At 51.7% G+C, this 57,671-nt stretch carries 49 protein-coding genes and 1 riboswitch (2 of these 50 only partly in view); of the genes, 28 read left to right on the forward strand and 21 right to left on the reverse strand.

The features are described from left to right. From KKH3_RS02925 to cysM, 9 genes are all read left to right on the forward strand, one after another. Window positions 1-566 carry the 3' end of a TonB-dependent receptor plug domain-containing protein gene (locus KKH3_RS02925; protein ID WP_039355599.1) on the forward strand. Its footprint begins 2,020 nt before the window's first position, so only the last 566 of its 2,586 coding nucleotides appear in the window; its start codon lies beyond the left edge, outside the window; its stop codon occupies window positions 564-566. A 105-nt stretch (window positions 567-671) separates the two neighbouring features. After that, complete coding sequence (locus KKH3_RS02930) at window positions 672-3,446, forward strand: M16 family metallopeptidase (protein ID WP_039355601.1); 2,775 nt, start codon at window positions 672-674, stop codon at window positions 3,444-3,446. Further along, on the forward strand, window positions 3,443-5,116 hold the full coding sequence (locus KKH3_RS02935) for an ABC transporter ATP-binding protein/permease (protein ID WP_039355603.1): 1,674 nt from the start codon (window positions 3,443-3,445) through the stop codon (window positions 5,114-5,116). Before KKH3_RS02930 ends, KKH3_RS02935 begins: the two co-directional genes overlap by 4 nt. Before the next feature lie 312 nt (window positions 5,117-5,428). Further along, window positions 5,429-6,040 carry an RpoE-regulated lipoprotein gene (locus KKH3_RS02940; protein WP_039355604.1) on the forward strand — a complete coding sequence of 204 codons (612 nt, stop codon included), beginning with the start codon at window positions 5,429-5,431 and terminating at the stop codon, window positions 6,038-6,040. A gap of 168 nt (window positions 6,041-6,208) precedes the next feature. Next, entirely contained in the window at window positions 6,209-7,108 is a 900-nt protein-coding gene (locus KKH3_RS02945) for a Dyp-type peroxidase (protein WP_039355606.1), read from the forward strand. Between the two features lie 541 nt (window positions 7,109-7,649). Then, window positions 7,650-8,678 (forward strand): sulfate ABC transporter substrate-binding protein, encoded by a 1,029-nt coding sequence (locus KKH3_RS02950; protein WP_039355607.1) that lies wholly within the window; start codon window positions 7,650-7,652, stop codon window positions 8,676-8,678. Next, on the forward strand, window positions 8,678-9,532 hold the full coding sequence (cysT, locus tag KKH3_RS02955; RefSeq protein WP_039355609.1) for a sulfate/thiosulfate ABC transporter permease CysT: 855 nt from the start codon (window positions 8,678-8,680) through the stop codon (window positions 9,530-9,532). Before KKH3_RS02950 ends, cysT begins: the two co-directional genes overlap by 1 nt. Beyond that, window positions 9,532-10,425 carry a sulfate/thiosulfate ABC transporter permease CysW gene (gene cysW, locus KKH3_RS02960; protein ID WP_039355610.1) on the forward strand — a complete coding sequence of 298 codons (894 nt, stop codon included), beginning with the start codon at window positions 9,532-9,534 and terminating at the stop codon, window positions 10,423-10,425. The genes cysT and cysW overlap by 1 nt, the downstream gene beginning before the upstream one ends. A 157-nt stretch (window positions 10,426-10,582) precedes the next feature. Further along, window positions 10,583-11,464: a cysteine synthase CysM gene (cysM, locus tag KKH3_RS02965; protein WP_039355611.1), complete on the forward strand. Its 882-nt coding sequence runs from the start codon at window positions 10,583-10,585 to the stop codon at window positions 11,462-11,464. 36 nt (window positions 11,465-11,500) lie between these two features. Here the strand turns inward: cysM and KKH3_RS02970 are convergent, their stop codons facing one another. Continuing rightward, entirely contained in the window at window positions 11,501-13,453 is a 1,953-nt protein-coding gene (locus KKH3_RS02970) for a MacB family efflux pump subunit (RefSeq protein WP_039355612.1), read from the reverse strand. Window positions 13,454-13,456: 3 nt separating this feature from the next. Next, window positions 13,457-14,656 (reverse strand): efflux RND transporter periplasmic adaptor subunit, encoded by a 1,200-nt coding sequence (locus KKH3_RS02975; RefSeq protein WP_039355613.1) that lies wholly within the window; start codon window positions 14,654-14,656, stop codon window positions 13,457-13,459. Between the two features lie 250 nt (window positions 14,657-14,906). Here KKH3_RS02975 and KKH3_RS02980 point away from each other — a divergent pair, with 250 nt between their 5' ends. Together KKH3_RS02980 and KKH3_RS02985 are read left to right on the forward strand one after the other, a co-directional pair. Then, window positions 14,907-15,587 (forward strand): response regulator transcription factor, encoded by a 681-nt coding sequence (locus KKH3_RS02980; protein WP_039355614.1) that lies wholly within the window; start codon window positions 14,907-14,909, stop codon window positions 15,585-15,587. Further along, window positions 15,587-16,954 carry an ATP-binding protein gene (locus tag KKH3_RS02985; protein WP_039355615.1) on the forward strand — a complete coding sequence of 456 codons (1,368 nt, stop codon included), beginning with the start codon at window positions 15,587-15,589 and terminating at the stop codon, window positions 16,952-16,954. Before KKH3_RS02980 ends, KKH3_RS02985 begins: the two co-directional genes overlap by 1 nt. Window positions 16,955-17,019: 65 nt before the next feature. Here KKH3_RS02985 and crr read toward each other — a convergent pair whose 3' ends face one another. From crr to cysZ, 5 genes are all read right to left on the reverse strand, one after another. After that, complete coding sequence (gene crr / locus KKH3_RS02990; protein WP_039355616.1) at window positions 17,020-17,529, reverse strand: PTS glucose transporter subunit IIA; 510 nt, start codon at window positions 17,527-17,529, stop codon at window positions 17,020-17,022. Between the two features lie 148 nt (window positions 17,530-17,677). Then, complete coding sequence (ptsI, locus tag KKH3_RS02995) at window positions 17,678-19,405, reverse strand: phosphoenolpyruvate-protein phosphotransferase PtsI (RefSeq protein ID WP_039355617.1); 1,728 nt, start codon at window positions 19,403-19,405, stop codon at window positions 17,678-17,680. A 46-nt stretch (window positions 19,406-19,451) separates the two neighbouring features. Then, window positions 19,452-19,709, reverse strand: a complete 258-nt coding sequence (gene ptsH, locus KKH3_RS03000; protein WP_005971891.1) for a phosphocarrier protein Hpr — start codon at window positions 19,707-19,709, stop codon at window positions 19,452-19,454. Window positions 19,710-20,141: 432 nt separating this feature from the next. Next, window positions 20,142-21,110: a cysteine synthase A gene (gene cysK / locus KKH3_RS03005; protein ID WP_039355618.1), complete on the reverse strand. Its 969-nt coding sequence runs from the start codon at window positions 21,108-21,110 to the stop codon at window positions 20,142-20,144. A gap of 162 nt (window positions 21,111-21,272) precedes the next feature. Then, entirely contained in the window at window positions 21,273-22,103 is an 831-nt protein-coding gene (gene cysZ, locus KKH3_RS03010; protein ID WP_039355619.1) for a sulfate transporter CysZ, read from the reverse strand. Between the two features lie 203 nt (window positions 22,104-22,306). Here cysZ and zipA point away from each other — a divergent pair, with 203 nt between their 5' ends. Further along, the gene (zipA, locus tag KKH3_RS03015; RefSeq protein ID WP_181939644.1) at window positions 22,307-23,347 is read left to right on the forward strand and encodes a cell division protein ZipA; all 1,041 of its coding nucleotides are present in this window, start codon (window positions 22,307-22,309) and stop codon (window positions 23,345-23,347) included. A gap of 168 nt (window positions 23,348-23,515) precedes the next feature. Next, entirely contained in the window at window positions 23,516-24,769 is a 1,254-nt protein-coding gene (gene yjeH / locus KKH3_RS03020; protein WP_039355620.1) for an L-methionine/branched-chain amino acid transporter, read from the forward strand. Window positions 24,770-24,896: 127 nt separating this feature from the next. Here the strand turns inward: yjeH and ubiK are convergent, their stop codons facing one another. Beyond that, on the reverse strand, window positions 24,897-25,178 hold the full coding sequence (ubiK, locus tag KKH3_RS03025) for a ubiquinone biosynthesis accessory factor UbiK (protein WP_039355622.1): 282 nt from the start codon (window positions 25,176-25,178) through the stop codon (window positions 24,897-24,899). Between the two features lie 180 nt (window positions 25,179-25,358). Continuing rightward, a riboswitch (FMN riboswitch) is annotated at window positions 25,359-25,536 on the forward strand. A 127-nt stretch (window positions 25,537-25,663) separates the two neighbouring features. Here ubiK and ribB point away from each other — a divergent pair. Beyond that, a complete protein-coding gene (ribB, locus tag KKH3_RS03030; RefSeq protein ID WP_039355624.1) occupies window positions 25,664-26,317 on the forward strand; it encodes a 3,4-dihydroxy-2-butanone-4-phosphate synthase in 654 nt (217 codons plus the stop codon). 88 nt (window positions 26,318-26,405) lie between these two features. Here ribB and tehB read toward each other — a convergent pair whose 3' ends face one another. The 3 genes from tehB to norV all read right to left on the reverse strand — a co-directional run bounded on the left by tehB (window position 26,406) and on the right by norV (window position 30,042). Then, window positions 26,406-27,266 (reverse strand): SAM-dependent methyltransferase TehB, encoded by an 861-nt coding sequence (tehB, locus tag KKH3_RS03035; protein ID WP_039355625.1) that lies wholly within the window; start codon window positions 27,264-27,266, stop codon window positions 26,406-26,408. Between the two features lie 105 nt (window positions 27,267-27,371). Continuing rightward, window positions 27,372-28,520, reverse strand: a complete 1,149-nt coding sequence (gene norW / locus KKH3_RS03040; RefSeq protein ID WP_039355627.1) for an NADH:flavorubredoxin reductase NorW — start codon at window positions 28,518-28,520, stop codon at window positions 27,372-27,374. Between the two features lie 10 nt (window positions 28,521-28,530). Further along, entirely contained in the window at window positions 28,531-30,042 is a 1,512-nt protein-coding gene (gene norV, locus KKH3_RS03045) for an anaerobic nitric oxide reductase flavorubredoxin (protein ID WP_039355628.1), read from the reverse strand. 165 nt (window positions 30,043-30,207) lie between these two features. Here norV and norR point away from each other — a divergent pair, with 165 nt between their 5' ends. Further along, window positions 30,208-31,758 (forward strand): nitric oxide reductase transcriptional regulator NorR, encoded by a 1,551-nt coding sequence (gene norR, locus KKH3_RS03050; RefSeq protein ID WP_039355630.1) that lies wholly within the window; start codon window positions 30,208-30,210, stop codon window positions 31,756-31,758. A 323-nt stretch (window positions 31,759-32,081) separates the two neighbouring features. Here norR and fumA read toward each other — a convergent pair whose 3' ends face one another. Beyond that, window positions 32,082-33,725, reverse strand: a complete 1,644-nt coding sequence (fumA, locus tag KKH3_RS03055) for a class I fumarate hydratase FumA (protein WP_039355631.1) — start codon at window positions 33,723-33,725, stop codon at window positions 32,082-32,084. 477 nt (window positions 33,726-34,202) lie between these two features. Next, window positions 34,203-35,081, reverse strand: coding sequence for a LysR family transcriptional regulator (locus tag KKH3_RS03060; protein WP_039355632.1), 879 nt, complete (start codon window positions 35,079-35,081; stop codon window positions 34,203-34,205). Between the two features lie 140 nt (window positions 35,082-35,221). Here KKH3_RS03060 and KKH3_RS03065 point away from each other — a divergent pair, with 140 nt between their 5' ends. Beyond that, window positions 35,222-35,692: a multidrug/biocide efflux PACE transporter gene (locus KKH3_RS03065; RefSeq protein ID WP_039355634.1), complete on the forward strand. Its 471-nt coding sequence runs from the start codon at window positions 35,222-35,224 to the stop codon at window positions 35,690-35,692. A gap of 9 nt (window positions 35,693-35,701) precedes the next feature. Here KKH3_RS03065 and KKH3_RS03070 read toward each other — a convergent pair whose 3' ends face one another. Beyond that, on the reverse strand, window positions 35,702-36,364 hold the full coding sequence (locus KKH3_RS03070) for a DNA-3-methyladenine glycosylase family protein (protein WP_039355635.1): 663 nt from the start codon (window positions 36,362-36,364) through the stop codon (window positions 35,702-35,704). 196 nt (window positions 36,365-36,560) lie between these two features. Beyond that, window positions 36,561-37,340, reverse strand: coding sequence for an L-threonylcarbamoyladenylate synthase (locus tag KKH3_RS03075; protein ID WP_039355637.1), 780 nt, complete (start codon window positions 37,338-37,340; stop codon window positions 36,561-36,563). 261 nt (window positions 37,341-37,601) lie between these two features. On the opposite strand from KKH3_RS03075, the gene ada reads away from it, so the two are divergent. Further along, entirely contained in the window at window positions 37,602-38,702 is a 1,101-nt protein-coding gene (ada, locus tag KKH3_RS03080) for a bifunctional DNA-binding transcriptional regulator/O6-methylguanine-DNA methyltransferase Ada (protein WP_039355638.1), read from the forward strand. Further along, window positions 38,699-39,355: a DNA oxidative demethylase AlkB gene (gene alkB / locus KKH3_RS03085; protein ID WP_039355640.1), complete on the forward strand. Its 657-nt coding sequence runs from the start codon at window positions 38,699-38,701 to the stop codon at window positions 39,353-39,355. Before ada ends, alkB begins: the two co-directional genes overlap by 4 nt. A gap of 52 nt (window positions 39,356-39,407) precedes the next feature. On the opposite strand, the gene KKH3_RS03090 is transcribed toward alkB, so the two are convergent. From KKH3_RS03090 to KKH3_RS03115, 6 genes are all read right to left on the reverse strand, one after another. Then, window positions 39,408-40,937 carry an FAD-dependent oxidoreductase gene (locus KKH3_RS03090; protein ID WP_039355642.1) on the reverse strand — a complete coding sequence of 510 codons (1,530 nt, stop codon included), beginning with the start codon at window positions 40,935-40,937 and terminating at the stop codon, window positions 39,408-39,410. Window positions 40,938-40,978: 41 nt separating this feature from the next. Next, window positions 40,979-41,326, reverse strand: coding sequence for an FMN-binding protein (locus KKH3_RS03095; RefSeq protein ID WP_039362060.1), 348 nt, complete (start codon window positions 41,324-41,326; stop codon window positions 40,979-40,981). A 57-nt stretch (window positions 41,327-41,383) separates the two neighbouring features. Next, entirely contained in the window at window positions 41,384-42,760 is a 1,377-nt protein-coding gene (locus tag KKH3_RS03100) for an MFS transporter (protein WP_039355643.1), read from the reverse strand. Continuing rightward, entirely contained in the window at window positions 42,761-43,723 is a 963-nt protein-coding gene (gene nrfD, locus KKH3_RS03105) for a cytochrome c nitrite reductase subunit NrfD (RefSeq protein ID WP_039355646.1), read from the reverse strand. Beyond that, entirely contained in the window at window positions 43,716-44,414 is a 699-nt protein-coding gene (locus KKH3_RS03110) for a 4Fe-4S dicluster domain-containing protein (RefSeq protein WP_039355648.1), read from the reverse strand. Before KKH3_RS03110 ends, nrfD begins: the two co-directional genes overlap by 8 nt. Before the next feature lie 645 nt (window positions 44,415-45,059). Beyond that, window positions 45,060-46,025, reverse strand: a complete 966-nt coding sequence (locus KKH3_RS03115) for an alpha/beta hydrolase (RefSeq protein WP_039355650.1) — start codon at window positions 46,023-46,025, stop codon at window positions 45,060-45,062. 270 nt (window positions 46,026-46,295) lie between these two features. On the opposite strand from KKH3_RS03115, the gene KKH3_RS03120 reads away from it, so the two are divergent. The 10 genes from KKH3_RS03120 to KKH3_RS03165 form a co-directional block, all read left to right on the forward strand. Continuing rightward, complete coding sequence (locus tag KKH3_RS03120; RefSeq protein ID WP_039355651.1) at window positions 46,296-47,198, forward strand: LysR family transcriptional regulator; 903 nt, start codon at window positions 46,296-46,298, stop codon at window positions 47,196-47,198. 286 nt (window positions 47,199-47,484) lie between these two features. Further along, window positions 47,485-48,699, forward strand: coding sequence for a D-mannonate dehydratase ManD (gene manD, locus KKH3_RS03125; protein WP_039355655.1), 1,215 nt, complete (start codon window positions 47,485-47,487; stop codon window positions 48,697-48,699). Window positions 48,700-48,727: 28 nt separating this feature from the next. Further along, complete coding sequence (locus KKH3_RS03130) at window positions 48,728-49,750, forward strand: Zn-dependent oxidoreductase (RefSeq protein ID WP_039355658.1); 1,023 nt, start codon at window positions 48,728-48,730, stop codon at window positions 49,748-49,750. Between the two features lie 198 nt (window positions 49,751-49,948). Next, the gene (locus KKH3_RS03135; RefSeq protein WP_039355660.1) at window positions 49,949-51,319 is read left to right on the forward strand and encodes an MFS transporter; all 1,371 of its coding nucleotides are present in this window, start codon (window positions 49,949-49,951) and stop codon (window positions 51,317-51,319) included. 274 nt (window positions 51,320-51,593) lie between these two features. Further along, the gene (locus tag KKH3_RS03140) at window positions 51,594-53,060 is read left to right on the forward strand and encodes a mannitol dehydrogenase family protein (protein ID WP_039355663.1); all 1,467 of its coding nucleotides are present in this window, start codon (window positions 51,594-51,596) and stop codon (window positions 53,058-53,060) included. 544 nt (window positions 53,061-53,604) lie between these two features. Beyond that, window positions 53,605-54,630 carry a 3-dehydro-L-gulonate 2-dehydrogenase gene (gene yiaK / locus KKH3_RS03145; protein WP_039362063.1) on the forward strand — a complete coding sequence of 342 codons (1,026 nt, stop codon included), beginning with the start codon at window positions 53,605-53,607 and terminating at the stop codon, window positions 54,628-54,630. Next, window positions 54,627-55,091, forward strand: a complete 465-nt coding sequence (locus KKH3_RS03150; RefSeq protein ID WP_039355666.1) for a NanQ anomerase/TabA/YiaL family protein — start codon at window positions 54,627-54,629, stop codon at window positions 55,089-55,091. The genes yiaK and KKH3_RS03150 overlap by 4 nt, the downstream gene beginning before the upstream one ends. A gap of 444 nt (window positions 55,092-55,535) precedes the next feature. Then, window positions 55,536-56,564 carry a C4-dicarboxylate TRAP transporter substrate-binding protein gene (locus KKH3_RS03155; protein WP_052201281.1) on the forward strand — a complete coding sequence of 343 codons (1,029 nt, stop codon included), beginning with the start codon at window positions 55,536-55,538 and terminating at the stop codon, window positions 56,562-56,564. A gap of 64 nt (window positions 56,565-56,628) precedes the next feature. Further along, window positions 56,629-57,108, forward strand: a complete 480-nt coding sequence (locus KKH3_RS03160; RefSeq protein WP_039355669.1) for a TRAP transporter small permease — start codon at window positions 56,629-56,631, stop codon at window positions 57,106-57,108. Then, window positions 57,105-57,671 carry the 5' end (the start) of a TRAP transporter large permease gene (locus KKH3_RS03165; protein ID WP_039355672.1) on the forward strand. Its footprint extends 717 nt past the window's final position, so 567 of the gene's 1,284 nt are visible here — the first part of the coding sequence; the start codon lies at window positions 57,105-57,107; its stop codon lies off the right edge, out of view. The genes KKH3_RS03160 and KKH3_RS03165 overlap by 4 nt, the downstream gene beginning before the upstream one ends.

Here is a 57,671-nt window from a genome sequence, read left to right on the forward strand (position 1 = left end):
CAGTAGAACCTATCAGTCCGTACCGTTTTTCTCTGGCTGAAGTTAGTTGGTCTTTGAATGCAAAATATGGGAAGAATAAATCCAGCTCTCAAGCGTATTATGATCAGAGTAGCACCGATGATAAAAAGGTCATTTTTGACGGCAAGTTGATGGATAAACGTGATATGGATGCGTTGGACTTCAATAAACCTTGGAGAGCCAATGTAAGCGTAAATACATATTTCCCTGATTTGCGTTTAAATTGGAATCAAAATATTGGCTATACCGCTGGTTTTACGGGATATGTTGTCGGTTCACTCAACTGTCCAACAGATAATGCTGCTTGTGGATCTTATGATGGCAGTGCGGATCTATACGAAAAAGTTAAATTTAAAGACTATTTTACCTACGACTGGCGGTTTAATTACACGCAACCGGTGTTTAAAGATCAAGCCGTTGATATTTCTCTTGATGTGTTGAACGTGCTTGATCAGAAGATCGAAATCGGACGCGGTACTCAATCTACCGGTACCGTTACTTATCAGACCGGCCGTCAGTTCTGGCTTGGTGTCGCTTACACCTGGTAAACCCTATGCCCCGCCATACGTCACATGCTGACGTATGGCGGGGCATTTTGCATCTATGCGCGAAGAGATTGCCTTGCAGGCAAAAATAAAAACGAAAAGGTTGTTATGAACTGGAAGAAATATTGCTGGTTATCGCTAACGGCTGTTGGCCTATTAGCGGGAAGCGTTGTGAGCCAGGCCGAAGAAGTGAAAAGCCCGTTGCCGATCATTAAAGAAGGAACGTTGGCAAATGGGCTGCGCTACACCCTCGTACCGCTGGAAGGGCAGAAGTCGCGGGTAGATATCCGTCTGATTGTGGATGTCGGTTCGATTGATGAGCAAGACAACGAATCCGGCGTGGCACACATGGTTGAACACATGGTGTTCCGCGCCAGCGACGCATTTCCTCAAGGCGTGAGTACGGAACTGCACAAGCAGGGATGGGCGCGCGGGCAGAGCTATAACGCGGTGACCAACTACGAGCGCACCATGTACATGATGAGCCCGCCGAAAGGGAATCGCGATCTAGGGACGACCTTGCAGGCGCTGAGCCAGATGACAGGTCACGCCAAGCTGCTGCAAAGCGATCTTGATGATGAGCGCAAAATCATTCTGGAAGAATGGCGCGGTAAGCTGGGTGTAGCAGAACGTATGAACCAGCAGCGTGTACAGGCGATTCGCCATGACTCTCGCTATCCTTCTCGCCCGACGATTGGCACGGAAAAATCGATTAACGACACGCCAGCTAGCGTTCTACAGGATTTCTATCAGCGCTGGTATCACCCATCGAATATGCGTTTGATGATTATTGGTGATATCACGCCTGCGGATGCGGAACGCGAAATTCAACGCTATTTTGCACCGCTACCGAATGTTGCTGTCCCAGCCCGTGATTATTATGAGCCGTTACTGAAACCGCAGCTCAAAGTGGCGCGTTTGCAGGATAGCCAAAGTGGTAGCAGCCAGGTGTCATTTGTCTACCGTTTCAATGACAAAGATACATTCGGCCTGCCCGATTACCGTCACCGTTTGCTTACACAAATTACGATGTCTGCGGTAACGCGTCAGGTTCGTCGACAGCAGGCGGAATTGCCGCAGGATGCCAGCAGCTTGGTGGTGCGTAAATCAGATATCGGTAAAACGACGGCTGCATTGGGCTTTTTCGCCAATGTGATGCCGGGTGGTCATGACGCTGCTATTTCCGCCGTACTGAAAGAAATTGAGCGGTTTAAACGCTATCCGCTAAACGAGCAGGACATCACGGAGATCACCTCCGACATTCGTGAAGTTGCGCAGCGTATGAGTACTACCCCTGAAACACGGGAATTTTCAGACTGGGTTCAGCAGTTGACCATTGTCTGGCAGCAGGATCGTCCTTATGTCGGCAGCCAACAGCGTGGTAAAGATGCACTGGACGCGCTGGACACCATCACAGCGAAAGATGTGAACCGCCACTGGCAACGCTGGTTAGCTTCTCCTGATACGTTGGTTCAGTTTAGTGTGCCGGGGGCGACACCTTTCACGTTGCCTAACCCAGATGCGATTCGTCAGTTACAAGCTCAGTGGGCGGCAGCGACGCTGGCACCGTTACAGGTAGAGAAAGAAAAAATCATCCCTGAGCTTCCTGCTGTGACGCAAAGCGGAAAGCGTACGGCAGTGAAGACCTTTGCTGCACAGAAGGTCGAGCAGTGGCAGTTGAGTAATGGCGATCGCGTCGTATGGCTGCGTGCGCCAGAAGCGGGTAAGAAAGTGTATCTCACCGCGACGAGTCAGGCTGGATTCATGGCTACCTCGCTGAATCCGTGGCAGGCACAGCTGGCGAGCCAGTTGGTTAATCAGAGCGGACCTGCAACGTGGAGTGGGGAAGCGCTAACTAACTGGAAAAAAGATAAATCCCTGTCTCTGAGCATCGATCAGGAAGCGGATCAACTAACGCTGAGCGGGAACGCGCCGATTGAGCAACTGGCAAACCTGTTAGGGCTATACCGTGAGCTGAATGTGGCACCGGGTATCGATCCTGATGTGATGAAAGAGAGCATGATGAGTCTGGCGCGTCAGAAGGCCAATGACGATCAATCGGTTTCAGGAAAGCGTGCCAGCGAAATTGCCAAACTGCGTTTTGGTGGGCCAAGCTGGCAGCAGCCTGAAATTGCAGAGCTGAAACAAATCTCAGCGCCAGCGTTGCTTTCACAGTGGCATAAAGCCGCTGCTGCACCGGTCACCTACTATCTGATCGCCGATATGCCTGCTGCACAGATTTTGCCGCAGGTTGAACGCTATTTAGCGACGATCCCGCGTCAGTCTGCCAGCGAGGTGAAATCACACTTGGCGCTGCCGGGTAAACGTGAGGCGACGTCGGCGATCAATATCGAACCGCGTGCCGATATCCTGACCTGGAGCTTCACACCGTATACGTGGACGCCACAGGCTGCGGTTCAAGTGAGCATCGCCCGTAATATTGCGAATAAATACCTCAAGACGAGCCTGCGCGATGACGCGCTGGGTATTTATCGTATGCGTGTCGAGAGCGAGCTGGAAGATAAGAAACAGCGTATTGAGACGGAAGTGAGTTTCAGCAGCGCGCCAGAGCGTGCGCAGGAGCTGTGGAAACTGGCCGAGCACGTCTTTGCTGAGCTGCCGACGAAGATTACTCAAGAAGAGGTGGACGATCAGAAGGCACAGTTTATCCGTGCGGAAAAAGGGCGTCAGGGCGATCTCATGACAATACAGCGCCGCCTGCTTCTGAGCTACCGCCACTATGACGATCCGCGCTATCTGAGCAGCGTAGCCAAACTGGCTGACAGCGTCACGCTGGAAGGTGTGCGTGCGATGTCGGCAAAGCTGTATAACCCGGATAACCGCGTGCTTTACATCACCTTGCCGCAAGAGGTGAAAGAGTGAAAAAGGTCATCGCTCAATTTGTCGATCTCTGCCGCCCCTTTTGGGGCGGTAAGCGAAGCTGGCTGGCATGGGGGCTTCTGCTGGCGGCGTTGTCGATGGGGTGGATGATCGTCTATCTTAATGTGCTGTTAAACGAGTGGAGTAAAACGTTTTATGACGCGTTAGGGGCATTCGACAGTGGCCTGCTATTTTCCCTGATGAAAACCTATGCCATTTATATCCTGATCTATATCGGGGTATTCGCGCATCAGGACTGGTTTACCAGTTGGCTGGTGCTTCGCTGGCGTACCGCGTTAACGGAACAGCTGGTTGATAGTTGGATGGCCAAGCGGGCATTTTACCGCATGTCGGTTGCTGGCAAGATCGATAATCCCGATCAGCGTATCGCTGAGGATATCAGCTTGTTTGTTGATAAAACGGTCAGCCTGGTGGTGTCATTTATCGTTGTGACAGTACAGCTTTTTTCTTTCACGGTTATTTTGTGGGACCTGTCGGGTGTCCAGCGGTTTACTCTGTTTGGTGAAGAGTGGGTAATTAAAGGTTATCTGGTCTGGGTTGCCATTCTCTATACGCTCTTTGGCAGCCTGATTACGCATGTGGTCGGTAAGCGTCTGCATGGTATCAATTATGACAAACAGCGTGCGGAAGCGGATTTCCGTGCGTCTTTGTTACGCAAGCACGATAACGCGGAGCAAATTGCGTTGTACGGTGGTGAACAGCAGGAAAAAAGCCACCTCAAGCGTAATTTTACTTCCGTCGTCACCCATTATTGGCGGTTGATGAATGCCGAACGTAATCTGGTTTTTTTCACTTCAGGTTATATGCGCGTCAGCCAGATTGTGCCCATTTTTGCTGCACTTCCCGCTTTCCTCAGTAAAACAGTAACACTGGGTGGGTTGATGCAGATTCGCGGGGCATTTGGTCAGATACACATTGCGTTGAGCTGGTTTATTCGGATGTATAAGGAACTGATGATTCTTTCCGCCAGTATGGCGCGCCTGAGCCAGTTCAAAGAAGAAATCAAACGTCATCAGTCTGAACAGGCCGATGCACCAGTCGGTCAGGATTTACGTATTGAGCAACTCTCTTTCACCACACCACAGGGTTCTCCGCTGTTGCAAAGTGTGGATCTACGCTGCGAAGCGGGGAGCTGGAGTAAGCTGTCTGGCCGCAGCGGGCTGGGCAAATCAACGTTGCTACGTACGCTAAATGGTCTGTGGCCGTATTACGATGGCCGCTGGCAGTCGCTTGAAGGGCGTAGCCTATTGCTACCGCAGCAAAGCTATTTGGGTCAGGGTACGCTGGCGGAGATCCTCTGCTATCCACATCCGCCGCTGGCCGACACCGAGATGCTGCGTCAGACGCTCGATAGCGTCGGGTTGGGCGCGTGGCGCGATCGTTTGAGTGAGCAACTGAACTGGGATCGGGTGTTCTCCGGCGGCGAGCGGCAGCGTATTGCCTTTGCCCGTGCGCTGATTGCCAAACCTGATACGCTCTATCTGGACGAAGCAACGAGCAATCTGGATCATGACGCTGCCAGACAGCTTTTGGCGCTGGTCAAGATGGCGTTGCCGATGTGTACCGTGGTGGCGATTACGCACCAGACGGAGCTGGACGATCTGTTTACGCACCGTTATGACTTAACGGATTTTGCCTCACAGCGCAGTTGATGTTGCTCGCAGGCCTTCCGGCTTTCGGGAGGTCTGCGGTTCTGGTAGGTTTCTTGTCCCATGCCCCCTATAATCTTCCGCAGAATTATCTCATGTCGATCGTTTCAGAATCGAGATTCCGGGGCGACCACGGTGCGAGGCATCCCTACGGATGCCTCATCCCCGTGTTTCCCCTCAATCCACGGTTAGGTGAATATCAGACATCAGCGTCATTTTGTCTTTTACGGCACTTTTCGTCGCTCGCAGACTCCAACCCCCATCCTGCTAGGGTAGTTGATGACGGAAGCCGTTCAATCTTGAGGAGTACATGCCATGAATTTTCGCCCGCTGGGTTTATCGCTAGTGTTGGGCTTACCGCTGCTGCTGACCGGATGCAGCACGCTTTCCAATTTCTCCTGGTCCAGCCTGTCGCCGTTTAACTGGTTCGGTAGTTCGCTGGAGGTTACCGAGGCGGGGATTGGTGGCATCAATGCTGGTACGCCGCTGTCCGAAGGCGCGCTACAGAGCGCACTGGATGGCAGTTATCAACTGCGTAGCGGAATGGGGACGTCCAATGGTCAACTGGTTGCCTTTTATCAGGCGCTGGATGGCAAAGACGTGAAGATGATCATCAGCGGCCAGCCGAAGGGCAGCGTGTGCAAAGTTGAGGTCATGGATCCGGCCATTGGCAGCGCAGGTGGGGTGAAAATAGGGGATGTTTTTAGCAATACCTACAGTAAAGCGTTTGAATCCTGCCAGTTAGGGCAAGGTGATGATGCGCAGAGCGTGGAATGTGCTGCGCCGCAGAGTGCGCATATCAGCTACGTCTATTCCGGCGAGTGGAGCGGCCCGGAAGGTTTGATGCCGCCCGACGATATCCTGAAAACCTGGAAAGTGAGCAAGATCGTGTGGCACGCGCAGGCGCGCAACACATCCGTTTTATAAAAGAGCATCTTTACATCCAAGACGAATTTGTCTTCACGCAAGGTAAAAGTCAGGCGGCTTCCGGTATGATAGTGGCACCGCCTGATATTTTTTCGGCGGCCGTATGTGCCATCAGTATCGTAGTAAACCATAACAACAAAGAAAAAATTGACGCTTGAGGAAGCAGAAATGACACCAATTCAAAGCGGTATTTTATTGGAACACCGCCGTTTTGCCATTTTTATGGAAGCGATGATTCAGGGAGAGTTTGATGCTATCCGGCAGGGATGCAAAAAATTCTGTCAGACGTTACAAGAGTTACAGCAGCAGTATCCCGATGCGGGATTAGGCGCAGTGCTGGCATTTGGCAGCGATGTCTGGCGCGATCTGGATTGCAACCACGGTGCGGCGGAGCTGAAACCGTTCACAGCGCTGGGTAAAGGCCTTGCGCCTGCCACGCAGCGCGATGTGTTAATCCACATTCAATCACTTCGCCATGATGTGAATTTCACGCTGGCACAGGCCGCGCTGGCCGCGTTTGGTAGCGCGATTCGTATCGAAGAAGAGACGCACGGTTTCCGTTGGGTGGAAGATCGCGATCTAAGCGGCTTCATTGACGGTACGGAAAATCCGCAGGGCGATGCGCGCCACGCCGTGGCAATTATCCCGGAAGGTCAGCCGGATGCGGGGGGCAGCTACGTGTTTACCCAACGCTGGGAGCACAATCTGAAGCAGTTGCAGCGTTTTAGCGTGGAACAGCAAGAGCAAATGATTGGCCGCACCAAGCAGGATAATGAAGAACTGTCTTCCGATGAGCGCCCTGTGACCTCTCATCTTAGCCGTGTGGATTTAAAGGAAGACGGCAAAGGGCTGAAAATTCTGCGTCAGAGCCTGCCTTACGGCACCGCGAGCGGGAAAAACGGGCTTTACTTTATCGCCTACTGCGCGCGTCTGCATAACATTGAGCAGCAGTTGCTGAGCATGTTCGGCGATCGTGACGGCAAACGTGATGACATGCTGCGCTTTACGCGTGCCGTCAGCGGCAGTTACTTCTTCGCGCCTTCTCTGGATCAGCTTTTATCGCTGTAAGATCTGACCTATTTCCCCGATGCCTGCGTTCATGCAGGCATCGATTTTTTCCACTTCTTTGCAGGATTTTCCTCTTCCAGCCACTTCTTTTCCCTTGTTGTTTCTCGTCGCGGCGTTATGCCCTTCAGCGCTTAAAAATCCCGAAATATTATATATAAAGGTTATATGTTAACCGTCACTTCCCCCTACACTGATTCTCGCTATACCCGTCATACTTCAAGCTGCTTGTGCGTTGGCAATACTCGGCTCATCTCTGAGCCTCGCCCTGAAGGGCCGCCGTAAACGGCGTTCAAATTGGCTTAGCCAATTTGTCCTTACTCACCCCAGTCACTTACCTGAGTAAGCTCCTGGGGATTCGCTCGGTTGCCGCGTTACAAGGCCATGTGGCCTTGTCCTAAAGGACCAACGCAGAGCGTTGTTCAAAACGCTCACGTTTTGTCACGCAACTCGAATTATTTAGGGTATATACAAAAGCGGTTATGTAAAAACGGCTCCCACAACAAGGCCTAGCGAATAGGCGCTAACTCTGGCAGGACATAAGATGAATCATATACAGGTGAAAGGCTGGCTAGTGAAAGGTTCTCTGGCGCTGTCATTGCTGCTGGGCGGGCAGAGCATGGTCTCTGCTACCGAGCTGCTGAATAGCTCTTATGATGTGTCGCGTGAGCTATTTGTGGCGCTCAACCCCGGTTTTGAAAAACAGTGGCTGTCGCAGCATCCTAGCGATCCGCTGACGATCAAACAATCGCATGCAGGTTCGTCTAAACAGGCGTTGGCTATCCTGCAAGGCTTGAAGGCCGATGTTGTGACCTATAACCAAGTGACGGATGTCCAGATCCTGCACGATCGCGGGCAACTGATTCCGGCTGATTGGCAGGCGCGTTTACCGAATAACAGCTCTCCGTTCTACTCCACCATGGCCTTTCTGGTTCGCAAAGGTAACCCCAAAGGGATTCACGACTGGAACGATCTGGTGCGTGATGACGTTAAGCTGATTTTCCCGAATCCGAAAACCTCCGGCAATGCTCGCTATACCTATCTGGCGGCGTGGGGAGCGACCAGTAAAGCCAACGGTGGCGATGAGGCCAAAACCCGCGCGTGGGTCACGCGTTTTCTGGCGAACGTCGAGGTCTTTGATACCGGCGGCCGTGGCGCAACCACTACGTTTGTGGAACGTAAGCTGGGGGATGTGTTGATCAGCTTTGAATCCGAGGTGAATAACATTCGTAATCAATACGGTGCTGAGAACTACGAGGTGATCGTCCCGAAGGTCAACGTGCTGGCGGAATTCCCCGTGGCGTGGATCGATAAGAATGTGGAGAAGAATGGCACCGAACAGGCGGCAAAGGCCTATCTGAATTATCTGTATAGCCCAGAGGCGCAGAAGGTCATCACCGATTTTTACTACCGTGTGAATAACCCTGAATTGACGCAAACGCTGAAATCCCGCTTCCCAGAGACCAGCTTATTCCGAGTGGAAGATCAGTTTGGGGCGTGGCCACAGGTGATGAAAACCCACTTTGAAACCGGTGGTGAACTGGATAAATTGCTGGCGGCTGGTCGTCAGTAATGTCTTTGAGGTCGAGCAACGTCTTTTCTGGTTCAGGTAAACGGGTGCTGCCGGGATTCGCGCTGAGTCTGGGCAGCAGCCTGCTGTTCGTCTGTCTGATTCTGCTGCTGCCTCTAAGCGCGTTGGTCATGCAACTCTCAGAAATGAGTCTGGCACAGTACTGGACGGTGATCTCCAATCCGCAGGTGGTGGCGGCTTACAAAGTCACGCTCTTGGCGGCGGGGCTCGCGACGGTATTTAATGCCGGATTCGGTCTGTTAATGGCGTGGATTCTGACGCGTTATCGCTTTCCCGGCCGAGCCTTGTTGGATGGATTGATGGACTTACCCTTTGCGCTTCCTACCGCCGTGGCGGGGCTGACACTGGCTGCACTGTTTTCAACGACCGGCTGGTACGGTGCATGGTTGGCTGAGTATGGCATCAAGGTGTCGTATACCTGGCTGGGGATTACGGTCGCGATGGCGTTCACCAGCATTCCTTTTGTGGTGCGTACCGTCCAACCCGTGTTGGAAGATCTGGGGCCGGAATACGAAGAGGCGGCGCAAACGCTGGGAGCAAACCGCTGGCAGTGTTTTCGCTACGTCATTTTACCGGAGTTAACCCCGGCGCTCTTAACGGGCACCGCGCTGTCATTTGCCCGCAGTCTGGGCGAATTTGGCGCGGTTATCTTTATTGCGGGGAACATTGCCTGGCAAACGGAAGTCGTTTCGCTGATGATTTTTATCCGTTTGCAGGAGTTTGATTTCCCTGCCGCCAGCGCGATTGCTTCCGTCGTGTTAGCCGCGTCCTTATTGATCCTGTTTGCCGTCAATGTGCTGCAAAGCCGTTTTGGTCAACGGACCCGGAGCGTGTAATGGCAGAGATACCGACTGTGACGCCGCCGCGTCAATCCCATCCGGTGCGACAGGAGCGCAACGGGGCGAGAGCGGCGTTGATTGCGCTGGGCGTGATATTATCGCTCATCATGCTGGTCATCCCCTTAGTGTCAATTTTTGCCGCGGCGCTGTCGCATGGGTTGGGGGGCGTCTGGCGTAACCTGAGCGATCCTGACATGGTGCATGCCATTGGCCTCACGCTGCTGGTGGTCGCGATTGTCGTACCCGTGAATCTGGTGTTTGGTACGCTGCTGGCGTGGCTGGTCACGCGCTTTCAGTTTCCGGGACGGCAACTACTGCTCACGCTGATCGACATTCCTTTTGCTGTTTCGCCTGTGGTGGCGGGTTTGCTGTATCTGCTCTTTTACAGCACCAACGGCCCGGTTGGCGGCTGGCTGGATGAGCAGGGGATACAGCTGATGTTTGCCTGGCCGGGCATCGCGCTGGTGACGATATTCGTGACCTGTCCGTTTATGGTTAGGGAGCTGGTTCCGGTGATGATGAGTCAGGGCAGTCAGGAAGAAGAAGCGGCGGTGTTGCTCGGCGCGTCGGGCTGGCAAGTGTTCTATCGGGTGACGCTACCGAATATTCGCTGGGCGCTGCTGTATGGCGTGGTGCTGACCAATGCCCGTGCGATTGGTGAGTTTGGTGCCGTGTCCGTGGTGTCGGGCTCGATTCGCGGTGAAACCTACACGCTGCCGCTACAGGTCGAATTGTTGCATCAGGATTATAACAGCGTGGGGGCGTTTACTGCGGCGGCGTTATTAACCGTGATGGCAATACTGACGCTGTTCATCAAAAGCGCGTTGCAGTGGCGGGTAAAGCGGCAAATGGCGCAAGGGCGGGAACAGAATCCGCCTGAAAAGCAGTAAATTGAGATTGCTGGCAAAGTCAGATTTTAGAGAAAACACAGGGATACCTCGCCCTGTGGTCGCCCCGGGTATCTCGAATTAACCATCATGGGGTTGTCAGCAACGTTAATTTTATCGTTCACTCCGTAAGTGGGTGAGACTTTTTAGGACTCAACTTGTGACAACGCTTGAGCAGTATATTGGCAATACCCCGCTGGTGAAATTGCAGCGCATAACACAGGGATTGAACAGTGAAATCTGGCTGAAGCTGGAAGGGAATAACCCAGCCGGATCGGTAAAAGATCGCGCCGCGTTCTCCATGATCCAACAGGCGGAAAATCGTGGTGACATCGCACCTGGTGATCGGCTCATTGAAGCGACCAGCGGGAACACCGGCATTGCGCTGGCGATGATTGCAGCGGTAAAAGGCTACCGGCTGCGCCTGCTAATGCCGGACAACATGAGCTATGAACGCCAGACTGCGATGCGCGCGTATGGCGCAGAGCTGGTGTTGGTTAATCGCAAGTTGGGGATGGAAGGGGCGAGGGATCGGGCGAAACAGATGGTGCTGGCGGGGGAAGGGAAAACGCTCGATCAGTTTAATAACCCTGACAATTCGCTGGCGCATTTTCTGACTACTGGTCCGGAAATCTGGCAGCAGACGGCGGGCAAGCTGACCCATTTTATTTCTAGTATGGGAACGACCGGCACAATTTCCGGCGTCAGTCGTTATCTGAAGCAGCAGAATCCGGCAATCTGTACGGTCGGGCTACAGCCTGCGGAGGGGAGCCATATTCCCGGTATTCGCCGCTGGACACCAGACTATATGCCAGGGATTTTTCGTGCCGATCTGGTTGATCGCATTCTGGATATGACGCAGGTGGACGCCGAGAATACGCTGCGACAACTGGCGCGTCAGGAAGGCATCTTCTGTGGCGTCAGTTCCGGTGGTGCGGTGGCCGGTGCGTTGCGGGTTGCGGCGGAAAACCCCGGCAGCGTGATTGTGGCAATCGCCTGCGATCGCGGCGATCGGTATCTGTCCACCGGGGTATTTGATTAACGTTACTCGTCATACTTCGAGTTGCATGTGCGTTGGCTATTCCCGCTCCAGCGCGTGAATCGGTTCCATCCGTGCGGCACGACGGGCGGGGAAGAAGCCGAAGATAATACCGATCAGGCTGGAGCACAGGAACGCGGCAATAATCGAGGAACTGGAATAGATCATCGCGAAATTGCTGCTGAACTGTGCGAACAGCACGCCGATTGCCAGCGACAGCGCCACGCCGATGACGCCGCCGAACAGGCAAACCAGCACAGCTTCGATCAGAAACTGCTGCATAATATCGCTGGTGCGTGCGCCAACCGCCATACGAACGCCGATCTCTCGGGTTCGCTCGGTGACGGATACCAGCATGATGTTCATCACGCCGATACCGCCGACCAGCAGCGAAATCAGTGCGATCATCGACACCAGCAGCGTGAGCGTGGTGGTGGTTTTTTCGATCATCTGACGGATACTGTCGGTGTTCATGATAAAGAAATCTTTCGTGCCGTGCCGCTGCGTTAGCAGTGTAGTGATGCTTTTCTCGGCGACGTTCATATCAACATTGTCTTTCACCCGCACCGTGATGCTTTTCAGGTAGGACTGCCCAACCATGCGTTTCATCACCGTCGTGTACGGCACCCACACATTCAGGTTTTCATCGCTGCCGAAGCCGCCCTGATTCTTGCTGACGACGCCGATAATCCGTACGGGCAGCGAGCCCAGTAGAATCACTTGCCCAATGGGATCTTCGCCGTGAGGAAAGAGCTTGTTAAGCGTGTTTTTGTCAATCACGGCGTCCTGCGTCAGTTCATCAACGCTGCTGCGAGGGAAAAGCACGCCGCGTTGCAGCGTATAACCACGTACGGTGAAGAACTGTTCACCCACCCCGGAGACGCTGGCGGAAACGGCAATGTTACCGTAGCGCATCGTGACGCTGGTGGAGATAGACGGCGTGACGCTATGTACGTAGGGCTGCTGTGTCAGCGGCTGGATATCACTGGCCCGCAGCGTTTGGATGGCGCTGGCGTCCATGTCGCCGAAGTCTTTGCCGGGGAAAATTTCCAGCGTGCTGGTGCCCATCGAATTGATGTCTGCCAGCACTTGCTCCTGTGAGCCTTTTCCCAGTGCGACGACCGAGACGACAGACGCAATGCCGATGATGATGCCGAGCATGGTCAGAAAGGTGCGCATCCGCTGGGCGTTCATTGCCAACAGCGCCATTTTAAACGCGTCAATAAAGCGATCTTTGAACTGATTCAGGGCGGAAGTCGCTGGAGAGCTTGCGGCTTTCGAGGGCGGTTCTGTGGCCGCTTCGGGACGCGTTTGTCGATCGGCAATCACTTCACCATCGCGCAGTTCGATGATGCGCTGAGCGTGTTCGGCGATCGTCATATCGTGGGTCACGATCACGACGGTATTACCTTGTCTGTGCAGATCGCGAAGTATGCTCAGCACCTCGTTGCCGCTGTGAGTGTCCAGCGCACCGGTGGGTTCATCCGCCAGAATGATGCCGCCGCCGTTCATCAGCGCCCGCGCGATACTCACGCGCTGCTGCTGGCCGCCGGAAAGCTGGCTGGGACGATAGTGGAGACGATTTTCCAGCCCTAGCCGAGTTAGCAGCTCTGCCGCTCGTTGACGGCGTGCCAGCCGGCTCTTTCCAGCATAAATGGCTGGAACTTCAACATTCCCCAGCGCGCTGAGGTCGCCGAGCAGATGATAGCGCTGGAAAATAAAGCCGAAATGCTCGCGGCGCAGTTCCGCGAGCTGGTCGTTGTCCAGTTTGCCAACGGCGCGTCCTGCCACTTGATAATCACCGGAGGACGGTTTATCCAGACAGCCGAGAATATTCATCAGCGTGGATTTTCCCGACCCGGACGCACCGACAATCGCCACCATCTCTCCCTGATTGATGGTCAGATTGATGTCCTTGAGGACGGTGACATCCTGTTCGCCGCTGGAAAAGCGGCGGGTAATACCGGTTAGCTTAAGTAAGGAGGTGGACATGTGTTACATCCCCATCGGCGGGCCGGGATGCGTAGACGCGACATCACCGGATGATGGACTGATGACCACCTGTTCCCCAACGCTGAGCCCCGAACGGATCTGAGTGCGCACGTTATCATTCAGACCGAGTGTGACTAGACGTGATTCGATCTTTTTATTCGCATTCACGACCTGCACGTACCACATGCCATCGCGTGAGGTTAACGCTGTCGCTGGAACGACAATGGCATTTTTCACCGAAGACAGCAGAATATACACCTGTGCTGTCATGGAAATGCGCAATACGCCGCCAGGGTTCTTCACATCGAACAGGCCGTTGTAATAGATTGCGGTGCTGGATGATGAACTGGTACTGCTGCTCGAACTGGATGACGTCGTGGTCGAGTCTGTGTCGATGGAGTCTGGCGCGGGTTCAATCGAGCTCAGTGTGGCTTCGTAACGGTTAGTCGGCTCACCCAGAATACTGAACCACACGGGCATGCCGGTTTTTACCTTGACGACGTCAGCCTCTGAGATTTTCACCTTGATGGTCATGGTGTCCAGATTGGCGACTTTAGCGATGGTCGGCGTCGTCTGAATCGCGTTGACCGTTTGCCCTGCTTCAACAGGAATAGACACCACGGTGCCGTCCATCGGTGAACGGATTTGGGTGTATCCCAGATTAACCTTGGCGGTGTTGACGGTAATCTGTGCCTGAATGATTTGGGCGTCCAGCGCGTCGATGTTGGCTCGGGTGGCATCCAGCGTCGCTTTCGCGCTATCGTAGTCAGCCTGTGCGCCGACGCCACGTTTCATCAACATTTGCTGACGTTGCCAGCTTAATTCGTTATTACGCAATTCTGCCAGTTTGGCAGTGCGCTGCGCCTGAATGTTTTTTAACGCCGCCTCACTGTTTTTTAGCGTGTCTTGCTGGGTGAGGTCATCAATCTCGGCGATCAATTGGCCTTTTTTCACCTTATCGCCGAGTTCGACGTGCAGCGCTTTGATTTGCCCTGAGGCCTGTGCACCGACGCTGACCAGCTTCTGCGCCTCAATTTTGCCGTCAGCGAGTACCGTTTGTTCAAGATCCGCGATCTCTGCGGTGGCGGTAAGCGCATTGGGCGCGGGCGATGGCTTGTTGAAAAACAAATGAAGCAGCACGGCAGCGGCGATAAGACCAAGCGCGATCGTCGTACGGCGTCGTGTAAAAAATCGTGATTGCATCAGGGGAAGTCGTCCTTAATGAATGCATCTGAACGGGAGTAAATAACTCAGGTGAGTAATTTACCCCGAGTCCGTAAAGGTAGCGGTAATCTTTGCTGCAATAAATGGTAAGGATTAAGTAAATCTGGCTGCGAATATTCACGCCAGGCCTGAGAATACGTCATCTATATCCATCATACTTCAAGTTGCATGTGCGTTTCCTTCCCGCAACTCGAATAGGTAGGGTATACCCGATTAATAAGGACAGGATATGAATATTTTACTGGTCGATGACGACGTAGAACTGGGCGATATGCTTTGTGAGTATCTGAATGCGGAAGGGTTTTCGACCTCACGGGTACTGACGGGCAAAGAGGGCGTCGAGGGCGCGATGTCGGGGGATTACACCGCGATGATTTTGGATGTCATGCTGCCGGATATGAGCGGGATTGACGTGCTGCGTCAGATCAGAAAAACCCAGCAGTTGCCCGTTATTATGCTGACGGCGAGAGGCGATAATATCGACAGGGTCATCGGTCTGGAAATGGGTGCGGATGACTATATGCCTAAACCTTGCTATCCGCGTGAGCTGGTGGCGAGACTGCGAGCGGTGTTACGTCGCTATGACGATCAGCCGAACACAAAACGGGACGAGAGTCTGGCGGCCAGTGGCGATCTGGTATTGAACCCAGCAACGCGCATTAGCGAATGGCGCGGGAAGCCGTTTGATCTGACGGCCTCTGAATTTAATTTGCTGGAGCTGCTACTGCGTTACCCCGAGCGGGTGGTGTCAAAAGATGAGCTGTCCGAAAAATGCCTGGGCCGTCGCCGTGAGGCTTATGACCGCAGCGTGGACGTGCACATCAGTAATATTCGTCAGAAACTCGGAGCCTTGCCGGGCAGTACCATGACGATTGAAACCGTGCGCAGTGTGGGATACCGGATTCGCTGATGATAATTCGTGGACGACTTTTCTGGAAGATATTGCTCGGGTTTTGGCTAACGTTTCTCGTCATGTCCCAACTGCTGTGGCTGGCTTTTTCTTTTTACGGCGAGCGCCATAAGCCGCTGGAAGAAATCGTGGTGTCGCGCATTGCGACGATACAAACGGAGATGGTGGCTGCGGCGCTGCAACATGGCGGCTTGGGCGAACTGAACGATGTGATATCGCTGCTGCCGCAGCAAGAGCAGCACTACATTTCCATCACGGAATCGCCGTTGCCGCTGTCCGATCGGGAGTTGGTGTCCACTCCGCAGAATGCTATGCCTGACGATGCTTTCATGCCGGATAAACGTGGCGTGCAGCGTGCCACGCACATTATCAAGCAGGTCAGCGGCCCTGCCGGAAAGTGGTATCAGATACGCTATGACACCGAATTGTTACGCCGCGAATTCCGTCCTCCACGTCCTGTCGAGTTTCTTAACGTGCCCATGCCGCTTGTGATCATCGCGGGGATAGGCGGCCTGCTGTTCAGCTCGGTGCTGGCATGGAGTCTTGCACGTCCATTGAACCAGATCCGCGCCAGTTTTGATCAGGTTGCGCAGGGGGATCTGAACGTGCGTCTGCTGCCGGTGATGCATAAACGTCATGATGAAATCAGTGATGTGGCGCGGGATTTCGATTCAATGGTCGAACGGCTGGACAGTCTGGCCAGCGCGCGTGAACAACTGCTTCATGATGTCTCGCACGAACTGCGCTCTCCGCTGGCGCGCTTGCAGCTCGCTATCGGGTTGATAAGACAGAACCCAAATAATATAGATAATTCGTTGCAGCGCATCGAACGTGAAGCTTTGCTGATGGATAAGATGATTGGCGAACTGCTGACGTTGTCGCGTACGGAGCATTCCGGTATTGAGGAAGCCTATTTCGATTTACTGGGGCTGGTGACGGCGGTGGTCAACGATGCGCGCTATGAAGCGCAGGTTACTAACGTTGAAATTCTGCTCGCGGCGGATGAAGACGAAGACTACACGATTAAAGGCAACGCGGAGCTGATGCGCAGGGCGGTTGATAATGTGATGCGCAATGCGCTACGTTTTTCAGCACCTGAGCAGCAGGTTGCCGTGTCGCTCATTGGCAATGAACATGAGTGGATGATTCAGGTCGCCGATCAGGGGCCTGGCGTGGAGAAAAGTAAGCTTTCCAGTATCTTCGATCCTTTCATTCGCATTGATTCGCCGCTGTCTGGCAAAGGCTATGGGCTGGGGCTGGCGATTACCCGTAAAGTCGTGCTGGCGCACGGTGGGCATATTGAGGCAGATAACGGTGAACAGTGCGGATTAGTGATTCGCTTGTGTGTACCGCGCTGGAAAGCCTGAAACGAAAACGGCACCATCCGGGTGCCGTTTCGTGCAAACGTAGTAAACCGTCCGTAGAACGTGGCTTACTTTTTGATACGGATAACCGGCGTTTCACCGACAACAACCGTACCACTCAGTTTGGTCAATTCCTTGATTTCATCCATGTTGGAAATAACCACTGGTGTCAGAGTAGACTTCGCTTTTTCTTCCAGCACAGCTAGGTCAAACTCAATAATGAGATCGCCTTTCTTCACGCGCTGGCCTTCTTCGGCGATGCGCTTGAAGCCTTCGCCTTTCAATTCAACGGTATCAATACCAAAGTGCACAAACAGCTCAATGCCGCTGTCAGACTCGATGGAAAACGCATGGTTGGTTTCAAAAATCTTACCGATGGTGCCGTCTACCGGTGCGACAATCTTGTTGCCAGTTGGCTTGATGGCAATACCGTCACCGACGATTTTCTCTGCGAATACGACATCAGGAACGTCTTCAATATTGACGATTTCACCGGACAGCGGGGCAATGATTTCGATGCTGCCAGTGTCTTTTTTGTCGTCAGAAACCAGAGACTTCAATTTATCGAACAAACCCATGATTCTCTCCTAAGCATTAATATTGGGCCAGCGTATACCCTAATCTTTCAAGTTGGTATGGCATTGGTTTTCTTCGCTACCCCGACTGCGAATCTATCGCCTGTCGGGGTGCTGATTGCCACCTTGAAACCTATTAGGTAAAGCAGAATCAGCAGAGCGTTTTTTCTTTAATAAAGCGGCTCACCAGATTGCTTAACTCTTGTGCTGTCGGTTGAGCGAGTGCTTGCTCCGCCAGCGCCTTCGCATCTTCGTAATTCGCATTACGGATGATTTTCTTGATGCTCGGGATAGAGATCGCACTCATGCTGAATTCGTCCAGACCCATTCCCAATAACAGTAGTGTAGCACGTTCGTCACCGGCGAGCTCACCACACATCCCTGTCCACTTGCCTTCGGCATGAGACGCGTCGATAACCTGTTTGATCAGGGTAAGGACGGCAGGGGACATCGGGTTATAGAGATGAGAAATCAGCTCATTACCGCGATCTACTGCCAGAGTATACTGGGTTAAGTCATTTGTCCCAATACTAAAGAAGTCGACTTCTTTGGCTAAATGTGGCGCGATAGCGGCGGCGGCAGGTGTTTCAACCATCACGCCGACTTCAATGCTTTCATCGAAGGCTTTACCTTCTTCTCTCAGCTGCGCTTTCAACATTTCCAATTCGGCTTTCAGCTCACGTACTTCTTCCACGGAGATAATCATCGGGAACATGATACGCAGTTTGCCAAAGCTGGACGCGCGCAGAATAGCACGCAACTGGGCATGCAAAATTTCTTTACGATCCAGACAAATACGGATAGCACGCCAGCCAAGGAACGGGTTCTCTTCCTTCGGCAGGTTCATGTAAGGCAGGTCTTTGTCACCGCCGATATCCATGGTACGGACGATAACGGCCTGAGCGCCAACGGCTTCGGCAACTGCCTTATATGCCTGGAACTGCTCTTCTTCGGTAGGCAGCGAGTCACGATCCATGAACAGGAATTCGGTACGATACAGGCCGACACCTTCTGCGCCGTTGCGCTCAGCACCCGCGACATCACGCACGGTACCGATGTTGGCACAGACTTCAACCTGATGACCATCCAGCGTGATGGCAGGCAGATCTTTCAATTTGGCCAGCTCATGCTTTTCAGCGCTGTACTGCTGCTGAATGGCTTTTAATTCTTCAATTTTTTCTGCGGTCGGATTCTGATAAATCTGGTTATTTACGGCATCCAGAATCAGATAGTCGCCGTTTTTGACCTGCCGGGTCACATCTGTCGTGCCGACGATGGCGGGCAGCTCCAGAGAACGGGCCATAATAGACGTGTGAGACGTGCGGCCACCGAGGTCGGTGATAAAGCCCAGCACTTTGTCCAGATTCAGCTGTGCGGTTTCTGACGGCGTCAGATCCGTTGCAACCAGAATGACTTCATCCTGAATATCGCCCAGATCGATGATAGGCATATTGAGAATGTTTCTGAGCAAACGCTTTCCGATATCACGCATGTCTGCGGCGCGTTCTTTCAGATATTCGTCATCAAGCTCTTCCAGCGCTTTAGCCTGGTTTTCGATGACGGAAAACGCGGCGGCATCGGCGGAAGCATGTTCATCTTTAATCAGGGCTATGATTTCCTGCTCGAACTCTTCATCTTCCAGCAACATGATGTGGCCTTCGAAGATGGCTTCTTTCTCTGCGCCCAGCGTCTCGCCCGCTTTCTTCTTGATAGCTTCCAACTGTGCGGATGCTTTGGAACGGCCAGTCAGAAAACGTTCAATTTCCTGCTCCACCTGATCCGCAGAGATTTTTTTCCGGTTGATGAGGATTTCATCTTCTTTCAGTAACAGTGCCTTACCAAAAGCAATACCCGGTGATACTAATATGCCTGAAATCATAACCCTACCTTACTCGATTCTGGTGTTCACTAAAAAAACTCGTCGGTTACTCGAGCTCAGCCATCAGTTTGACCAGATGTTCAACCGCTTTTTGCTCGTCTTCGCCTTCCGCAGCGATAGTCACTACAGTCCCTTGTGTTAAGCCGAGTGTTTGTAATTTGAACAGGCTTTTGGCGCTAGCGCTCTTGCCGTTGGACGTCACGGTGATTTCAGAGGTGAAGCCTTTGGCTTCTTTGACGAACTGAGCAGCAGGACGAGTGTGCAGGCCATTTGGTGCGGTGATAGTCACTTCTTGCTGGAACATGCTTTTTTCCCCAACTTATGGATTAGATTAATGTTGTGGAACTAAAGTCTAGCTGATTCACTGAACTTTAGCCTGTTTGGTTAGCTCCTGGTTTATGTTACAGGGGCAGGCCACGATGCGACAAGAAAACCGTCAAACGTATTTCCTGAATAAAATACCATCAAACACCGCAGCTTCCGCTACCCATTATCTTAACCTCAGTCGCAAAACGGCGATGTGGGCTATCGTGCGAGGGGGAAAAGCATGTGGCGGGGCGTAGTATTTGTCGAATATTAATTTCACGCATCAAAATAATTGTTCGGTTAAATACTAAACCTGATGCAGAAAAGCAATCCACATGTGGTGGAAAGTTTGAACTGTGCCACAAAAAAGCACCTAAATAGGTGCTTTTTTAACACATTGGTCACTTATTGTTCGAGTGCGACCGGAAGGCTATTGTTGCAGTTCCTGCTCGGTGAACAGGTCGGCAAAGAGTGCTGTGCTGAGGTAGCGTTCGCCGGAAGAAGGCAGAATAACGACGATAGTTTTATCTTCAAATTCTTTTTCTTTGAGCAAGTTCAGCGCTGCGGCAACGGCTGCACCGGAAGAAATACCGGCCAGAATGCCTTCTTCTTCCATCAGACGGCGTGCGGTGCTGATCGCTTCTTCGTTCGTTACTTTTTCTACACGGTCAATCAGTTTCAGATCCAGGTTACCTGGAATGAAACCCGCGCCGATGCCCTGAATCTTGTGTGGGCCTGGCTTCAGCTCTTGGCCTGCCAGCGCCTGAGTGATTACCGGTGAATCGGTAGGTTCAACCGCCACGCTGATGATGGCCTTGCCTTTGGTGTTCTTGATGTAGCGGCTCACGCCCGTCAGCGTACCGCCTGTACCGACGCCAGAGATAAAGACATCAACCTGACCGTCAGTATCTTCCCAGATTTCAGGGCCGGTGGTCTTTTCGTGAATCTCCGGGTTCGCTGGGTTGCTGAACTGCTGCAACAGCAGATAACGGCTCGGATCGCTGGCGACAATCTCTTCTGCCTTGGCGATGGCACCTTTCATGCCTTTTGCGCCTTCGGTCAGCACCAGGTTGGCACCCAGCGCTTTCAGCAACTTACGACGCTCGATACTCATGGTTTCTGGCATGGTGAGTGTGAGCTTGTAACCGCGAGCCGCCGCGACGTAGGCTAGGGCAATCCCTGTATTTCCGCTGGTCGGTTCAACCAGTTCGATGCCCGGTTTGAGAACGCCACGCTTTTCTGCATCCCAAATCAGGTTAGAGCCGATACGGCATTTTACGCTGAAGCTAGGGTTACGGGATTCCACTTTAGCCAGAATGCGTCCGTTGCCGATACGGTTCAGGCGAACCAGCGGCGTATGGCCGATTGTGAAAGAATTGTCTTCGTAGATCTTGCTCATAGCCTGTCCTTATAACTGTATGAAATTTTTGCGAACATAGAGAGAATACCCGTTCACACTTTTCAGTGAAGTAAAGAATTGCTATATCGTTATGTTCTTAAGAAATATCTTTTCATTACAATAGAAAACACTGGCCGTTATCAGCCAGTGCTTGCTGTCTTTTTATGGCGATTTTTTCGGCAGGGTTGCTGACAGATCGCGATAGCGATCCACCCACAGTTGCGTTGCACCACATACCGCGACGGGCATGATGACCAGATTCAAAAAAGGCACCAGCGTAAACAGGCTGACCAAGGCGCCAAACTGCATATTGGCGACTTTATGGCGACGTAATGCCTGACGCATCGTGGCAAAGCTCACTTTGTGGTTATCAAAAGGATAATCGCAGTACTGAATCGACAGCATCCACGCACTGAACAGGAACCACAGTAACGGCGCGACAGTTTGTCCAATGCCGGGGATGAAATAGAGAAGCAGTAGCACAATCGCGCGTGGCAGGTAATACGCCAGTTTTTGGACTTCGCGCTTCATGATGCGTGGGACGTCTTTAGCGATACCGAGTATGCCGCTGTCTGGCAACGTTTGGCCGGTCAGTTTTGCTTCCAACTGCTCTGCCAACAAGCCGTTAAACGGTGCGGCAATAAAATTGGCAATCGTACTGAACAGGTAGCTGAATACCAGCAAAATGGAGAGGACGGCAAGTGGCCAAATGAGGTAGCTGAGCCATTGCAGCCAGCTCGGAATGTGGCTCATGATCTGCGGAATCCAGTCATTCAACTGGGTGAAAAGCCACCAGAAAGCCCCGCCCATCAGGACGATGTTCATCAGTAAGGGCAGAATAACGAAACGTCGGATGCCCGGCAGTGAGATCAGACGCCATCCGGTAAGAAAATAGTGTATGCCGCTGCGAACCTGGCCTGTGTTATTGCCGTAAGACGCTTTTTCGGAAGATGATGGTTTTTCTGAAGACATAGTGCCGATAGACTCAGTCATTTGTTTGTTGAGGCATCATATCGGGATGATCTTATGCTGACTAGCCTGCATTTGGATGAAAAAGCAGCAAAAAAGTGCGTTGTATCTATCTTTATTGTCATAAAGTACCGTGCAGGCTTGCACTTGTGTACTCAGGCAAATAGAGTTAGTAGTATGGGTATTTGCCGTGGTGGCAATGTTTTGTTGGAACAATTGGGATAGCAATGATGCAGGACTTGCGTCTGATATTAATCGTTGTTGGCGCGATCGCTATAATAGCGCTGTTACTGCACGGCTTGTGGACTAGCCGTAAAGAGCGTTCGTCCCTTTTTCGTGACCGCCCGGTTAAACGTGCAAAAAAAGCGCGTGATGAAACGCCGCTTGACGATCTGGATGAAGGCGTTGGCGAAGTTCGCGTGAAGGGTGGCCGCCCGCAGCAGAGTGAGCCTTCATTTGGCAGCGCTTCACTCGATCACTCATCATTTGATAATGCGTCATTTGATAGCCCTCCACTGAATAACAATGTACGTGAAGACGCTCGTTCAGAGGCGAAATCGCCGTTCGAGCATATGTCTCCCGTTTCTTCTTACGATCCTCTACTGGATGAGGCTACGCCAGTGGATTCTCCGCGTGCGCAAGTACGTGGTGATACTCATCCGCAGGTCGTCGTCCCGAGAGAAACCACGATTCCTGAACCGAGCATTGGCGCGCCGCGTGAGCCGTTTGCGTATGACGCGCCAGCCTCTGCTCCACAGCAGCCTGTCTCACATTCGCTGCATGAGAAAGTTCAGCCCGCGCCTGCACAGCCTCAGCGACCTGCTGAGCCGGTTGAACCCGCAGCGGCAAAAGAAGCGGTTTTGGTGCTGCATGTCGTGGCGCATCAGGGCGGTGTCATTGGTGGCGAACTGCTGTTACAAAGTCTGCTTCAGGCCGGTTTCCAGTTTGGTGAAATGAACATTTTCCATCGCCATGTGAACCCCGCTGGCGCAGGCCCGGTGTTATTCAGTCTGGCGAATATGGTTAAACCCGGATCCTTTAATGTCGATGCGATGTCCGAATTCTCGACGCCCGGCGTGTCCATTTTCATGATGGTGCCGTCTTATGGCGATGCCGGCCAAAACTTTAAACTGATGTTACAGTCTGCACAGCGTATTGCTGACGATGTTGGCGGTGTGGTGCAGGATGATGAACGTCGTATGATGACGCCGCAGAAGGTTGAATCCTACAAAGCCCGCATTCGCGATGTGCTGAAAGCCAACGCCTGATAGCACACTTGTGTGAACATATAAAAAGTGTGTGAAAGCATAAAAGCGCATACGAAAGCATAAAGTTTGTGAATGCTGTGGGTGAGAGAAGCCTCCGTTAGTGGAGGCTTTTTTTATTCTTCGAACCGGCCGTGGTGTGGTGTAAAAAGCAAGAAAAGGTGAAACGTTGTGAATGAAGCAAAAGGGTTAAAACAGGAGCTTGGCCTGATTCAAGGAGTGGGGCTGCTGTCTACTTCTCTGCTGGGAACTGGGGTGTTTGCTGTTCCCGCGTTGGTCGCACAGTTGGCACAGCAAGACAGCCTATGGGCGTGGCCGATCTTGATCCTGCTTGTTTTTCCCATCGCCATTGGTTTTGCCGCGCTGGGACAACATTTTCCTAATGCGGGCGGGGCTGCGCACTTTGTTAACCTCGCTTTTGGACCGCGCATGGCGCGTGTGACTGGTTGGCTATTTCTGTCCGTTATCCCGCTGGGTCTACCTGCTGCCTTGCAGATTGCTGCCGGGTTCTGGCAGGCGGCGTTTGGCTGGAGCGATCTGGGGTTACTCTGCGTACAGTTGCTGACGCTGGGCGGTATCTGGCTGCTTGGCCTGCGCAGTGCGGGATCCAGTGCCAACATTCAGATCGTCATTGCGATGCTGGTAGTGGGGTTGGTTATTGCGATCTGGTGGCAGGGTGATATCACGCCCGCACACATTCCCTGGCCGTCGGTAGAAGAACTGTCATGGTCTAACACGTTCGGTGCGCTGGCCGTGATGTTCTGGTGCTTTGTCGGTCTTGAGGCCTTTGCTCACATGGCGACGGAATTTCGGGTGCCGGAGCGGGATTTCCCACGGGCTTTACTCATCGGCATGCTGGTTGCCGGTGCGGTATATTGGGGATGTACGGTAGCCGTATTGCATTTTAAGGCGTACGGAGAAGGTATTGTCGCAACGGCCTCGCTACCGGGTATCGTTGTGCAATTGTTTGGTCAGCATGCGCTGTGGATTGCCTGCTTTGTCGGGTATCTGGCCTGCTTTGCGAGCGTGAATATCTACACGCAGGGCTTTGCCCGTTTAGTCTGGTCTCAGGCGCCGAAAGGAAGCGCGCTGGCGACGCTGTCCGCAGGGCAAACGCCGGTGAATGCCCTGTCGGTTGTGGTGGTCTGCTGTCTGGTGTGCTGCCTGTTAATTTACTGGCTGCGACTACCGCTGGATATGCTGATTGTGTACGCGAACGGCATCTTTGTACTGATTTACCTGCTGTGTATGTTGGCGGGGTGGCGTTTGCTGAAAGGGCGCGCCAAAGTGATGGCGGCAATCGGCGGTCTGCTCTGCTGTGCACTGTTGCTGATGATCGGCTGGAAATCGCTGTATGCGTTAATCATGCTGGCTGTGCTGTGGTTGTTCCTACCGCGTAAACAGGTCGAACTGGTTTCCCACTGAGCCGTTTATTCTGAACTCCGTGACATGAAATTTGTGTTTCGGCGTGCTGCCGCTGGCGCGGGGTAGAGCATCGAGCAACGCCCTGATTAGGGCGCTGCATCGCGATGATGACGAGCGGTTGTGATGATTAGTCGTTTTCCGGCGCTGCGGCGGGCTTTGCTTCCGTAGAGAGTTTCGCTTCCAGCTCGGTCATACGCTGTTCCAGGTGAGCAATCTTCTCGCGTGTGCGGAGCAGAACCTGCGTCTGAATATCGAACTCTTCACGGTTCACCAAATCCAATCGGGTCAGCTGTGCTTGCAAGACCTGACGAATTTTTTTCTCCACATCATCACCCAATTCCCGGATACCTTTTGGCATAGATTCATGCACTTGACGGGCGATTTGCTCAATCTTCTTTGGGTCAATCATGTCGCTTTCCTGATTAGGTTATGTAAGTTATTACTATAGCAAGTGTAATGGGTATAAATGAAATCTGACATCTGCTTTGTACATATTCAGCATAATTTTACTGTAATTCAGCATATGTTTTGCCCTATTTCCTGCGGCGGATCAATTGCCCTATCGAGGTATTAGCGTTATAGTAAACCCGCTTATTCTCAGGGCGGGGTGTAATTCCCCACCGGCGGTAAACCAGTACACATACTGGAAGCCCGCGAGCGCTCTCGCTGTTTTCTCCGATATTAATTATCGATTTCGCAGCGTGGGGTCAGCAGATCCGGTGTAATTCCGGAGCCGACGGTTAAAGTCCGGATGGGAGAGAGTAACGGTATCTGTCGGGCTATATGTCCGCTCGCGTTATTTTTGTTAGCTATTACTATGCAACCAGTAGTAATGGTTACTCCTCAAGCTCGCCCTGATTCTGGTAATCCATAATAACATTGAGGTTTTTTACCATGAATCAGACATTACTTTCTGAATTTGGCAATCCTACTGAACGCGTAGAGCGCGCACTTGATGCATTGCGTCATGGCCGCGGCGTGCTGGTACTGGATGATGAAGATCGTGAAAACGAAGGTGACATGATCTTTTCCGCTGAAACGATGACCGTTGAACAAATGGCGCTGACGATTCGTCACGGTAGTGGCATCGTGTGCCTGTGCCTGACGGAAGAACGTCGCCAGCAGTTGGAATTGCCGATGATGGTGGAGAAGAACTCCAGCCATTATCAGACAGCGTTCACCGTGACGATAGAAGCCGCCGAAGGCGTGACGACGGGCGTTTCCGCTGCTGACCGCCTGACCACCATTCGCGCTGCGATTGCGGATAACGCCAAGCCGAGCGATCTGAATCGCCCTGGTCACGTATTCCCGCTGCGCGCCCAGCCGGGTGGCGTATTAACACGCGGAGGTCACACTGAAGCGACGGTTGACCTGATGACGTTGGCAGGTCTGAAGCCGTCTGGTGTTCTGTGTGAACTGACGAACGATGATGGTTCCATGGCGCACGCGCCGGAAGTGATCGCGTTTGCCAAACAGCACGACATGCCGGTGCTGACGATTGAAGATCTGGTCGCTTACCGCATCGCGACAGAGCGCAAAGCCAGCTAATTTACGTGAATACCACGCAGACAAAAGGGCCGATTGATCGGCCCTTTTGTATTTTATAGGTTTAGACTTTTTAACGGCTAACCGGTGATTACGACTTTTTTGCCAGTAGCGTAGCGAAGCGCATTCTGATGCGGTTGCCATGCGCATCGAGCTTATGTAACTGACCCATATCCTCGTTATATTTGAGGATCTCCCAATCGGCGTAATAGTCCTTCAGCTCGTTTTCTTTAAAGGTGAACGAGAAGGGCATTGGGCACGGGCAATCTTCCGTCGACATTGCGGCGATAATCAGGTTATAGCCGCCGTTAACGGTGCTGTCCTGAATGTTGCTGATGATGTGCGGAATACGATCGCGTTCCAGAAACATCAGCACGACACTCGACAAAATGAAATCATACTGCTCTTTGATTTCCGCCAGATTGATGTTGTAAACGCCAGTCCGGATGTTTTCCAGTGCTTCGTTCTTGATAATATTATTCAGTGAATCAATACTTTGTTCGTGCTTATCACAGGCCGTGACGTCAAACCCACGCAGGTTCAGATACAGCGCGTTACGCCCGCCGCCACAGCCTAAATCCAGCGTTTTTCCCGGTTTGATGTGCTGCACCGCGTTGACCACTTCGGAATGGGTGCGCGTCAGACCGTATTTTTTATGATAGAAATCTTCCGCTGAACAGAAAAAGCTGAGCTGACATTCCAGATCGTCAGAGAACGAGACGATGCGGTGCCACGCCTGTGGCTCCACAAACGGCGGCTGGTTCTGCTCGGAGAACTGGAATGTCTCCAGCGTATCGCCGTCTTCGGTCAGCATGGAAAACGTCATTTCCCCTTTCAACACGATCAGTTTCGCCCAGGTACCTTCCTGCGTGTTGTGCTTTTCCTGAAACGCGGCAGGCAGCGTCTGGCTGTTCCACTGCGGCATCTTCTTATAACAAATGAGATCTTGCATCGTTACCTCGGTCTGTAAATTCTAAAATCTATGGACGTATTCTATTAATCCGCACGCAGGCTGACCAGAAATATGTATTTTAAATGCATTATTTATTTTGCTGTGTCAGGCCGTGGCTGAACTCATCGTGGAAAGCTGTCGCAGTAGCGGAAATGCCTCTTTCATTCGCTCGCCACCGACCACAAAGGCACGCAGCACCTGCTGGCTATCCAGCGCTTTCGCCACCATCCCTTGTTCGTTCCATTCCTGCTGCCAGTGTAAATCACTGCCAGTGGTATCGCCTGCCATCTGTAACGGAAACAGCGGCGTCTTGATTTTAACCAGCATCGACGGCAGCGTTAGCGTCTCGCTAGCACCCAGCAGGTTTTTCGCCAGCGTAATCGCGCTGAGCTGAATCGGTTGCAGGAAGGGCAGGAGCTTACCGCCAATCTCCGCGCAGTCGCCCAGCGCATAAATCTGCGAATCGGTGGTCTGTAACTGCGCATTGGTCTGAATGCCTTTCTGTACCGCTAACCCCGCCGCTTTCGCCAACTGCGTGTTGGCCTGCAAACCAATCGCTGAGATAACGTCGTCCACGTCGACAGTTCGGCCATCGGTAAATGTGGCCTGCGCGCCGGTTTCGGTTTTCTCCAACTGTTGCAAGGTGGTGTTCAGCAACAGTGAAACGCCCTGCTGCGTTAGTGTGAATTGCAGGCGTGCGCTGACTTCGGGCGGCATCAACGCGGGCAGAATGTTGCTGGCGCAGTCCACCAGCGTGACCTGTTTTCCGGCGCGGTTCAGATCCATTGCCAGCTCAGTGCCGATAAGTCCGGCACCAAGCACCAATATCCGCTCGGCCTGCCAGAGTCGGCCTTCATGGGCGCGGTATTCCTGCTGACTATTGAGCGTCAGCATATGTTCGCGTCCAGGGATTGGCGGCACCATCGCGCTGGCACCCGTTGCCAACACCAGCTTGTGGTAGTCGTAACGATCCGCACCGCAGACGACCTGTTGTGTATCGCGGTCAATCGCGGTGACATGGGTGTTTGCCAGCAGCGTGATACGATTTTCTTCGGCAAACGCGGCGGCCGACATCTTGGTCAGATCGTCGGCGTGCTGTTGCAGGCTCATCACATGGCTTAAATCCGGCTTGTTGTACTCATCGCCGCTGTCGGCGGTAATCAGGCGGATAGGGCAGTGCGCATCCAGCTTACGCAGCTGTCGGATGAGCTGGCGGGCGGCAAAGCCCGCGCCAATAATCACGATATCTTGCATCATCCTCTCCCTAGCGAATCGGATTGAAAACGTCTTTACCCAGCCCACATTCTGGGCAGAGGAAGCTGTCGGGGACGTCCGACCACATGGTGCCAGGGGTGACATCCTGCATCGGTTCGCCGAGCGCCGGATCGTAGATCCACTGGCAGACGCTGCACTGCATACAACCGTTTCCTGACTGTACCGCTGGCTGTGCTGTCGGCTGTGGTGCAGCGACTTCATTGCATCCGCAGGCGCTTTCGGCTGAGGCATTGACATTTTGCGGAGCCGTAGCGGTCTGTTTTACGGGCGAGATGACGCGACGAGCAGGCGTATCATCCAGCGGGTGCAATGCCCACTGACGGGCGATTTCACGGCCGTGATTGCGGCAAATTTCCAGCGCTGAACCATCAGGACGCCATTTGGTTTTCAGCGCCAGCGTGGTTTCAAAACCGGCGTCCATCAGGCGGGTTTGAACGCGGTCTACCGCACCGCCGTTCCAGCCGTAGCTACCGAACGCCGAAGCTTTCTTGTTTTGGAAGCGCAGGCCGGTGATCTCTTCCAGCATGGCGGCGACCTTCGGCATCATCACGTTATTCATGGTGGATGAACCGACTAACACGCCTTTGGAGCGGAAGACCTGCGTCAGAATTTCGTTCTTGTCGTGGCGGGCGACGTTATAGATTTTCACCGCGACGCCGGGATCGACATCATTAATGCCTTGCGCAATGGCGTCAGCCATCATGCGGGTATTATTCGACATGGTGTCGTAAAACAGCGTGATGCGATCTTCCTGATAGCTGTCCGCCCACTTCAGATACAGATGAATGATCTGAGCAGGATCGTCACGCCATACCACGCCGTGTGAGGTCGCAACCATCGACAGCGGCAGGTTAAAGCCCAGCACTTCGTGGATCTTGGCGGTGACTAAGCGGCTGAACGGCGTCAGAATATTGGCGAAATAGCGCTGGCACTGTTCGAACAGTTCGGTTTGATCCACCTCGTCATTGAACAGGTGCTCATCGCAGTAGTGCTGACCGAACGCATCGTTACTGAACAGTACGGCATCCTCGGTCATGTAGGTCATCATACTGTCCGGCCAGTGCAACATCGGTGTTTCGATAAAGATCAGCTGTTTGCCGTTGCCGATATCCAGCGTATCGCCAGTTTTGACCGTGTGGAAATTCCACTCGGGGTGATGGTGATGACCGGTAATGGAATCGATCGCGTTGTGGGTACAGTAAATCGGCGTGTTAGGAATACGTGCCATCAGCTCGCTCAGCGCGCCAGCGTGATCTTCTTCGGCGTGGTTGATCACGATGTAGTCAATCGTGTTCAGATCCACTTCCGCCATCAGGTTTTGCACAAACTCACGGCTGAATTTGTGATCGACGGTATCGATCAGCACGGTTTTCTCTTCGCGGATCAGGTAGCTGTTGTAGCTACTGCCTTGCAGCGTTTTGTATTCCGTGCCGTGAAAATCACGCACTTCCCAGTCGCGTTGTCCAACCCAGTGGATATTGTTCTTAACGTGAATTGTCATGTTCTGAAACCTCAGTCGTCATAGTCGGGGATATGCTGTAGAGATTGCAGGAAGTGTGCCAGTTTTTAATATATTGATTTATATGGTTTTAATAAAAAATAATTGTCAAAATGACATCATTGCTCTATTGTCCTAATGACATAGTCTCTGTCATTAGGACACACCATGACGCTCTCTATTAACGCCCTTGCCCGTATTGCTATCGAGCTGCAAATGGGGCTATCGAATCAGGATCGTTTCCAACGCTTAATCAACAGCCTGCGCCAGCTATTGCGCTGCGATGCCTCGGCGCTGCTGCGTTACGAGAATCAGCTGTTCCGTCCGTTGGCGATCGATGGTCTGGCACCGGACGTGCTGGGGCGACGCTTTCGTCTGTCCGATCATCCCCGTCTGGAGGCGATTGCCCGCGCGGGCGACGTGGTGCGCTTTCCGGCGGACAGCCAGCTTCCCGATCCGTATGACGGCCTGATCCCCAGTCAGGAAGATCTTAAGGTACATGCCTGCGTTGGCCTGCCGCTGTTCGCCAATCAGAATTTGATCGGCGCGTTGACCGTGGACGGCATGGATCCGTGTCAGTTCGACCATTTTAGCGATGAAGAACTCCGGCTGGTGGGGGCGATGGCGGCGGCGGCGCTGAGTAACGCGCTGCTGATGGAGCGTCTTGAGCGGCAGTTGCCCGCGCCAGTGCGGGCTGAAAGTCCGGCGGCGGAAAGCGTGGAGGAAATGGTTGGGCTGTCGGAACCGATGCAGCGGCTGAAGAAAGAGGTTGATATCGTCGCGGGTTCCGACCTGAACGTACTGATCATGGGGGAAACCGGCGTCGGTAAAGAGCTGGTGGCGCGGGCGATCCATCGTGGATCCAGTCGTGCGGATCACCCTTTGGTTTATCTGAACTGCGCCGCGTTGCCGGAATCGGTAGCGGAAAGTGAGCTGTTTGGCCATGTTAAGGGCGCGTTTACTGGCGCAATCCATCATCGCACCGGCAAGTTTGAGATGGCGGATAACGGCACGCTGTTTCTGGATGAGATTGGCGAACTGTCGCTGACGTTACAGGCGAAGCTGCTGCGCGTATTGCAGTATGGCGATCTCCAGCGCGTGGGCGATGACAGTAGCCTGAAAGTGAACGTGCGCGTGCTGGCGGCGACTAACCGCGATCTGCGGCAGGCGGTGCTGGATGGCGCTTTCCGTGCCGATTTGTTCCACCGTCTGAGCGTATTCCCGCTTTCCGTACCGCCGCTACGTGAGCGCAGTCAGGATGTGGCACTGTTGGCGGGTTTCTTTTGTGAACGTAGTCGTGTACAGCTGGGGCTAGCGCGTCTGGCGTTGACAGCAGACGCAGGCGCGTTGTTGGAACAGTACGACTGGCCGGGAAATGTGCGCGAGCTGGAACATGCCATTTATCGTGCCACCGTGCTGGCGAGAGCAGGGCAGGAATCGGGCGAGGTGCTGTTGGGGCGTGAGCATTTTAATCTTGAGCTTTCTTCTCAACCTGCTCATACCACTTCCGGTTCATCGCTCGCTCTCGACACCGCACCTGCGTTTTTCATCACCGGTGGGCTGCGAGAGGCAACGGACGAGTATCAGCGCCGGATCATCCAACAAACGCTGGCACGTCATGAGGGCAACTGGTCATCCTGCGCCAGAGAACTGGAAATTGACAGTGGCAACCTGCATCGTCTGGCGAAGCGACTAAAAATTAAAAAAGATGTTTTTTAATTCGGCTGCTATCACTCTTAGATAAAAAAGATCGCTGATTTTTAGCGGCGTAAAAGGGGCTGAACCGAAAGAGGCTTTCCGGATGAGTCGCATGGATGCGGCGAAAACCAGTGCCGCGTCGGGAACGCGTCACTGGTGGTCCGGTAAGAAGCCTCTGGCGGTGAAGGCATCGCGTAGCGACCCCGTTCCGCCAAAAAGCCCGAGGTCAAGGAGCCGCGGCGATTGGCGGCTCCTTGTCGGGTGCGTGCGGAGAATCTGCATGAAAATACCGATTGTTATCGCACACGAAATTTCTCCGACCCTCTAATGACTACAGAACTGGGTTAACCGCATTTCACGCACTTGGCGCTCTGAATCACCTGAAAGAAATCGTTGCCTTTATCATCAACCAGAATAAAGGCCGGGAAATCTTCGACTTCGATTTTCCAGATGGCTTCCATCCCCAGTTCAGGGTATTCCACGCAGGTCAGACTCTTAATGCTGTTCTGCGCCAGAATCGCTGCCGGGCCGCCGATACTGCCGAGGTAGAAGCCGCCGTGTTTATGGCACGCGTCGGTCACCTGCTGACTGCGGTTGCCTTTCGCCAGCATGATCATGCTACCGCCGTTGGCTTGCAGTAAATCAACATAGGAATCCATGCGGCCAGCGGTGGTTGGGCCTAATGATCCTGACGGGTAGCCTTCTGGCGTTTTTGCCGGACCCGCGTAATAGATCGGGTGATCTTTAATGTACTGCGGCAGGCCTTCACCGTTATCCAGACGTTCCTTCAGCTTGGCGTGCGCAATGTCACGACCCACGATGATGGTGCCAGTCAGGGAAAGACGGGTGGATACCGGATACTGCGACAGCGTTTTTAGAATCTCGGCCATCGGACGGTTCAGATCGATTTTAACCGCATCGCCTTCGCCCGTTTCACGCAGGTGTTCAGGGATATATTTGCCCGGATTCTGCTCTAACTGTTCCAGCCAGACGCCCTTGCGGTTGATCTTGCCTTTGATGTTACGGTCAGCGGAACAGGATACGCCCATACCGACGGGGCAAGATGCGCCGTGGCGCGGCAGGCGGATAATTCGCACGTCGTGTGCAAAGTATTTCCCGCCGAACTGTGCGCCCAGACCCAGATCGCGCGCCGCTTCCAGAATTTCCTGCTCCAGCGCGACATCGCGGAACGCCTGACCGTGCTCGTTGCCTTCGGTCGGCAGTTCGTCGTAGTACTTGGTCGACGCCAGCTTAACGGTTTTCAGCGTGGTTTCTGCCGAGGTGCCGCCAATCACAAACGCGATGTGGTACGGCGGGCAGGCCGCGGTGCCCAGCGAACGCATTTTCTCGATCAGGAAGCTTTTCAGTTTACCCGGCGTCAGCAGCGCTTTGGTTTCCTGATACAGATAGGTCTTGTTGGCAGAACCGCCGCCTTTGGTGACAAACAGGAATTTATAGTCTTCGCCTTCGGTACTGTAGAGATCAATCTGCGCGGGCAGGTTGGTGCCGGTGTTGACCTCTTTGTACATATCCAGCGCGGCGTTTTGTGAATAGCGCAGGTTGTCTTCAACGAACGTGTTGTATACACCTTTGGACAGCGCTTCGGCATCATTACCGCCAGTCCAGACGTTCTGGCCTTTTTTACCGACAATGATCGCGGTGCCGGTATCCTGGCAGGTTGGCAGAATGCCCTTGGCGGAAATTTCTGAGTTACGCAGGAATTGCAGGGCAACGTATTTATCGTTTTCGCTGGCTTCTGGGTCGTGGAGAATATCGGCAACTTGCTGCTGGTGAGCGGGGCGGAGCATGAAAGAGGCATCGTGGAAGGCTTGCTGAGCCAGAAGGGTTAACGCGTCTGGCTCGATCTTCAGGATGTCCTGACCTTCAAATTGTGCGACAGAGACAAAGTCGCTGCTCAACAGGCGATATTCGGTGTCGTCTTTACTGAGTGGAAACGGATCTTGGTAATAGAAGGGTTTATTCGACATTTTTTTCTCACTTGCAATTGCATCAATTAGTAAATTTTCACCTTATAGGATTCAGCATCTTATTATTAAGGCGTATTACCGCAGCACTACAGGGATGTCTCGAATACAAAAGTAGTAATCACTATAATAGTATGGTTTTTTGTCGGGAAGTACTACTTTGGTACATCACAATAATAATGATGTCGTGCATTATTTTTTCTGTGACAGGTGTGCGAAACCGCTGCGCGGCCAGGGTTTCCCGCGTATGGGGGAAGAGAGAAATATGCACGATAGAGAACGAAGATATTTCTCTTTTAATTGGCTTAATTAAGTAAAATAAATGGTTAAATTAAAAACAATAACCATTTTATCTTTAATGTTATTGGCGGGGGAGATAAATAAGTCGTTATCGGCTTTTTTATCTCTGTAAGAAAATCGGTTCATCATAAAAGCCGCGGAGCGGTGGCCGATGGGATTTTTGCCAATGCAGTGACTGAGTTATGGCAGTGTACTCTCTTGTCGGGCAAGGAGATTATCTATCATCCACAGCCCTGCCGGACCAGGTGGATGGGGTTTGGACCAGACAACGTCCACGTCAATCCACTGTGGCCAGCCTGACACGGGCAACTCCACCAACTTCTGCCGATCGTATTGTGCCACCAGCCAGCGTGGCAGGATGCTCCAGCCGTGTCCCTGCTGCGCCATTTCCAGCAGCATCAGGTAGGACGGCGCAGACCAGACGATCCCGTCCGGTTGCAGCCGGTCGCTGCGTTTATAGGTATTGAGATAGAGCTGGCGGATGGTCGCCAACTGGCTGCGCGTCACGGTTTTTTCCGTTGCGAGCGGGTGCGCTGCTGACACGAAGACGGCCATTTCGGTCTTAACCTGCAAACGTGCGGCGGCAATATCGGGCGGGTAATCCGTTTGGGCGCGCAGTAGCCCGACATGCGCACGGTTCATTTGCAGCAGGTCGATGACGTCATCACCTTCCGCAATCAGGCATTCAAATTCAATATCGGGAAAGTGATGGGCGAAACGCTGGAGCACGGGTTCGTAGTGGGTGGCTTGCCAGATATCGGACAATACAAACGTCAGGCGAGGTTCGATATGGTCGGCCAGACGGATCGCCAGCTCATCCAGTTCTTCGCTGGCGGATAAGATCGCCTGTACATGGGAAAGCACTTTTTTGCCCGCCAGCGTGAGCACTGGCTGGTGACCGGATCGATCAAACAGCGTCAGCCCCAGATCGGCTTCCAGATTAGCGATGGCTGCGCTGATGGTGGACTGGCTTTTATGCAATCGTCGGGCGGCGGCGGAAAACGAGCCCGCATCGACGGTGGTGATAAAAGCCAGCAAGGATTCTGGTGAGTATCGCATTGTTATCTATACCCTAACTAATTCGAGTTTCAGGACAATATGACTATATCGATTTTATCGATGGATTCTAACTGTACTCTTCCATCTTATACGATGAAAATAGCCACAGTCAGAACCAAACAATGAAAAGTGAATGTGCTATGCAAAATAAAACCAACAAAACATTACGTGAGCGTCTGTACCATGCGGTGGGCTTTGAGCTCATCGCGCTGGCGATCTGTGCGCCAGCCGGTGCCTGGCTGTTGAATAAGCCGCTCTTCGATATGGGCGCACTGGCAATTATGCTCTCCAGCGTCGCGATGATCTGGAATATGATCTACAACTCAATATTCGATCGCCTGTGGCCAGCGAACCGCGTTAAGCGCCGACTGCCGATTCGTATCGCCCATGCGTTGGGGTTTGAGGGCGGTTTTATCCTGATTGGTCTGCCGCTGGCGGCGTGGATGCTGAATGTCACGCTGTGGCAGGCGCTGATGGTAGAGATCGGCTTCTTCCTGTTCTTCCTGCCGTACACCGTGGTGTATAACTGGGCTTACGATACGCTGCGGGAACGCATTGTGAACCGCCGTCGCCACGTTGAGCAGGTATCGGCCAGTTCTCGTCTACGCTAATTCTGCGCGTTACCGGTGTGTCAGCTTAAAGCTCTGATACGCCGGTAGTTCAAGTGCTCGCCACAAATACCAGGATGCCACCGTGCGATAAGGCTGACATTGTAGGCTCAGTGCCTGCAATTCGCGCGGTTTTGGCATGTCCGGCAAATCGTAAACGTAGCGCAACCCCTGACGAATACCGAGATCGTCGAGCGGCATGATGTCGGTGCGTTCCAGCGAATAAATCAAAAACATTTCTACCGTCCAGCGGCCGATCCCTTTTAACGACGTCAGTTGCTGAATGAGCGTGTCGTCATCCCGCTCGGCGGCCTGTTCGAGGCTCGGTACCAGGCCGGTCAGCGCACCCTGTGCAATGCCATGCAGCGTATCCGCTTTACGGGCGGAAAAACCGCACTGCCGCAGTGTGTCGGTGGAGCAGGTCAATATCTGCTCCGGGGTAGGAAAGACGTCGCCATGTACCCGCAGGAGCTTCGCGACCATGGCATCTCCAGCACGCGTCGTTAGCTGCTGATAGGCAACGGCACGCATCAGCGCCTCATAGGGTTCCCGGTGTGGTGCCGTTTGATGGCGACAATCACCAATCTGTTCGATCAGGCTGGCCCAGCGCGTATTGATGGCGCTGAGATGAGTTTTGGCGCGCTGCGTGAAATCTGCTGGCGGATGGGATGGCATAAACGGCTTCCGTGATGAGAACGAAAAGAACAGAAAACGAGCATAGGAGAGTGCCGCATGGCGCGCCATGTGGAAAGCGTTATTCGTTTGAAACAGAAAATCCGAATGAAAAAGCAAGAAGCACCGAGGGTGATGCGTAGTGAAAGCGCGGCTTAAGGAGAGGAGATTTCAGCGGCAGGTGTGCCGCTGTTACGCGTTAATAATACTCGCCGTGCCGATAGTCCCAGGTGGTGAAGGTGTCAGACATCAGCGACATCACCTTGTCCACATCCAGCCCCTTGCGTATCAGCGTCGGGCACGGATACACGCTTCGCCTCCCTTTCTGTTCCGGTACCAACTGGCCTTCTGTATCCACCATCGACACCATCACGCCTTGCTCGTAGCGTGTCTCATGAGACTTATTTGGCTGGATAGATTTTACATAATCGTCGGCTTCGATAATCAGATCGGCAAAGGCGCTAATACGTTCACCGATACCTTCCACCTCGCCTCGGTTACCTTTACCTGACGGATTGGCCGAACTGGCAAAGGTTAATTTTCCGTACCTTTCCCACAGCTCCTGCGTGAGGATTTCGCTTGGTTTACCGAATTTAATAACGAAACAGCTGGTTTTGCGATCGTCCATCATTAGCGCTTTCGAGCCGTCTTTGGGGATACGCGCTAATGCGCTGTCGTGCCAGGGAAGGATGCAGCCCAGCAGTATATCGGTGTCCCAATGGCGTTGATATAGCTGTTCGATTTCTGGATTTAACTGTGCCAGCACTTTCAATTGTGCAATAGAGCCACACAGCACGACACCCGGCTTGTTTCGGTTACGCTGTTTGGCGTCAAATTTGCGCTCCAGCCCGGCTTTATCTGAAGCCATGATGATGTAACCCACTTTCGTTGGGGAAACGATGATTCCCCCGCCGCGTGACATAATCTGCACCGCATCATCATGCAAACCGCCATTCCAGTGAACTTTACTTTTGCTCATGTTGACCCCCTGATTGCAGAGAAAAAACCGAGTCCCACCGTGTACCATTTATTCGCATCACAGGTTTGTTCAAAAAGTAACCGTTAATGTCGGCGGAAATATCAACATCGGGACGATCTGAATGAAAAAGCAAGTGTTGTACGTGTGTGTAAGATGGCGCTGGTTTAGCGTTAGCGCATGGCGTGACTTTTAGTGAGTAGTATCAAGTAATATTAAGACTGACAGTCATACTGAGATTGGAATGAGGTTGAGGTGCATACGATGCTTAACGATACGCCGTTTCAGGATGTTGACTCGCGCTGGCAGGCGGTGGTGACGCGCAATAAAGCGGCAGATGGCTGCTTTATCTATGCGGTGAAGACAACGGGGATTTACTGTGCGCCCTCTTGCGCATCACGCCAGCCTCGGCGCGAAAATGTGGTGTTCTTTACGACGGTCGATGAGGCGCAGGCGGCGGGGTTCCGTCCGTGTAAACGCTGCCGTCAGGGAACGCTTTCGCGGCAGGAACAACAGGCGCAGCAGATTGCCCGCGCGTGCCGGATAATTGAGCAATCAGAGCACCAGCCGACGCTCGCAGTGCTGGCTCAGGCCGTGGGGATCAGCGCGTTTCATTTTCACCGCGTGTTTAAAACCATAACCGGTCTGACGCCAAAACAGTATGCCAGCGCCCACCGTCATCGGCAGCTACGTGAACAGTTGGCCGATAGCGGCACGGTGACCGCCGCGATTGCAGCGGCGGGCTATGACGCCAGCGGGCGCTTTTATGCCGAAGCGGGCGCGCATTTGGGGATGACGCCGACGGCGTTTCAGAACCGGGGAAAAGGGATGACGATCCGCTTTGCCGTTGGCCGCTGCTCACTCGGTGAGGTGCTGGTGGCGGAAAGCGAGAAGGGGATTTGCGCGATTCTACTGGGAGACGATCCTGAACCTCTGCTCCATGCGCTTCAGGAGAGGTTTGCCAACGCACATCTGGTCGGCGGCGATGCGACGTTTGAACAACGCATGGCGCAGGTCGTCGGGTTTGTCGACGATCCGGCTATCGGGCTGACGCTGCCGCTTGATATTCGCGGCACCGCATTCCAGCAGCGAGTCTGGCAGGCGCTACGGGCGATCCCCGCAGGGGAAACGCTGAGCTATCGTGAAGTCGCTGAGCGAATCGGATCGCCTGCCGCCGTGCGCGCTGTAGCAGGTGCCTGTGCGGCAAACTGTCTGGCCGTCGCGATTCCTTGTCATCGCGTTGTTCGGCATGATGGCGCGCTGTCGGGCTATCGCTGGGGCGTTGTGCGTAAACGCGCACTGTTAGAGAAAGAGCGGTCGGAAAAAGAGCAAGTCACGCCTCTGCGAGGAGAACCGTTATCGTGAATTTTGATTTATTTGCCGATGAAGCGCCGCGTCGATGGACGGAAGTGCTGGCTCCGGGGGCGGTCATCCTGCGTGGTCACGCCTATAATAACGCCCCGGCGTTGCTTGCAGCGCTGAACGCCGTCACTGCGCGTGCGCCGCTGCGGAATATGGTCACGCCGGGCGGCTTTGTGATGTCGGTGGCGATGAGCAACTGCGGGTCGCTCGGTTGGGTGACGGATGAACGCGGCTATCGTTACACCGCACAGGATCCGTTGAGCGGAGAGGCGTGGCCTGCCATGCCGGATGTCTTTTCTCGACTGGCAAAGCAGGCGGCGAGTGACGCAGGTTTTGCTGATTTTGAACCGGATGCTTGCCTGATCAACCGCTATGATGTTGGCACGCGTATGTCTTTGCATCAGGATAAAAACGAACGGGATTTTCACCAGCCGATTGTGTCTGTCTCGCTGGGGCTTAGCGCGACGTTTCTGTTTGGCGGCATGGCACGTAGCGATAAAGCGCAGCGTGTTCCGCTGACGCATGGCGACGTGGTGGTCTGGGGCGGTGAATCGCGCCTCTATTTCCACGGCATTCTGCCATTGAAAAGCGGTAGCGTGCCGGAAGGGATGTCCGATGAATGCCGTTTTAACCTGACGTTTCGTAAAGCGGGGTAAGAGGAATGACCAGCCCGCATGGAGCAATACAGGCTGGTTTTGGGGCGGATGCTTATTTCTTGCTGAACTTCATATAATCCAGCGCGCTTTCTGCCGCGATGCGCCCCGAATTGAGCGCAAAGCCAAATGTGCCGCCGCCTAATAGCAGGTCGTAGGTGTCGCCATACATGCCAGCAGCATCATTACCCGTGACGTACAGACCCGGAATGACCTCGCCGGATTTATCTATCGCCTGCATTTTTTCGTCAATCTTCACGCCGCCGAGTGTGCCCAGTGCGGCGGGCTGCATTCTCACCGCATAGAACGGGCCGGTTTTTACCGGACGCAGGTAATCCATGTTTTTATTAAACACCTCATCCCGCTTTTGCGTGGCAAATTTGTTATTTTCTTCCAGTGTCTTCTTCAGCACATTGGCATCAACGCCCATCTCTTTCGCCAGCCCGTCAATGGTGGCGGATTTGAAGACGAAGCCGCGATTTTTCTGACTTTCCTTGGTAAATTCGCTGTCAAATTTAGTCAGCTTGGTATTGGCGATCACCCATTCGCCAATCGGTACATCAATGCCGTCTTCGACGTAATGCTTACGGGATGTTTCGTCGAAAATGGAATACATGATTCCGCCCGCTTTGGACAGCGCATTACCGGAGTGTGGCCAGATGATGACGTTGGATTCATCAGTAAAGCGGCGGCCGTGTTGGTCAACCCACAGATAGGGCTGACGCGCGGCGGCCAGCAGGTGGGAGTTCGGGGCGTAGTCTGGCAGGCCGGGGCGATAGGCTTGCAGGAGACCCAGGCCGTCCGGTTTGGCACCGGCTTTCCAGGCCATATTAATCCCATCGCCGTCTTTACCGACGTTACCTACCATAATGGTATCGGGGAAGGCGGCGTATTTTTGCAGCATCTCTTTGTTGTTGGCATAGCCGCCGGTCGCGATGATGACGGCCTTGGCGTCTATCTGGACGGTGTTGCCTTCGCTATCTTGTGCGATGACGCCGGTGACTTTGCCGTCCTTCACGACCAGATCTTTACCCGCCGTTTTTACCAGCGTGGTGACATCCATCGTTTTAAACTGCTCGTGGAATGTCTTGATCAGATGGCGTCCGTGGCCGGGGCCGTCGATCACATGCCAGGTCAGCATGCCGCCAGGGCCGCCGGGGCCGATGTATTCAAACTTGATGCCTTTCGATTTCACCCATTCAATCGTATCCGCCGAACGGTTGACGAAGGCGCGCACCACGAAGGGATTAGCCATCCAGTGGCTGTATTCCATGATGGTCTTAAAGGCCATGTCAGGCGTGACCACAATCCCCTGACGTTTCTGCATGCTGCTGTTGGCGGCGAAAATGCCTTCGGCAAAGTTACCCGTGCCGCCGACCATCGGTTGTTTTTCCAATAAGACGATTTTCGCCCCTTTCTCTGCGGCAGCCATCGTTGCCGATGTGCCTGCTGCCCCTGCGCCGATAATAACGATATCCGCACTTTTCGGGATTTCCGGTTTCGCCGTGTCAGCCGCCTGTGCGGTAGACCAACTCATCATCGAGAGACAGAGCGTCGCGAGTACACGTTTTCTGAAGCATTTCATGATGTTTTCCTTAATGTTATTCGTATTCTTATCACACGGTATTAATTCGCCTTGGCCTGTGAGTACGCGTCTTCCGACGCTTCTTTCACCGCCTCGCTGGTCATCGTGGCGCCGGACACGCCATCAACCTGTATGCTTTGCTTTTCGGTCATGGCTTTCGAGAGTTCGATAGCGGCTTCTCCCCCGACTTCCGGCGTCTCGTCTGGGGCATCAATTGTCGATTTGAGGACTTTCCCCTGCGCATCGATATCCAACGTGACGGTGACATCGCCGCCGATACCCTGTCTGGCGGCGGAGTAGGTGCCAGCTTTAAAATTTCCTTCTTGTGCGACCGCGGTTCCCATTACGAATAAAAAGCAAAGTGGAAAAATGCCGGCGAATGTTTTCATATCAGTTTTCATATAAAGCGTTCCGTTGGTTTTGAATGAATAAGGAGAATCACAAGGCTATCTCCCGTGAATAAAGTGATAACCGTCGTCGTTATTGAGAGGCCTGAATATCAGGCAGCAAAGGGGGAGTCCGATGCCGAGTAATAAGAACAACAGGCTGAAAGGGTTAAGATTGAAGAGGATTTCAAACTGAGAAAGAAAACGTAATATCGGAAACGTTAGCGTCATACTGAGCATGACGGAAAGTAATTGGCTAATGGTTAAAAGATTATTACCGCTGTGGTACGTGCTGTTATTCAGATTGCTAAAGGCCAGCGTACTTTCTGCTGAATATAAGGTTGAAATCAGTACGCCTAACATCGTGGCGATGATGCTGATGAGCAGCATCGATTTCTCTTGCACAGCAATACTCAAGCCAAGGATGCAAAGCGATGTCACACCGGTTGTCAGCATCAATAGCCGTCGATAGCCAATATGCTTGACTAGCGGCTCGAACAGCAGTTTTGACAGCAGCGCACCGCTGGAAAAAAGCAGCAGAATCAGGCTGGTTTCCGCAGGTTTACAGGCCAACGTCGTTTGCAGCATTAATGAAAGTACGACGGGCGTTGACGCCAGTAGCGTTCGCGTTGCGATGCCGCCAATAACGCCGACAGAAAAGGTTCTGATGCCAAACAGGGCGCGAGGAAATAATGCGTTCTCTGCGATGAGATGTTGTCGGTAGTAAATAAATACCAAGCCCAGCGTGCTGCAAGACAGGAATAACATGACGAACGTTGGAAAGATATTTTTCGTGGCGGTGGTTAACATGAAGGCCACGAGAAATAACATCAAAATGGGAAAGGCGACTTCATAGGCACCCGTACGCGACGTCTCTTTTATTGTTGCCGCAGGAATGTATTGGGTTGCCAGAAAAAAACAGAGTAAGGCCAGTGGAATATTAACGAGAAAAATAGCGTGCCAGGAGAAAAAATTAACCAGAATATTACCGAACACGGGGCCAATCAGGGTACCGAGTAATCCCAGCAAGGTCACCCGATTAAGAAAACGCAACTTCATACTCTGTGGCGTGGTGCGGAGTATTACGGTTCTGATGATGGGCAACATGAGCGCACCGCCGATGCCTTGAATAAAGCGGAAAACGCTTAAACTGCCGAGTGTGGTTGCCGTCATGCACAGCAACGAGCCGAGCGTGAAAATGGCGATCGCGATCTGGTAGGTTTTCCGTTCTCCTAGCCGTTCCGCCAGCCAGCTATTGGCCGGCGTAAACGCGACGACCGTGACCACGTAGGAAATCACGATCGTTTCCATATGCAATACGGGCTGATGTAGCGACTGCGCGATGGCAGGAATGGCGACATACACCATGGTGGTATCCAGGGATTGCATGAAAAAAGTGGCGGAAGCAATCCAGAATAAGACCCATGACGTATTCATTTAAGCCACCGTCATTTGTCCGGCATAAAGCACGAACAGTCGTAGCAGAAACACGCCGAACAGGCTCATGACGGCTAACGTAATCAGTTGGCCTTTGCCAGAATGGGCGGAGGGCTTGCGTATCCGGTTGGCAATGGCGGGAATCACAATGCCGATGCCGATAATGCCAATCCAGAATACGGCTCCCCAGAACCCTGTGAGTGCGGTTTGGGCTGCGACCACTTTTTTTCCCCCGCCAAGCAGCAGCCCGACAAAAAACGCCAGCAGCAGGAACAGTTCGGCATACACCACAGGGGTTTCCACGCGGTGGATGAAATGCAGGGAGAGTGAATTCCCCGACGTATTATGGCCCCATGCGCTGGCCAGCAGCATGACGGCAATACCGGATGTGGTGCCGGATACCAGAAACAGGACGGGCAGAACGGGGTTATTCAGCAGTGGGAACGATTTCAGTGCGGACAACAGAAAGCCGGTATAGCAGCCGAGCAGGATCGCCAGCACCAACAGCAGGTTTTCAATCACGGCTGCCTTTTTGACGATCATCACCGTTAACTTACGCACTCGCGCAGCCAGCGCGGGTCGGTGCCAGATGGCCTCAAGCTGCGTCAGCCATGCATCATGATAGAGCGTGATGAGCCATAACAGCATCACGACGAAATATACCTGAAAGAGCATCACACCAAGCGACATGATGGAAGTGGGGTTGTAAAAGACCATCAAATACCAAAAGGTAAAGGGTTTGGTCAGGTGAAAAATCAGAATCACCAGCCCGAGAATGACGGCGAGTGGCGCGACGAACGCCGTGGCTTTGATGACGCGGTTACTGCCGTGATATTCGGTAGGAACGTAATGCCTGAGGAGCAGAGACAGCGACACCATTCCTGCCGAAATGCCGACCAGAAGAAGATAAACGGCGATAGGCCAATCCCACACCAGCGTGTCGAACGTGAAGGCATTATGCATTGTCGATGGCTCCTCGTTTCCCAGGAATACGATAGAATTGGGGGTCGGTGCCCAGATAAACCTTGGAGCGGTAGGTCGCGTTGCTCTCGATCATCTTGGCAATGTTGCTTTCAGGGTCGTTGAGATCGCCAAATACCAACGCTTTAGTGGGACAGATTTCGACACAGGCCGGCTGTTTCCCGGCGGCCAGATTGGTTTCCCGGCAAAAATTGCATTTGTCCGCTGTTTTCGTGACGGGATTGATGAAACGCACATGGTAAGGGCACGCGGCAATACAGTAGCGGCATCCCACGCAGCGTTTATCGTTCACGTCAACAATGCCGGTGAGCGCATCTTTAAAGGAGGCTCCCGTCGGGCAGACGGCAACACAGGGCGGATTCTCACAGTGCTGGCAGGACTTACGGAAAAATTGCTTGATGGCGCGTGTTTTCTCGGCGGCAGGAATGTTGACGGTTTGCAGTATGTCCAACCGGGTTACGCCATCAGGAACGCTATTCGTCTCTTTACAGGCCTTGATACAGGCTTTGCATCCAATACAACGCATTTCGTTATGTAATAAGCCATATTTAACGGCTACTTTACGCGGCGTTTTTTCTGGCTCATTTTGCGCGTGTACAAGACCGATATTTCCACTAACGGCAATCGCACTTCCCATATAGGCAATAAAACGACGGCGGGATAATTCTTCCATATCATAAATCTTCACATTGAGGTGATAGCCATGCGAATACCATAAGATGTCATAGACATTATTAATGTCGTCATCGTGTTAATATTTCGCAGTGTGGCGCTAATAGAAAATAGCGTTCCATTATTACGATGGAAATAATAAATAGACCACATTGTTATTATGGTTTTATTGGAGCATGAGAATAAAAAGCCAAGTGTGCGCTTGGTCACGTTTATTTTTTTGTAGATCCGTATATAACACATATCAATTTGTTATAAATTGATATGTCATTATGTTGTCCACTCCGTTTTTTAAGAAATCATGTTTCCACTATAAGTATGCGCGTTATTTTTTAATTATGGTTATACTCGTCATACTTCAAGTTGCATGTGCGTTGGCCGCGTTCACTCACCCGAATCACTTACTTGAGTAAGCTCATCGGGATTCCTTCCCTTGCCGCCTTCCTGAAACTTGAATTATTTAGAGTATATAAGGGGTAATAATTGATGTGCATCATATTGCCTGTTTTTTCTGTGATGACAGAAAGGGAGGGGAATGGATGGTGACCTTTTTCGGCAACAAATAAAAAACGTTAGTGTTTATTAAGCACTAACGTTTATGCAACATGATTTGTTTAGTGTATCGAATATTATTTATATTTTGGCATCAGGGTTTTAGATTCTTATCAAGAAAGCGCACGGTGATTTGCATGATTTCCGATTGCAGCCAATGCGGCCCGCCGTGCTCTGCGCCTTTAACGCTGTAGTAGGTCGATTCGATATTTTTCGCCGTCAGCGCCTGATGCAGCCTCTCGGTTTGGCGTGGAGACACCACGGTGTCGTTCGTACCGTGCATAATCAGGAACGGCGGTGTGGTGCCGTTGATAAAGTTAATCGGGTTGGCTGCTGCTGTTTTGTCGGGATCGCGAGTAATCGCGCCCCCTTCATTAAACACGGCGGTGCCGTTGACCCAGATAGCTTCTGTCGCGGAAGGTGAAGCGTGTTTCTGGACGACATCATCAGGGAAGCCTTCACCGACGAGCGTCAGATCGGATAAGCCATAGAAATCAATAACGGCCTGAACATCGCTGCTTTGATCGAGATTATCCCCCTTATCATAGGCTTTTGAACCATTTGTCGCGCCGGCAAATGCTGCCAGATAGCCGCCCGCAGAAGCGCCGAAAACTGCGGCATGTTGGCCGTCAATGCCGAACTTTTTCGCATTAGCGCGCAGATAGCGAATGGCGGATTTTACATCTTCCAGCGGTGAGGGAAAAAGGACAGTAGGGGCGACACGGTATTCCATACTGGCAACAACATAACCCGCTTCGGCAATGCTAAGGCGCTGTTGCAGATAATTATCTTTATTGGCGTTAATGAAGCCACCGCCAGTAATGAATAATACGACAGGAAGTGCCGTTTTCGCTTCAGGCTGAAGGATATCCATTTTTAATGCGACGTTAGGGTAGCCGCGCATCGATACCTGAGAATAAACGACGTCAGAAATTAACCTCACTGAGGTGGTTTCCTGCTTTACGGTGATTTCATGTTGGTTTGGTGCCGCATTTATTGCTGCGGAACTCATCATCGTCAATGATGCTAATGCTATTTTTGTGGTTTTCGTATAATGCATATTTACGTCCTTTTGTTGGTGAGTTGTAAATGAGTTTGGATTATCATTAACAATGTTGCGTTTGTAAGATTAATGCTAAGAATGATTGTTCAAATTAACAAAGGTTCTTGCGGGATTATTTTCTTATTGATAATAAGTTGACTATATCTGCTATTAACGCTATTTCTCGTTAATTAAATGTGCATCTAATCACAATTGATTATTTACAAATCATTATAATTGTTATTATGGGTGATTATAGAAGATACCGTTAATGTGTAATATAAAACAATGCTCAGTATAAAACGTGTGATTTATTATCAGGAGCTCATCCGGGTCGGGAGTTTCACTAAAGCGGCAAAGGCGCTGAATATCTCTCAGGCTTTTTTGTCGCAGGAGATCGCGCGGCTGGAACTTGAAACGGAAAGAAAACTGATTAATCGAACCACTCGGCAGTTTTCTCTGACGCCGTTCGGCAAGATCTTTGCTGAAAAAATTCAGGGGATGATTAAAGAACATTATGAGCTGGAACAGTTCGTCAGCAGCTATGAGGAAAGCACGGATGGCGCGCTACTGGTGGGTGTGATCCCGATTTTTAATCGTCTGGCTCATTACAATATGTTTAACCTGTTTCAGAAGGCCTATCCTAATATCGATATCTCTTTCATTGACGGCGTAAGCACCGATTTATTGGAAAGGGTGCGCAATGGCGAGATCCACCTGTCTTTCTCGACGCCTTTTGATGAATACCTGAACGATCCGCTGTTTCATCACACCATCTGCCAGATTGATGACATTGTTGCCGTGATGGCGACGTCACACCCGCTTGCTGATAATAAGACGCTAAGTTTGCCGCAGTTGGTAAAAGAAAAGCTGATCGTGCCACAGAAAGGGACGGGGGAGCATGCCGCTGTTTCGGAATCCTTCACCCGGCAGGGCATCAACCCCAGCTACTTTCGCGAATGCAGCAATATGGACATTATTATGGATCTGGTCGTCAACCTGTCCGGCGTCGTCTTCCTTTGCTCATCTGTCGCTAAAAGCCTGGCCGCTTACGACGTCGCGGTGATTCCGCTGGAAGAGCAACTGAAAAGGACATTTGCCCTTAGCTATCTGAAGCGCAGCACGAACATTCCCATGGTGCGCCTGTTTCTGGATTTCCTGCAAGACTACAACAGCAAGTCCGCCCGTTAGGGCATTTTCCTCGTTTAAGAGGTGCTGATGTCCAAGGCATGTACCGCAACGGGAACATGATTGGCGTTCAAACCAGCCCTAATGCACTGGCTGTCCGGCTGCGGCATTCTCTTATCTTCCCAGGTTCTGTCCCCGAAGTGCTCCGGCTTTTCTTCCCGCTCTTCATCGGTTTTAGATAAATGTTACAGATGTGAATAAATGTGAGGCGATTCAAATTATCTCAATTAATATACTTGTATGGTAGTCGGCATAAACGAATGGCTACATGCACAGAAGGATAAGTAACGTGAAGATTGTCAGCGCTGAAGTGTTTGTTACCTGCCCGGGGCGGAACTTTGTCACCCTGAAAATTACGACAGATAGCGGATTAACCGGCCTCGGCGATGCGACGCTCAACGGGCGTGAGCTGCCGGTCGCCTCTTACCTCAACGATCATGTGTGTCCGCAGCTTATCGGCCGCGATGCGCACCAGATCGAAGATATTTGGCAGTATTTCTACAAAGGCGCGTACTGGCGCCGTGGCCCGGTGACGATGTCCGCGATTTCGGCGGTCGATACCGCGCTGTGGGACATCAAGGCCAAAGCCGCCAACATGCCGCTCTACCAACTGCTGGGTGGCGCATCGCGCACGGGCGTCATGGTGTATTGCCACACCACGGGCCACTCGATTGATGAAGTGCTGGATGATTACGCCAAGCATCGCGATCAGGGTTTTAAGGCGATTCGCGTGCAGTGCGGCGTGCCGGGTATGAAAACCACCTACGGCATGGCGAAAGGCAAGGGGCTGGCGTATGAGCCGGCGACGAAAGGTAACTGGCCGGAAGAGCAACTGTGGTCGACGGAAAAATACCTCGATTTCACGCCGAAACTGTTTGAAGCGGTACGCGACAAATTTGGCTTCAACGAGCACATGCTGCACGACATGCACCACCGCCTGACACCGATAGAAGCGGCACGCTTTGGTAAAAGCATTGAGGACTATCGCCTGTTCTGGATGGAAGATCCGACGCCTGCGGAAAATCAGGAGTGCTTCCGTTTAATCCGTCAGCACACCGTCACCCCGATTGCGGTTGGTGAAGTCTTTAACAGCATTTGGGATTGCAAACAGCTGATCGAAGAACAGCTCATCGACTACATCCGCACCACGATTACCCACGCGGGCGGGATTACCGGCATGCGTCGTATCGCCGACTTTGCCTCACTCTATCAGGTGCGTACCGGTTCGCACGGGCCGTCGGATCTATCGCCTATCTGCATGGCGGCGGCGCTGCATTTTGACCTCTGGGTGCCAAACTTTGGCGTGCAGGAATACATGGGGTATTCGGAGCAGATGCTGGAAGTATTCCCACATAGCTGGACATTCGATAACGGCTACATGCATCCAGGCGAAAAGCCGGGGTTAGGCATTGAGTTCGATGAAAAGCTGGCGGCCAAATACCCCTATGACCCCGCTTATCTGCCGGTTGCCCGTCTGGAAGACGGCACGTTGTGGAATTGGTAACAGTGGAATAGGTAATTGAGGCCAAAACATGAAAAGCATAGTGATACAGCAGCCGAATACGCTGGTGATTGAAGAACGTCCTGTTCCGCAGCCCGCGTCAGGTGACGTTCGGGTGAAGGTAAAGCTGGCGGGTATCTGCGGCTCGGATAGCCACATCTATCGCGGGCATAACCCCTTTGCCAAATACCCGCGCGTAATTGGACATGAATTTTTCGGCGTGATTGAGGCGGTCGGTGATGGCGTAGACGCCTCGCGTCTGGGCGAGCGTGTCTCAGTCGACCCGGTAGTGAGCTGCGGCCACTGCTACCCTTGCTCAATCGGCAAACCGAACGTCTGTACCTCGCTGGTGGTGCTGGGGGTACATCGCGATGGCGGGTTCAGCGAGTACGCTGCCGTACCAGCGAAGAACGCACACACCATCCCGGATGAGATTTCTGATGAGTTCGCGGTAATGGTGGAGCCCTTCACGATTTCAGCCAACGTGACTGCACAGGTGAAACCGACAGAGCAGGATATCGCCCTGATTTATGGCGCGGGACCGATGGGGTTGACCTCGGTTCAGGTGCTGAAAGGCGTGTTTAATGTGAAGGAAGTGATCGTCGTCGATCGTATTCCTGAACGTCTGGATATGGCATTACGCAGCGGAGCGGACAGGGTCATCAACAACGCGTCGCTGTCATTAAAAGACGAGTTGGAGGCGCTGAATATCAAGCCTACGCTGATTGTTGACGCCGCCTGCCATCCGTCTATTTTGCAGGAAGCGATTACGATTGCTTCTCCGGCTGCACGTATCGCCATCATGGGCTTTTCCAGCGAGCCTAGCCAGGTCAGCCAACAGGGAATAACCAGCAAAGAGATCTCCATTTTCTCATCGCGCTTGAATGCCAATAAATTCCCACTCGTGATTGCGTGGCTGAAAGAGAAACGTATCGATCCGGCAAAACTGATTACCCATCGGTTTGATTATCAGCAGGTGGTACAGGCGATTGAGGTCTTTGAAAAAGATCAAAAACGCTGCTGTAAAGTCCTGCTGACGTTTAATGATGCATGATTAATTATTGGCAACGGGGATATATAAAAGGAAAAACGATATCGACTACAGAATAATATAATGACTCCTTTTTAGTAATTATTTCTCTCTTAATCACTCCAGATCGTCAATAACGAACTGGAGTGGATTGCGACACCATGATGAACGGTAATTTTACTTACTGTGCTCTACCATAATTACAAATCGTCGAGAGTATATATGAATACGCAAATAGCATCTGGACAAGATAAGCCTGTAAGAAGTACCAAGGATTTAGTCAAAGCGGCGGTGTCCGGTTGGCTGGGCACCGCATTAGAATTTATGGATTTCCAACTATATTCTCTCGGTGCGGCATTGGTTTTCCATGAAATATTCTTCCCTGAACAATCGGCAGCGATGGCGCTGATTTTGGCAATGGGAACCTACGGCGCAGGCTATGTCGCACGTATTGTCGGTGCCTTTATTTTCGGTCGTATGGGGGACTCCATCGGCAGAAAGAAAGTGCTTTTTATCACTATTACCATGATGGGGATCTGTACCACGTTAATTGGCGTGCTACCGACCTACGCACAGATTGGTATTTTCGCGCCGATCTTGCTGGTGACCTTGCGTATCGTGCAGGGATTAGGGGCGGGAGCCGAGATTTCCGGTGCCGGTACTATGCTGGCTGAATACGCGCCGAAAGGAAAACGCGGGATTATTTCGTCACTGGTGGCAATGGGTACCAACTGTGGCACGCTCAGCGCTACGGCTATCTGGGCCGTCATGTTTTTTGCCCTCTCGAGAGAAGAGCTACTGGCGTGGGGTTGGCGTGTACCGTTCCTGGCCAGCGTAGTTGTGATGGTCTTCGCGATCTGGCTGCGTATGAACCTGAAAGAAAGCCCGGTTTTTGAAAAAGTCAGTAATGATGTCTCTGGTACTGAAGCGCCGTCACCGACTCTGGTGGTTGAGCAAAGCGAGCAAAAATCAGTACTGTCCATGTTCAAAAGCAAGGCGTTTTGGCTGGCAACGGGATTACGCTTCGGACAGGCAGGAAATTCAGGGTTAATTCAGACTTTCCTCGCGGGATATTTAGTCCAAACGCTCTTATTCAATAAAGCTATTCCTACCGATGCATTGATGATCAGCTCCATTATTGGTTTTATCACCATTCCATTATTAGGTTGGCTCTCAGATAAAATTGGTCGCCGCGTACCTTATATTATTCTGAATATCTCGGCGATATTGTTAGCCTACCCGATGCTTTCTCTTATTGTCGATAAAGAGAATAGCGTTAACGTGATTGTCGTCAGTATTATCATTATTCATAACTTCGCGGTGCTGGGATTATTTGCGCTGGAGAATATCACCATGGCGGAAATATTCGGTGGACGCAGTCGCTTTACGCAAATGGCGATTGCCAAAGAAACGGGCGGCCTGGTTGCCGTTGGTTTTGGTCCGGTCTTAGCGGGTATTTTCTGCAACATGACCGGTTCCTGGTGGCCGATTGTCGTGATGCTGATCGTGTATTCTGCGATCGGTTTATTTGCGGCTATCTGTATGCCGGAAGTGAAAGACCGTGACTTAGATGCATTAGACGACGCAGCATAACAGAACACCAAAGCGCGCCTGTTTGCGGAGCGAAAACGGGGATAATGGGATAGAAGAGTAAAGCGTTTGCGCCATGGACAAAAACGTCAGGAACGTTTTTGAACGTTGCTTGCGACGGCCCTGAAAGGGTGAATCTCATGGATGAGATTCATATTCGCGCAATCCGAGCGTACAGGGATGTATTCACAGCGTCTTTACGATCTACCCATTATCCCCGTTCCTCTCAGGTTTCCAGCAGTTGACGTATTTTTTGAATCAGCTATCAGGGATAACGATGAGTATCAGTGAATTTTCCACTCTTAAACCGCAGGTTGTGGTGCCGGGTTACGACCGACGCCTGCTAAAAACACGTATTGCGCATATTGGCTTTGGCGCATTCCACCGGGCGCATCAGGCGGTTTGTGCCGATAAGCTGGCGACGGAGCACGGGAGCGACTGGGGCTATTGCGAAATCAACCTGATTGGCGGCGAGCAGCAGATTGAAGCCATTCGCCAGCAGGATTTGCTGTGGTCGGTTTCCGAAATGGCGGACAGCGGCTGGAATAGCCGGGTCATTGGCGTCGCAACCTGCGCGCTGCATGCGGAAGTCGAAGGCATCGACGCCGTGCTGGACGCGCTAAGCGCGCCGGAGATCGCCATTGTGTCGATTACTGTCACGGAGAAAGGCTATTGCCACCATCCGGCGACGGGGCAGTTGAATACCGAACATCCGCTGATTTGCCACGATCTGGGGTTACCCGCAGAACCACGCTCCCTGCCCGGTGTGATTCTGGCTGCCATCAAACGCAGACGGGAACGCCAGCTACCGGCATTCAGCGTGATGTCCTGCGACAATATGCCAGAAAATGGTCACGTCACGCGCAATGTGATCGTACAACTGGCCGCATTGCAGGATGTTGAACTGGCGCGCTGGATTGAACAGCACGTCAGCTTTCCGTCCACGATGGTGGATAGAATTGTTCCGGCTATCACCGGGGAAACGCTGGAGACGATTCAGGGACAGCTGGGTGTCGCCGATCCCGCGGGGATCGCCTGTGAACCGTTCTTCCAGTGGGTGGTTGAAGATAACTTCGTCAACGGTCGTCCTGCGTGGGAAAAAGCCGGTGCGGAGCTGGTACAAGATGTACTGCCGTTTGAGGAAATGAAGCTGCGTATGCTGAATGGAAGCCACTCGTTTCTGGCGTATCTGGGCTACCTTGCTGGCTATCAACATATCAGCGAGTGCATGCAGGACGGCGAACTGGTCGCGGCGGCACATCATCTGATGCTCCATGAGCAGGCACCGACGCTGCGTACGCAGGGCGTTGATCTCGCCGCCTACGCGGATGCGCTGTTGGATCGCTATCGCAACCGTGCGTTAAAACACCGTACCTGGCAGATTGCGATGGACGGTTCACAAAAACTGCCACAGCGGATGCTGGATTCGATCCGCTGGCATCTGGCACGCGGCAGCCGTTTTGATATGTTGGCGCTCGGCGTAGCGGGATGGATGCGCTATGTCGGCGGCGTGGATGAGCAAGGAAAACCGATTGAAATTAGCGATCCGCTGAAAGAGGCGATCGCTGAAACGGTGCAACGCAGCTCGGAAGGCGAAAGCCGCGTCGCGGCATTGCTGACGCTGACGGCGATTTTTGGTGAGGACTTACCGAAGAATCCTGTTTTTGTCGAGACGGTAACGCAACATTATCTGATGCTTTTAGAAAAAGGCGTGAAGGGAACTTTGCAGGCGATACACGGGTAGCGGCAAAACGGCGGTAGCCGCTGAGCACGTTGACCTATCGCTATATGTAGGGCAAGGGAATGTTCACTTCCTTGCTCTGCTTATCTTTATTTCTCCTCGCCATGATTGCGGTAACCATGATACTTGCCCTGTTAAGCCTGTAGCGCTGGCGGTAAATGTCTTGGGTACGCGCAGTATCGTAAATCTAGCGGCTGTCGGACAGTTAATCCGGCGTGGTTTCCGCTGTTCGTTGTAGCCTCATCTTTTCTCCCCCCGAATGCCGCCCTTATTGATGTATTCCAGTTCCGCCTTAGGTTTTAGATAAATGTTGCAAATGTTAATAATTGTGAGGCGACTCAAGTTATCAATCTTGGTGTACTTGTATGGTAGTAATCATCAATGGTTATCAGTTAGGAAGGGGAAGTCACAGGAAATGCTTTCTCAGGAAGAAAAGGTGATGAGCAAATGCGAACAAAACCCGAGAGCGTGTTGCCATGTGGTTTTAGCTATCCAGTCATGGTGATGTTTATCGTGGCATGTTGATCTGAAGAGCGAGATGAAAAATATGCAAAGAATTAGTTTTGATGTCATGAAAGAGACCGTAAAGCATGCATTCCTGAACGCGGGATTAAGCGAGAAAAAAGCGGATGTTTGCGCGCACATTCACACGGAGTCTAGCTGTGACGGCGTTTACTCGCATGGCTTAAATCGCGTATCTCGGTTTATTGATTATGTCAAAAAAGGGTGGATCGATATTCAAGCCGAGCCTACACAGGTTAAGTCATTGGGCGTGATGCAGATCTACGATGGTAACCAGGGTATTGGTATCACTAATGCCTTGTTTGCGATTGAAAAAGCGTCAGAGATAGCACATGAATATGGCATAGGGATTGTTGCTTTACGTAACACCACGCACTGGATGCGCGGCGGAGCGTATGGCTGGAAAGCGGCGGAAAAAGGTCTGGCCGCAATATGTTGGACGAATACGGAATCGTGTATGCCGGCGTGGGGAGCAAAAAACACGCGCTTAGGTAATAACCCTTTTGTCATGGCCGTGCCGCGAGAAAAAGGACCGATCGTATTAGATATGGCCATGTCGCAATACTCATACGGTAAATTGCAGGTTACACGGCTTAAAAATGAACGTCTGCCGTTCCCTGGAGGTTTCGATCAGCAAGGAACGTTAACCGATGAACCCGGCCCCATTGAACAATCTATGCGCATCCTCCCTACCGGATACTGGAAAGGCTCTGGGATGGCAGTTTTGTTAGATGCGATGGCGGCGTTACTGTCTGCGGGTCACCCGACAAATGAGATTGATAACATTGGTAAAGGCAGCTGTACCGGATCTAGCCAGATTTTTATTGTCTTCGATCCCGCCCAACTTGGCGGCAGTGAATTTAGCGATCGTATGGCTGACAGCGTGGCAGATTACGTTAAGTCATCAATGCCCGCGGAAGGCAAAAACGAGGTGTATTACCCCGGAGAAAATTCAGCCAAAAACCGCAAAGAAAATCTTATCAAAGGCATTCCCGTTGATGATGGGGTATGGGCTGAAGTCGTTAAGTTGGCGCAAGAGGTGAATGAATGATCGTTGGTCATATTTTGCAACTGGATAGAAGCCGTGCTGAATTACCTGAGGCAATTTATAAGGTTTTAGTTCGATTACGCAGCCTGAACATCAATCTACATCCAGACGGTGAAATGCGCGAACAGGGTATCGTTTACAAAACCTTCCATGCTAACGCGGCTCTATCGACAACCCGTAAAGCGGAAACACACCGGGAAAATATTGATGTGCAGTTTGTGATTTCGGGAACTGAGATTTTGGAGTATCAGCCTGTCTTATCACGCCAGCCCGACGATGCGCATCCCGATCAGGATAATGATTTTTATCACGGTAAGACGGGTAATGAAAAATCACTCATTCTTCATAGCGGTGATTTCGTTGTGCTATTTCCATGGGATATTCATACGCCGTTGTGTCAGATAGAAGAAACGCAGCCCGTCCGCAAGGTTGTGGCAAAAGTACCGCTTGAACTTATAAATTAAAAATCGAGGTTTAATAACATGACATGTTGTTATTACGACATGAAATATTAATTGTCGATTTTATGAGGAATTTCGTTTTTTACTTCTATTATCCTCTAAGGGAAAGCGACAGCGTTATTATTGAATATTGATTTTAATATCAATTAAGTCTTTGTGATAACTATCTCAAAATAACCAATTGGCGATTAAAAATAATGTTAATAACTTGTATGGTAGTGATGTGCATCGTATTGTTATTATCAGGGGGTTATGACGATATTATAAATATTATTGCTAGATAAGGTTTAACCAGCGGGTGTTTAAGGATAAATATTCCTTAAGTAATGATGTGGAAAGTTATTTTTATGCTGACTTGGCAGGAAGGTACTTTACCCATCGATATGTTAAAAATAGCAGGGTAGGTATTTTTACATTCGTAATTTTTCCTTTGGAGAATAGAGAGATATGTCTAAATATACCTTGGGTTTCGAAAGAAAATATTTTCATATTCTAACGTCTGGGATCGGTAGGATAATCGCGTTTGCCTCATTGGTTTCTCTTTTTTCCTTATCTCCCGTTGCTGCTAAAACCTATGATTTCAATTTGAGCACTGCGTTAGCGCCAGACGATCCGATTTATGCTGGATTTAAAGAGTTCAAGAAAAATGTTGAAAAACGCACGGATAAAAAAGTACGAGTGCGGTTATTCCCAAGTGGTCAATTGGGGGCTGATGGGGAATTGATTCAGCAAGCTCAGGTAGGAAGTAATGTTGGTGTGCTTACCGATGGCGGCAGGCTGGCGCAATTTGTGCCAGAGTTGGCAATACTCAATGCCCCCTTCTTATTGTCAAATTATGAGCAAGCCTCAAAATTTGTTGCAACTCCCTTATTTAAAGGATGGGAGTCACAGTTGCAGGATAAATCAGGTTTGGTCAGCCTCTCATTCAACTGGTATCAAGGTTCTCGTATGATGATTACGAAAAAACCTTTCACACAACCGGCTGATTTAAAAGGTGTCAGAGTCAGAGTACCTGATGCCCCTATTGTTATAGAAACAATCAACTGTATGGGAGCCTCGCCAACACCGATGGCGTGGTCCGAAGTCTATTCTGCCATTCAGACTGGTGTAGTGGATGCTGCCGAGGCGCACCCAACTGCGTTATATGGTTCTAAGCTCAATGAGGTGGCTAAATATATTACTAAAACTAACCATTACCACTTAATGACGTCAATTGTTGTTGGTCGTAAATGGTTTGAACAACTTCCCGCCGAATATCAGAAAGTGCTTCATGAGGAGTCTGTTAATGCAGGTACATTCGCATCCCAAAAAATTATAGAGCAAAGTAATAACGTTTTAGAAAAAATGACAAAAAGTGGTGCCAAAGTGGAAGAGATTGATCTCAGTCCTTTTATTACGGCCTGTGCTAATGTGCCCGCTAAACTTGGATTAGAATCCGCACGTGATAGTCTCAAATCCGCGCTAGGTATCAAATAAATTAGCGTCATTACCTCTGTGCTGCTCCCGTCTTTATGGCGGGAGATTGTGTGAGATACTGTAGATGAAAACATTGATTAAAATAGAAATAGCCATTGCAAAATTTATGTTTGTAATCATGGTGGTGCTTATTTTGGTAGCGGCGATTGGGCGAGCGCTGGGGTATCCACTTATTTGGTCTATAGAAATATCTATGGTTTTATTTGCCTGGGTAAGTATGTTCGCTATTCATTATTCTCAGGCCAATCAACGTAATATGGGGATTGATTTTATATTGAAGCGATTGCCTGAAAATGTGCAAAATGTAATAGATTATGTTAACAGGATTTTGATTATATTCTTTCTTGGTTTTGGAACTTACTCTGGATACCTTTTTACCTGGGATACACGAGCACATGTATTACCTATTTCAGAGATAAATCATGTTTTTTTAAGTGCGGCAGTTCCGACTGGGTGTTTATTAATAATGTTTACCTGTGTTGAGCAACTGATTGATAAAATTAAATCCAGTCGAGCATTATCGATTAGAGGTGATTCACTATGATATGGCTGACCGGTGTATTATTTATTGTTTTTATGTTAATGGGCATGCCAGTGGGATTTGTTATTGCCCTGTCAAGTTTAGCCTATTTCTTTACATCCGACTTTCTACCGCTTGGTATCGCTTTTCAAAAATTTGCCGCGCCGACACAGTCATTTCCAATGATTGCTGTTCCTCTGTTTATTCTTGTGGGCAATTTACTTACACGGACAGGTATTACCGAGCGTTTGTTGGATTTTGCTCGTCTATTGACTGGTTGGATGATCGGCGGGTTGGCGCAAATTAACGTCTTGCTCGCCATGCTTATGGGCGGCGTTGCGGGGTCGGCGGTTGCTGATGCGTCCATGCAGTCGCGTATGCTCGGGTTCTCTATGATTGATCGGGGGTATCCACGGGCTTATACCGCTGTGGTTATCGCTTTTGCGTCATTGATCACCGCTACGTTACCTCCAAGTATCTTGCTAATCTTATTTGGGTTTGTAGGTAACGTTTCTATTGGGAAATTATTCCTTGCAGGTATTATTCCGGGCTTTTTGCTGACGATAACCCTGATGATAACGAATTAT

It is taken from the genome of Pectobacterium actinidiae (assembly GCF_000803315.1).
GTDB classification, from domain to species: Bacteria; Pseudomonadota; Gammaproteobacteria; order Enterobacterales; family Enterobacteriaceae; genus Pectobacterium; species Pectobacterium actinidiae.

Bases quoted from the DNA above. Each gene is read 5' to 3' on its own strand.
- KKH3_RS02930 (WP_039355601.1), top strand. From the start codon at position 672: ATGAACTGGAAGAAATATTGCTGGTTATCGCTAACGGCTGTTGGCCTA.
- KKH3_RS02940 (WP_039355604.1), top strand. From the start codon at position 5,429: ATGAATTTTCGCCCGCTGGGTTTATCGCTAGTGTTGGGCTTACCGCTG.
- KKH3_RS02945 (WP_039355606.1), top strand. From the start codon at position 6,209: ATGACACCAATTCAAAGCGGTATTTTATTGGAACACCGCCGTTTTGCC.
- KKH3_RS02950 (WP_039355607.1), top strand. From the start codon at position 7,650: ATGAATCATATACAGGTGAAAGGCTGGCTAGTGAAAGGTTCTCTGGCG.
- cysT (WP_039355609.1), top strand. From the start codon at position 8,678: ATGTCTTTGAGGTCGAGCAACGTCTTTTCTGGTTCAGGTAAACGGGTG.
- cysW (WP_039355610.1), top strand. From the start codon at position 9,532: ATGGCAGAGATACCGACTGTGACGCCGCCGCGTCAATCCCATCCGGTG.
- KKH3_RS02970 (WP_039355612.1), bottom strand. From the start codon at position 13,453: ATGTCCACCTCCTTACTTAAGCTAACCGGTATTACCCGCCGCTTTTCC.
- KKH3_RS02975 (WP_039355613.1), bottom strand. From the start codon at position 14,656: ATGCAATCACGATTTTTTACACGACGCCGTACGACGATCGCGCTTGGT.
- KKH3_RS02980 (WP_039355614.1), top strand. From the start codon at position 14,907: ATGAATATTTTACTGGTCGATGACGACGTAGAACTGGGCGATATGCTT.
- KKH3_RS02985 (WP_039355615.1), top strand. From the start codon at position 15,587: ATGATAATTCGTGGACGACTTTTCTGGAAGATATTGCTCGGGTTTTGG.
- crr (WP_039355616.1), bottom strand. From the start codon at position 17,529: ATGGGTTTGTTCGATAAATTGAAGTCTCTGGTTTCTGACGACAAAAAA.
- ptsI (WP_039355617.1), bottom strand. From the start codon at position 19,405: ATGATTTCAGGCATATTAGTATCACCGGGTATTGCTTTTGGTAAGGCA.
- ptsH (WP_005971891.1), bottom strand. From the start codon at position 19,709: ATGTTCCAGCAAGAAGTGACTATCACCGCACCAAATGGCCTGCACACT.
- cysK (WP_039355618.1), bottom strand. From the start codon at position 21,110: ATGAGCAAGATCTACGAAGACAATTCTTTCACAATCGGCCATACGCCG.
- cysZ (WP_039355619.1), bottom strand. From the start codon at position 22,103: ATGACTGAGTCTATCGGCACTATGTCTTCAGAAAAACCATCATCTTCC.
- zipA (WP_181939644.1), top strand. From the start codon at position 22,307: ATGATGCAGGACTTGCGTCTGATATTAATCGTTGTTGGCGCGATCGCT.
- ubiK (WP_039355622.1), bottom strand. From the start codon at position 25,178: ATGATTGACCCAAAGAAGATTGAGCAAATCGCCCGTCAAGTGCATGAA.
- ribB (WP_039355624.1), top strand. From the start codon at position 25,664: ATGAATCAGACATTACTTTCTGAATTTGGCAATCCTACTGAACGCGTA.
- tehB (WP_039355625.1), bottom strand. From the start codon at position 27,266: ATGCAAGATCTCATTTGTTATAAGAAGATGCCGCAGTGGAACAGCCAG.
- norW (WP_039355627.1), bottom strand. From the start codon at position 28,520: ATGCAAGATATCGTGATTATTGGCGCGGGCTTTGCCGCCCGCCAGCTC.
- norV (WP_039355628.1), bottom strand. From the start codon at position 30,042: ATGACAATTCACGTTAAGAACAATATCCACTGGGTTGGACAACGCGAC.
- norR (WP_039355630.1), top strand. From the start codon at position 30,208: ATGACGCTCTCTATTAACGCCCTTGCCCGTATTGCTATCGAGCTGCAA.
- fumA (WP_039355631.1), bottom strand. From the start codon at position 33,725: ATGTCGAATAAACCCTTCTATTACCAAGATCCGTTTCCACTCAGTAAA.
- KKH3_RS03060 (WP_039355632.1), bottom strand. From the start codon at position 35,081: ATGCGATACTCACCAGAATCCTTGCTGGCTTTTATCACCACCGTCGAT.
- KKH3_RS03065 (WP_039355634.1), top strand. From the start codon at position 35,222: ATGCAAAATAAAACCAACAAAACATTACGTGAGCGTCTGTACCATGCG.
- KKH3_RS03070 (WP_039355635.1), bottom strand. From the start codon at position 36,364: ATGCCATCCCATCCGCCAGCAGATTTCACGCAGCGCGCCAAAACTCAT.
- KKH3_RS03075 (WP_039355637.1), bottom strand. From the start codon at position 37,340: ATGAGCAAAAGTAAAGTTCACTGGAATGGCGGTTTGCATGATGATGCG.
- ada (WP_039355638.1), top strand. From the start codon at position 37,602: ATGCTTAACGATACGCCGTTTCAGGATGTTGACTCGCGCTGGCAGGCG.
- KKH3_RS03090 (WP_039355642.1), bottom strand. From the start codon at position 40,937: ATGAAATGCTTCAGAAAACGTGTACTCGCGACGCTCTGTCTCTCGATG.
- KKH3_RS03095 (WP_039362060.1), bottom strand. From the start codon at position 41,326: ATGAAAACATTCGCCGGCATTTTTCCACTTTGCTTTTTATTCGTAATG.
- KKH3_RS03100 (WP_039355643.1), bottom strand. From the start codon at position 42,760: ATGAATACGTCATGGGTCTTATTCTGGATTGCTTCCGCCACTTTTTTC.
- nrfD (WP_039355646.1), bottom strand. From the start codon at position 43,723: ATGCATAATGCCTTCACGTTCGACACGCTGGTGTGGGATTGGCCTATC.
- KKH3_RS03110 (WP_039355648.1), bottom strand. From the start codon at position 44,414: ATGGAAGAATTATCCCGCCGTCGTTTTATTGCCTATATGGGAAGTGCG.
- KKH3_RS03115 (WP_039355650.1), bottom strand. From the start codon at position 46,025: ATGCATTATACGAAAACCACAAAAATAGCATTAGCATCATTGACGATG.
- KKH3_RS03120 (WP_039355651.1), top strand. From the start codon at position 46,296: ATGCTCAGTATAAAACGTGTGATTTATTATCAGGAGCTCATCCGGGTC.
- KKH3_RS03130 (WP_039355658.1), top strand. From the start codon at position 48,728: ATGAAAAGCATAGTGATACAGCAGCCGAATACGCTGGTGATTGAAGAA.
- KKH3_RS03135 (WP_039355660.1), top strand. From the start codon at position 49,949: ATGAATACGCAAATAGCATCTGGACAAGATAAGCCTGTAAGAAGTACC.
- KKH3_RS03140 (WP_039355663.1), top strand. From the start codon at position 51,594: ATGAGTATCAGTGAATTTTCCACTCTTAAACCGCAGGTTGTGGTGCCG.
- yiaK (WP_039362063.1), top strand. From the start codon at position 53,605: ATGCAAAGAATTAGTTTTGATGTCATGAAAGAGACCGTAAAGCATGCA.
- KKH3_RS03150 (WP_039355666.1), top strand. From the start codon at position 54,627: ATGATCGTTGGTCATATTTTGCAACTGGATAGAAGCCGTGCTGAATTA.
- KKH3_RS03155 (WP_052201281.1), top strand. From the start codon at position 55,536: ATGTCTAAATATACCTTGGGTTTCGAAAGAAAATATTTTCATATTCTA.
- KKH3_RS03160 (WP_039355669.1), top strand. From the start codon at position 56,629: ATGAAAACATTGATTAAAATAGAAATAGCCATTGCAAAATTTATGTTT.